Consider the following 43485-nt stretch of genomic DNA (forward strand, 5'->3'; position numbering starts at 1 on the left):
GACGACATCCGTGGCCGTCGAACACCCGCCGCACCTTTCGCTTCCACTCCTCGATCCGCGCCTTGCGCCGCACAGCCCTCAGTTCCCTGAACAGCCCCTCGTAGCGCGCCACGATCGGCTCCGCGTCGTACCGATGTGCGCTCTCCAGCGCCGCTCGCCCCATCTCCCGTCGCGCCGACTCGTCCGCGATGAGATCGAGCATCGCTTCCGAGAGGGCGCGGGCGTCGCCCACGGGGACGAGGCGGCCGTTGACGCCCGGGGTGATGATCTCGGCGGGGCCGAGGGGGCAGTCCGTGCTGATGACGGGCACGCCGCAGCGCATCGCCTCGACGAGTGTCATCCCGAACGACTCCGCGTCCGAGGCGCTGACCACGAGTGAGGACTGGGCGAACTCCGCCTCGATGGGGGTGCGCGGGCCCATGAGCTGGGCGCGGCCGGTCAGGCCGAGGCCGTCGATCAGTGACTGGAGGTTTTCCTTCTGGGCCCCGCCGCCGTAGATCCGCAGCCGCCACTCCGGTTCCTTCGGGGCGACCGCCGAGAACGCCTCGATCAGCAGGTCGAACCGCTTGCCGGGTACGAGCCGCCCCGCCGCCGCGATCACCTTCGCGTCCCCGGTGGAGGGCGCCACGCCCTTCGGCGCGGGCACGATGTTCGGCACGGCGGTGACCCGTACGCCCGGCAGCGGCATCCGCTTCCGGTACACCTTCGCGTCCGCCTTCGTCGTCGTCACGAGCGCGTCCAACCGGCCGTACTCCTCGGCGAGTACGGCCCGCAGCTTCTTGCTGTGCGCGTCGTGGCTCAGGTGCTCCTGGCCGATGCGCAGGGCGCGGGGCGGGGCGAAGCGGGAGACGTAGACGTTGACGCCGGGGCGGGTGCCGATCACCACATCCGCATCGCAGTCCGCCAGGTAGTCACGTACGCGGATGTCCGTCAGGCGGTTGTACTGCTTGGACCGCTTGTCGGCGGAAGGGAAGTCGGTCGGCGGCTCCGCGTGCAGAGGGTCCGCGAGGTCCGCGCTGCCGTCTCTTGTGTCCACGAGCGGTACGAGCGTGATGCGGGGGTCGACGTCGAAGCGCGGCACGTCCCGGTGGCGCGACATCGACACGATCGTGACCCTGTGCCGGTCGGCGAGCGCCGACGCGAGGTTGAGTGTGGTGCGGACGGTGCCCCCGATGGCGTACGCGTTGTGCAGCAGAAACACGATCCTCATGCGTTTCGCGGCCTTCCTACGCTTCATACCGTGCGTGCCTTCCCCGTCGCGGCTCTGGTCGCCCATGGTCCACGGGAGACAGTGGCCGGGCGAGGTGAGCCACCGGTCCCAGCGGGGTGAGAACCGGGTAAGAGACCCGGTCGTACCCCTGCTCATCAGGTACTACGTGTCCCAGGCCTTGGCAGACTGGTCGTGTGCCCCACAACGTGCTGCTCGCCGAGGACGACCGTGCCATCCGCCACGCCCTGGAACGTGCCCTGACCCTTGAAGGGTACGAGGTGACGGCCGTCGCCGATGGCGTGGAGGCTCTCGCGCAGGCCCATCGCAGTCCGCCGGACGTCCTCGTGCTCGACGTGATGATGCCGGGCATCGACGGCCTCCAAGTGTGTCGCGTGCTGCGTGCCGAGGGCGACCGTACGCCGATCCTGATGCTCACCGCGCGCGTGGAGACCGCCGACCGCATCGCCGGCCTGGACGCCGGAGCCGACGACTACGTCGTCAAACCCTTCGACGTGGACGAGGTGTTCGCCAGACTGCGGGCACTGCTGCGACGTACGGACCTTCCGGTCGGCGTACCCGGGGGACAGCAACGCATGCCCGGCGCCCAAGTCGCGGTGGCGTGGTTGCGCATCGCCTCGCCAGCCCGGCGCGTCTGGCGCGGAGAGCGTGAGATCGACCTCACCTGCACGGAGTTCGACCTTCTGGAACTCCTCGCACCGGTCCAGCATCGCCTCCGTGAACACTCCACGACGGTTTTTAGTCACAAACACCAAGTGGACATGGAGGTTGTAGACCACCTGACGACCGGTTCTGACCTCTGTGTTCGGCTTCCAGCGAGGTGACATAAACCGACGCTAGCGTCGACGCCCATGGGGCAACAGGACAGCCAGCAGGGGCTGGTAAAGCGGCAGTTCGGGCATCGTGCCCGGCTGGCGCTCGACCCTGCCCAGGTGGCGGTCCTGGACGCACAAGGGCATGCGGCGCGCACCAGCGTGCGGCTGGGAAGGCAACGCCGACACCAACGCCGCCCACACGGTGCTTCACCGATACCGGACGGGCCACGCGCTCGTCCCGGCTGCCGGGAGGGCAGTCGTCAGGCGCGCTTCGCACGGCGTCAAACCCGCCACCGCAAGGTAGGCAGGAATCTCCCGGATCCATCCGGGAGAGAGCTTCAAGACCGCATCTGGGGCTACGACTTCGGCCCCGGCTCCAAGAACCTCGCCGTGTACGTCGGTACCTGCGACGCAAGTTCGACGAGCCGGGTGCGCCCGGGCTGATCCACACGGTGCGGGAGGTGGCGACGGCTCACGGGGGTGAGCCGTTCGCCCGGCGAAGGGAGGGCGGAGGTTCGGCGACCGGCTTCACGGTGAGCGGTACGTGAGGGGGGTTCCCGGTGGATGAGGTGTCGCTGAGTACACCTCCCAGTACGGGTTCTGCGCCCAATGTGCCCGGCCCGCGCCCTCCGTAGCGTCATTCGCGTGGCACAGCGAGTGCCACGGAAGCCTTCACCGGAGGTCGACGACCATGCTCAGCCGAACCCAACGCCCGCCCAACACCACCCCCACCGAAGCCCTACGCCTGGTCAAGGTCACCAAGACCTACGGCACCGCCGACAGCAAAGTAACCGCCCTGGAAGACGTGACCCTCAGCCTCCCCCGAGGCACGTTCACCGCCGTCATGGGCCCCTCGGGCTCCGGCAAGTCCACGCTCCTCCAGTGCGCGGCGGGCCTGGACGCCCCGGACACCGGCATCGTCATGGTCGACGGCACGGAGATGACCGGCGGAACGGAGGCGCAACTCACCAAGTTCCGCCGCACCCGCATCGGCTTCGTCTTCCAGCAGTACAACCTCCTGGACACCCTCACCGTCGCCCAGAACACGATCCTCCCGCTCAAACTCGCCCGCCGCCGCGTCAACCGCAAGCGCGTAGAGGAGATCCTCACGGCCGTCGGCCTCGAAGGCCGCCTCGGCCACCGCCCCGACCAGCTCTCCGGCGGCCAGCGCCAACGCGTGGCCATCGCCCGAGCCCTTGTCACCGAACCCAGCGTGATCTTCGCCGACGAACCCACCGGCGCCCTGGACACCCGAAGCGCCCGCGAGGTCCTTCACCTGCTGCAGGAGGCGGTACGGATCCACGACCGCACGGTGGTCATGGTCACCCACGACCCGGTGGCGGCCTCGTACGCCGACGCGGTCCTCTTCCTGGCCGACGGCCGCCTGGTGGGCGAGATGCGCCGCCCGACGGCGGACGCGGTCGCCGAACGCCTGGCGCACCTGGGCGACGACGTACCGGCGGGGGTGTGACCCGTGTTCACCATGCTCGCTCTCGCGATGCGTTCCATCCGCCAACGCCCCGGCCGCTTCACCGCGACCCTCCTGTCCGCCTTCCTGGGCGCGACGATCATCATGACGTTCAACTCGATGCACGACACGGCCGGCGCGAACGGCGTCGACGCGACGAGCGCGGAGACCCTGTCCACCGCGGCAGGAGTGGTCGGCGGCTACGGCACCCTGCTGGTGTTCTTCGCCATCGCCTCCACCCTCACCGTGAACGTCCGCCAACGCACCGCCGAAATCGACCTGTTGCGTTCCTCGGGCGCGACCCCGACACAGATCAAACGCATGATCGTGGGGGAGTCGGTGGCCGTCGCCCTCCTTGCCGCACTGCTCGCGATCGCCCCCGCGATGCTCGGCGGCCACGCACTGCTGTCCCTCTTCCAGGACAGCGGCCAGGTTGCCGACTCCGTCGACTACTCCTTCGGCCCCGTCGCGCTGATGTCGGGCATCAGCATCACGCTCCTCGCCTCGGCGGGCGCGGCGTTCCTCGCGGTACGGCGGGCGACACGCAGGCGCCAACCCGCGGGGAAGGGACGGAAGTTCTTCACGTACGCGGCCCTGGCCCTCGGCGGCCTGGCGGCCTGCTCCACCTTCGCCTTCTCCGCGACCGACCCCGCGCTGATGGCCCCGCCCGCGTACGGCGCGATCCTCCTCGCGATCGGCTTCGCACTCCTCTCGCCGAAGCTGCTGCTGGCCGTACTCGACCGCCTCCCGTTCTCCGGCCCGAGCGGCTACCTCGCCGTACGGAACATGCGGCAGCGCGCGGCCCAACTGTCCGGTGTCCTCATGCCGTTGATCCTCTTCACCGGCATGGCGACCGCGACCCTCTACATGCAGGCCGTGGAAAACGACGCCATCGACGCGTCCGGCGTCCCGAAGTCCATCGACGCCAAGAACCTCGAGACGCTCAACCTCACGGTCGTCGGCATCATCGTGGTCTTCTCCTGCATCATGCTGATCAACTCCCTGTACGCGGCGACGACTTACCGCAGCCGCGAGTTCGGCCAGCAGCGCCTCGCGGGCGCGACACCCGGCCAGGTCCTCGGCATGGTGGGGGTCGAGTCCCTCGTCGTCACGGCGACGGGCGTGTTCTTCGGCACGGCGGCCGGCCTCGCGGGGATCATCCCCTTCACCGTGGTCCGTACGGACTCACTCCTCCCGGACCAGGGCCTCGGCACCTGGCTGGCCATCGTCGCGACCGCCACGGCGGCGACCTTCGTGACCAGCCTCGCCACGGCCCGTTGCACGCTTCGGACACCGGCGGTGGGCGCGGTGACGCTGGTCGCGTGAACGGGCGTACGAAGGAGTCGCAGAGGGGAAGAATCTTCCACATGCTGCCTAAAACCACCCCTGACGCCACTCCCGCCGCTCCCGCGCACCCGGGAGCCCACCCCAACCCGCTCGGCCGGCTCTCCCTGGACGAACTCCGCCGCCGTACGAGCATGAAATGGCGCACCTACCCGGAGGACGTACTGCCCCTGTGGGTGGCCGAGATGGACGTCCCGCTCGCCGAGCCGGTCGCGCGTGCCCTCACGGACGCGATCGCGCTCGGCGACACGGGTTACCCGGCCGGGACGGCGTACGCGGAGGCGCTGGCGGAGTTCGCCGGGAAGCGGTGGGGGTGGGACGACTTCGCCGTGGAGCGTACGGCGATCGTGCCGGACGTGATGCTGGGCATCGTCGAGATGCTGAAGCTGGTGACGGGGCCGGGAGACCCGGTGGTCGTCAACTGCCCTGTCTACCCGCCGTTCTACCAGTTCGTACGGAACATGGACCGCACCCTGGTCGAGGCCCCGCTGGGCGAGGACGGCCGCCTGGACTTCGCGGAGCTGGAGTCGGCGTTCGACCGGGTCACCGAGGGCGGGCGCCGCCGGGCCGCATACCTGCTCTGCAACCCGCACAATCCCACCGGCACGCTGCACACCACCGCCGAACTGACCACCGTGGCAAGGCTTTCCCACACGTACGGCATACGAGTCGTGGCCGACGAGATCCACGCCCCGCTCGTGTCGCCGGGCGCCCGCTTCGTCCCGTACCTGACGGTCCCCGGCGGCGAGAACGCCTTCTCCCTGATGTCCGCCTCCAAGGCCTGGAATCTGGCGGGCCTGAAAGCGGCCCTGGCCATCGCGGGCCCCGACGCGGCCGCGGAGCTGGCCGAACTCCCCGAGGAGGTGAGCCACGGCCCCAGCCACCTGGGCATCCTGGCCCACACGGCGGCCCTCCGGGACGCGGGTCCCTGGCTGGACGCCCTGCTCCTGGGCCTCGACGAAAACCGCCGGCTCCTGTCCGCCCTCCTGGCCGAACATCTGCCTTCTGTCCGCTACGAGCCCTCCGAGTCCACCTACCTCGCCTGGCTGGACTGCCGGGCCCTGCCCCTCGGCGACGATCCGGCGTCCGTCTTCCTGGAACGGGGCCGAGTCGCCCTGAACTCCGGCATCCCCTTCGGCACGGGCGGCGCAGGACACGTACGCCTGAACCTGGCGACGTCTGGGGAACTGCTCACGGAGGCGGTGCGGCGGATGGCGCGGGCGGTGGGCTGAAGCGCCGGCTTGAGCGCTGGGTCATCTCACCAGTCGTGCGAGCAGCGTGGTGAGGTCGACCAGGAACTGGAGCCAGGGGCGGGCCCGCTCGGCCCGCCGGCCCAGCCGCCGGACCCGGCCACCGGACCGCCGTTCCTCCCGCCGCTGCAGCGCCCGGTCCCGAACCCGCTGTAAGGCCTCGATCCGCCGCGTCCCGAACCGCTTACGTCGCGTACGTCGCGTCATGGCGAGACGCTAACGAGCCCCGCTTCCAGGACGCAGGAGGCGGGATCGCCAAAGAGGCCGGACGGTTATTGGCGGTAACCCGTAATTGCGGGAAGCCGGGCGCCCGCGCTCCAGCGCGCCAGCACGGGCTCCAGGAGGATGCGAGCCGTGCGGCACAGCGTCTGCCCGTGCCGCGCGAAGAGCTCGTCACGAGAGTCGAAGTACCCGAGATCGACAAGGACTTGAGCGGACAGATCGCACGCCGCGCCGCCGCCCTGCGCCCCGCAGCTCACCGACCCGGACCAGTCCACGCCGACCCGCGCCACCGCATCGAAGAGCGTCTCGCCGCCGCGGTTGCTGAAGGCCTCGCCCTCGGCCACGGGCTCGAACAGCTCCCCGATCGGCACCCACTCCCGATCGATCAGAAACTCGGGCCAGGCAAGCAGCACCCGCTCCGGAACCAAGCGCTTGAGCCGCGGAAACCGCGGATACCAGAAGGCCCCGTCAACCAGCAGCCCCCGCACCCGCGTCCGTACACCCACCGCCCGAGCAACAGCCTCCAGCACAGCCATCCGCTGACTACAGGAACCCCGCCCCAGCCGCAGCGTCCGCGAGGCCGGGTGCCGGTCCTCCACGGAGTACACCGGCCGCACCTCACGCGCGATGATCCCGTGCGCCACCCGAAGCACCGCACGAGCATCGGCACCCGGCCCCGCCTCGCGCCGTACGCGCTCCACGAGGGCCGCCACGACGGGCTGCTCCCAGTCCAGAATGGCGGTGGCCCGCGTCGAACCGCCCACGCCGGCCGCCGTTTCCGGCCGAACCTTCGCGCCCCGCCACGGCATCAACAATCGACTGGTCACGCCCCACCCCCGCCTCCGGCTCCGTTTGCCAGCAGCGTATGTGAGAGGTCGTGCCGCCGGTCAGTGGCTTGCGAGCTCCCCGCTGAGCGTGCCGTGGATCCGTGCGCTGGGTTCGTTCAGGCCGCTGATCTCGACGGTCTTGCCGCGCTGGGCGTACTTGGTCTCGATGGCGTCCAGGGCCGCGACGGAGGAGGCGTCCCAGATGTGGGCGGCGGAGAGGTCGATGACGACTTGGTCGGGGTCGGTGGCGTAGTTGAACTGGCCGACGAGGTCGTTGGAGGAGGCGAAGAACAGCTCACCGGTGACCCGGTAGACGACCGTGCTCTCGTCGGGGTCGGTGACGGCGGTGACCTCGGCGAGGTGGGCGACGCGCTTGGCGAAGATGACCATCGCGGTGATCGAACCGACGACGACGCCGATGGCGAGGTTATGGGTGGCGACCACGCACGCGACGGTGATCACCATGACGGTGATCTCTCCGGCCGGCATCCGCCGAAGTGTCTTCGGGGCGATGGAGTGCCAGTCGAAGGTGGCCGCCGACACCATGACCATCACCGCGACCAGCGCGGCCATGGGGATGTCGGAGACGACCGGCCCGAAGACGATGCACAGCACCATCAGGAAGGCCCCGGCGAGGAAGGTGGACAGGCGGGTGCGGGCGCCGGAGACCCGTACGTTGATCATCGTCTGGCCGATCATCGCGCAGCCGCCCATGCCGCCGAAGAAGCCCGTGACGATGTTGGCGACGCCCTGGCCGAGGGACTCGCGGGTCTTGGAGGAGTGGGTGTCGGTGATGTCGTCGACCAGTTTGGCCGTCATCAGCGACTCCATGAGGCCGACCAGGGCCATGGCGAGTGCGTACGGGGCGATGGTGGTGAGCGTGTCGAGGGTGAACGGCACGTCCGGCAGGCCGGGCACGGGGAGGGAGGAGGGCAGGTCGCCCTTGTCGCCGACGGTCGGTACGGCGATGCCGGCCGCGATGGTGATGACGGTGAGGATGGCGATCGACACCAGCGGAGCCGGGATCACCGTGGTGACCTTCGGGAAGAACACCATCAGCGCCAGACCGGCGGCGATAAGCGGGTACACGGGCCAGGGCACGTCCGTCATCTCCGGCACTTGCGCCATGAAGATGAGGATGGCGAGGGAGTTGACGAAGCCGACCATCACGCTGCGCGGCACGAACCGCATCAGCTTCGCCACCCCGAGCGCGCCGAGGACGATCTGGAAGACGCCGGCGAGGATCACGGCGGCGACGAGGTAGCCGAAGCCGTGCTCGCGGTTGAGCGGAGCGATGACCAGGGCGACGGCGCCGGTGGCCGCGGAGATCATGGCGGGACGGCCGCCGACGATCGCGATGGTCACGGCCATCGTGAACGAGGCGAACAGCCCGACCGCCGGATCGACCCCGGCGATGATCGAGAACGAGATCGCCTCCGGGATCAGCGCCAGGGCGACCACAAGACCGGCCAGCACCTCGGTACGCCAGACCTTCGGGTCGGACAGCCAGGACGGACGGCGGGGGCCACGCATCCAGGCGGCCGGGGACAGTGCGGAGGAAGACAAGACGAGGGGAACCTGTCGTGCTCGGGCGCCGCCCGCATCACAGCGGGCGCGCAGGGAGGTGTGGAGGGCGGGGACCGCGCTCCACGAGGCGAGGTCAGTGGGCGGCACTTCGCTGGGGGCTTCGTCGGCCCCGACACGGCTACGGTCACGGGACGACATCCCGCACCATGGCTCACCATGGGAACGGACACGGCAGGCGGCCGACCCGACACCAGGGCAACTCTACCCTAACGTTAGAGTAGAGATCGGCGCGGGCCCCCGCGGCAGCGGCGAAAGACGAGGAAGGGCACCCCGCGTGAGCAGCGAGCACATGCAGATCGGCGAGGTCGCCGCACGGACCGAGCTGTCGCTGCGCACCATCCGGCATTACGAGGACACCGGCCTCGTCATCCCCTCCGCCCGCTCACAGGGCGGCTTCCGCCTCTACACCGAGTCCGACGTGGCCCGCCTGATGGTCATCCGCCGCATGAAGCCCCTCGGCTTCACCCTCGACGAAATGCGCGCCCTCCTCGATGCCACGGACCGCCTGGACTCCGGCGAGGAACTGCCACCCGAGCAACGTACGGACCTGCTGGAACGAATCCGCGGCTTCGAACAGGCCGCACAACAACGGGTCGAGGACCTACGCACCCAGCTGGCCCGCGCGGAGGAGTTCGCAGCCACACTGTCCGCGCGCCTTGAGCGGACTCCCACTCCCTGAACCCGCATACGACGAAGGCGGGACCCGAAAACCCGCCCGAACTCTACGAACCTTTCAGTTTGGGACCCCCAAGGCGGCTCCCAAACCACCGCCCAAGCCGCCCACTCCTGTCCTGCTGACGCCCCGGCTCGTCGTCCGGGCGAGCGGCTGAGTCGCCCCGCCGCACCCGCCGCACCCACTTCACCCTGCCGAACGGCTCCGTAGTCCGTTCAGCCAACACCTGCGATCCCGCTCATAGCCCCCTAGCGCGGCGGCGGATCGCAGTGCCTTGACCCGCAGGTTTGATCTTCACCTACTGTTGGGCTAGTTTGTGAGAGTGCCCGCGAACCATGCGAAGCGGGCGTTCAAGTACCGCTTCTATCCGACCGATGCGCAGGCAGCCGAGCTGTCGCGCACGTTCGGTTGCGTGCGCAAGGTCTACAACCTGGCGCTCGCCGCCCGCACCCAGGCCTGGGCGCGGCAGGAGCGGGTCAACTACAACGCCACCTCCGCGATGCTGACGGCATGGAAGAAGACCGAGGAACTGGCGTTCCTCAACGAGGTGTCGTCGGTGCCGCTCCAGCAGGCGCTGCGGCACCTGCAGACCGCGTTCACCCACTTTTTCGCCAAGCGGGCGAACTACCCGCGTTTCAAGTCGCGGAAGAAGTCGCGAAAGAGCGCGGAGTACACCACCAGCGGATTCCGCTTCCGCGACGGGGAAGTGACCCTGGCGAAGATGACCGGACCGCTGGACATCGTGTGGTCGAGGCCGCTGCCCCTGGGAGCGAAGCCGTCGACGGTGACCGTTTCCCAGGACGCGGCCGGACGCTGGTTCGTCTCCCTGCTGTGTGAGGACCCGGCCGTGAAGCCGCTTCCCGCCACCGATGCGGCGGTCGGAATCGATGTCGGCCTGGACTACCTGCTGACCCTTTCCACCGGGGAGAAGATCGCCAACCCCAGGCACGAACGCCGCGACCGCGCCTGTCTCGCCAAGGCTCAGCGGGAGCTGTCCCGCAAGGCCAAGGGCGACGGAACCAACCGGGCCAAGGCACGGCGCAAGGTCGCCAAGGTCCACGCCCGGATCGCCGACCGGCGCCGCGACATGCTCCACAAACTCACCACTCGGCTCGTGCGTGAAAACCAAACGCTCGTGATCGAAGACCTGACCGTGCGCAACATGGTCAAAAACCACACGCTCGCCCGGGCCATCTCGGACGCGAGCTGGAGCGAGTTCCGCTCCATGCTGGAGTACAAGGCGGCCTGGTACGGGCGGGAAGTGATCGCGGTGGACCGCTTCTTCCCCTCCTCCAGGCTGTGCTCCGTCTGCGGCACCTTGCAGGACAAGATGCCGCTCAGCGTCCGCACCTGGACGTGCGACTGCGGTACGACCCACGACCGGGACGTGAACGCGGCGAACAACCTTCTGGCCGCCGGGCTGGCGGTGACAGTCTGTGGAGCCGGTGTAAGACCTCAACGGAGAACTCCGGACGGGCAGTCGGCGACGAAGCAGAAAACCCCACGGCGCGAGCCGTAGGAACCCCCTCATTTACGAGGGGGAGGAAGTCAACATGAAGCAGTTCTTCGAGTTGTCAGTCAGTCAGTCAGTCAGTCCGAGTCCCAGTCCCGATCCCCGTCACGGCCCAGCGCCAGCCGTGCCACCCGCGGCCAGTCGGCCGCCGCACCGCTCGCCCGTGGCGTGCCGGGGCGACGGCGTGGCACGCGGACCCGGAGTGCCCCGGGCGCGCTGCGGCACACGACGGGTGACGGCAGAACGACGTGCTCTCCGTCGATGCCGACCGGGAGGGTGTCCGTGTCGGCTTCGACGACGACTTCCCCGGCGCTCAGCCGGACGAGTCCCCCGGAGCGCGGACCGCGCACCATGCGCGCCGCCTGAGCGGTGTTGCCGACCCGCACGCACACCACACCGAGGAGTCCCGAGTCCAGCCGCTCCCTGCGCCCCGGACGGGCCGCGTCGACGGCACGTCCGTAGGGATTGTTGCTGACGAGCAGCGCCTGAAGTCCGTCGACGTACGTCCGGTCGGCCCGCGTCCGCAGCCTGGGCGCGTCCTCGCCGGTGAGGAGGCCGGGGAGGGTGCGCAGGGTCGTGCGGGCTTTGGCGTCCCGGTACGCGGGGTCGGTGACGACGGACGCGTACGTGCCGAACGAGGCGTTGTTGACGAAGACGCGGTCCGCTGCGTATCCGAGGTCGATGCGGAGTTCGACGCCGTGGGTCAGGGCTTCCAGGGCTGCCGCCGGATCGTCGCGGTCGAGGCCGAGGTCGAGGGCGAAGTGGTTGCGGGTACCCGCGGGAACAACCACGAAGGGCAGGTCGTGGCGTGCCGCGACCTCGGCCACCAGCGCCTGGGTGCCGTCGCCGCCTGCCACCGCCAGGAGATCGGCTCCCTCGGTGACGGCCTGCCGGGCCAGTTCGGTGACGTCCTGGTGCCGGCCCACGTCGAGCAGGACCACACGGCAGCCCGCGGCCCGGGCCTTCTCCACCAGGTCGAAACGACCCACCTTGCCGCCCCCGGAGCGCGGATTCATGAGGACCCAGGGGGCGCGGGGCGTCTCGGTGACAGCCTGTTCGGAGGCGGTGTGACCAGGTGCCAGAGCCGTACGTGCCGCTGTGAGGGCCAGTACCCACAGGGCCAGGGACACCAAGGCCGGCCCCAGCATGCCGAACGTGGCGAACAGTGCGAGGACAGCGAGCGGCGCGGTCACCGACAGGGCGGCGCCGAGCGCACGGACCACTCCGGTGTGCGCCAGCGTCCACCACACCCCGACGGCCGCGAGCGCCAGCCCGGCGATGCCGACCAGTGCCCACAGCACGCTCCGCAGACCGGCCGCCACGAGCGGCACCAGGATGCTCCCCAGCAGGGCGAGCACGGCGAGGCGAGCCCGTCCGGCACGGCCCTCGCGCACCGTTGCGGTCCCCGCCTCGCCCGGTCCTCTCGCGTTCCCGTCGCCGTGTGGTCCCACCCGTCGGCCCTTCTCCTGTGCCTCACACCTTGTGCGGCGGGCGCTCCTCGGACAGTGGGCGCTCCTCGGACAGGTCGAAGAGGTTGTCGCGCTGGACCACGCACAGGGCCCAGATGATGAAGCCCGAGAGCGCGATCATCACGATCGACCACACCGGGTAGTACGGCAGGGAGAGGAAGTTGGCGATGATGACGAGTCCGGCGATGGCCACGCCGGCGACACGCGCCCACACCGAGACCTTGAGCAGCCCGATGCTGACGATCACGGCGACCGCGCCCAGAGCGAGGTGGACCCAGCCCCAGCCGGTCAGGTCGAACTCGAACACGTACTGGCGCGTCGTGACGAAGATGTCGTCCTCGGCGATGGCCATGATGCCCCGGAAGATGTCGAGCAGGCCGACGAGAAAGAGCATCACGGCCGCGAAGACCGTCAGGCCGGTTGCCCATTCCTGCTTCGCCGTAGGTTCCGGCCGGGTGTGTGTTGCGGTCATCTTGCGCCTCGATTCGGGGTGTGCGGATGCTCAGCGACCGGGGGTGCGGACGGTGGAGCCGGCGTGCTCCGCCGGGCCGTGGCCGGTCAGGACCAGTTCCTTGGCCCTGCGGAACTCCTCGTCCGTGATGTCGCCGCGGGCGCGGATCTCGGACAGCTTGCTGAGTTCGTCGGCGCTGCTGGGTCGGCCCATGCCGCCTGCGGCCTCCCTGATGTGGGCGTCGAAGGCCTCCTGCTGGGCTCGGGCCTGCGCTATCTCCCGGTGGCCCATGTGCTTGCCGCGGGCGATCACGTAGACGAAGACGCCCAGGAAGGGCAGCAGGATGGTGAACACCAGCCAGCCGGCTTTCGCCCACCCGCTCATCGCGTCATCGCGGAAGATGTCGACGACGATGCGGAAGAGCAGGACGAACCACATGATCCACAGGAAGAACAGGAGCATGCTCCAGAAGACGCTCAGCAGGGGATAGTCGTACGCCAGGTACGTCTGCGCGCTCATGTCTCGTCTCCGTCCCGGGCGCTCGCCCGGCCGCCGTTGTGTGCTGTCTTCAGCGTGTGCACGGCCAGGGCCGGTTGGCCTCACCCGATGCGGGTGAGCGTGCGGCAACCCAGTGGCCGCGGTTGACGCGCTCCGACGGCCGGGTCAGGGGGCGATCTCTCCACGGCCGCGGGGTGCGGCGGCCGACCGGTACCAAGTGGTCGAGGCGACGTACTCGCCGAGGGCCAGGCCTGAGACGGCTACGAGGAAGACGGCGATCAGCCAGGAAAGGAAGGTGAAGACGGGGCCCAGGGGGCCGAACTCGTCCAGGCTTCGCTCCATGGCCGCGGGCACCGCCAGGCGGGCGGCCCGGCTCAGCAGGACCGTACCGGACCTGGCCAGCAGCGCTCCCGGCAGCAGGCTCCGCCAGCCGATCCGGCCGCCCAGCAGCAGATGCTGGGACCACCACCACAACAGCGTCGCCGAGAGCAGAGACAGCACCAGCGCGGTCACCGGGCCGGCGCCGAAGCCGCTGCGCAGCGGCGCCTGGAGCAGGAGGAAGCCCAGCCAGACGACCAGCCACAGCAGCCAGCGCCAGACCGCGGTCCGCACCGGGGCACGCGGCAGGCGCCAGCACCGCTCGCACACCGCCTGAAGCGCCCGGCTGAACGCCGTGGCCGACACCAGTGTCACCACGACGCCCACGGCTCCGGCGGCGTCCCGTGGTGTGCCGGTCGCGGAGAAGACCTGGCGCAGTTCGTCGAGGGTGTCGCCGCGCACCCCCAGAACCGCACGGAGGGAGTCGGCCAGCAGGTCCTTCATCCAGCCGGGGGCGAACGCCGCGACGGTCATCAGCAACGGAAGTGCGGTGAGGAACGCCTGCGCGGCGAGCCGTACGGAGCCCTCCACGACGTTGAGGGCCGACAGGCGGGACAGCAGCCGGGCTGCGGCTCCGGACCGCAGGGCCGCCGATACCCGCGCGGCCCTGTGCCTGCGGGACGCCGGGTGCCTGCGGGCCGTGCGTCCGGGGCCGGGCTTCCCGACCATGGCTCACGGGGCCGCCCGTTCCGCCGCCTCCTCTGCTGCCCGGTCGGCCGGTCCGGCGGCCGCCGCGAGGATCGCCAGGATGATCAGGACGGCCAGGGCGATGCCGAGGACGAGGGCCACGGCTCCGACCGTGGGGTGGTTCCAGAGCACCAGAGCCAGCGCTCCCGCCGCGATGACGACACCCGTGGTCCATGCCCGGTGGTCTGTCAGCCAGCGTCCGGTGGCCCCGGTGCGCAGTCCGGCGCGGCGCACCCCCCGGCCGGCGGCCGTCGTGCCCCTGTCCGCCGCCGTGCGGACGGCGCGGGCTGGACGTCCGGGACCGTACAGGTACGCCACCAGTGCCGTGACCACCGCGACGACCAGCAGCGTGCGCGTGCTGTCGCGCAGGAACCGGACGAACGTGTCGTAGATCGCTGCCGCCGCGTCGGTGGGCAGCGTCGTGGGCGGGACCGAGTCCAGATAGACCCGTCTGACCACGGCCAGCGTGACGAGCAGCACCACCATCATCACGCCGACACCCGTCGCGGTGATCATCAGCATCACCCGGTGTGCCGGAGCGGTCCACACGGCGAGCGCGGCGAGCACGACGGTCAGGACAGGCAGCCAGGTGCCGAGGATGTCCAGCAGTCGCATCATGTCCTGCGCCTTGCCCAGTTCCTCGGTGTGGAAGAGCGTGATCGTCCGGTCGGTGTCCGGGATGGCGGCGGCCTTGTCGAAGCCCGCGTCGACGAGCCGCTCCCGTACCTCGTCGACGACCGCCCCCACGTCCAGTCGGACGGTGTCGCCCTCGGCGCGGACGGCACCCTCCCTCTCACCGGTGAGCATGTTCACCACCGCGGCGTGCGACCGTCGGTTGGCGCCCTCCCACACCTGCTGGAAGGCGTCGCTGGTGATCACGCGGGTCACGGTGCGGTCCACAACGGTCCTGACCGCGTTGCGCAGCGGACCCTCGAGGGACTCGGCCCCCTCCACGACGCGGGGTGGTGCCCCGGCGTCCTGGAGGACCCGGGTGAGAGAGTCCGTCACCGCCTCGACGTCCACGTTGTCCACCACGCGGTCCGTGAGCCGGTTGATCACGACCTCCTGCACGGGCGGCTCGGACGCCAGCGGCGCGACGGTCTCCACGTACCTGTCGGTGTCGGAGACCGTGTCCTGGACCCAGGCCGCGACGACGGCCAGGGGCGCCAGCAGCAGGGCCAGCAGGAGGAGGACGGAGGAGCCGGCCCGGCGTACCCGCCGGTGGCGCACCGCCGCGTGCCGGCGCAGTCGCTCGTATTCCGCTCGCTCCTCGGCGGTCATGACGTGTTTCTGGTGCGAGGCTCCGCCGGAGTCCGGCGAATCCGGGGGCGCGGCCGGGTTCATGGGTGCTCCTTATCCCTACGCGCCGTTCCGGCCGCGACGGTCGCCGCTCGGAATGACGGTGTGGAGGGGGACCGGCCGGTTCCGGTGCATCTGACGCGCCCGCCGGAGCGGCGGGGGTGCGGTGTGCGGTGTCATGCTGTCTCGCCGGGGGCGTGCGGCCCCGTGGTGTCTGTCTTTCGGAGCGCGGCCCGCCACGCGAGGGCGACCGCCGCCTCGGCCAGGGCGAGCAGGACGAGCCACAGGCCGAGCAGTCGGGTCAGGGCGCGGGCCGACTCGGCCGGCAGGGCGAGCACCACGATCCCCGCGACGATGCCGAGCACCGCGGTGCCCAGGAGGACGCCACGGTGCGGCAGGTCCTTCGTGGCGAGGGCCGTGTAGAGGGTGAGGATGCCGGACACGAGCCAGACGAGCCCGACGATCAGCGAGAGCGCGGTGATGGTCTGCAGTGGGTTCCGCAGGCACAGCACCCCGGCCAGGACGTACAGCACGGCCAGGAGCAGCCCCGGGAGCCGTTCGTGCCCCTCCCGCGCGAAGGCGGCCACGAACCGGAACGCTCCGGTCACCAGCAGGTACAGGCCGATGAGGACCGCGAGGACGTGCAGGGTTCCCTCCGGCCAGACCAGTATCAGGACGCCCGGTACCAGCGTCGCGACGGCCGAGCCCAGGAGCCAGGTCCATGAACGGCCTAGCCGCCCAAGTGTTTGCGCGGGGTCGTCCAGCGGACCGGGAGCCGTCCCGTCGGGCTCGTGTTCCTGCCCGGTCCGCGATGCCGGACCGTGCGGCATGGTCATGGCTCCTCCTCCCGTGATGGGTGGTCGCTCCGTACCGCCGGCGGGGCGGTGTGTGATGGGGCGGTGTGCGAGGACCTGACCCGTTCCAGGCTCACGCCTGTCACCGGGTGCCGGGGTCACCCACCACGGGTGATCCGGCGACGCCGCCGTGGCGGTGAGGTGGGAATCTCCCGGTGCCCGGTGCCCGGTGCCCGGTGCCCGGTCCATCGGCCTTCCGGCCGGACGGAAGAAGAGACACGAGATGAGCGATCCGAGCACTGCCCGGACGGACCGCGCCCAGTCCAAGTCCGGGCCGGACGCGCACCGGCGGCGCCTTCCGCTCCGCCCTCGCCGGTGGGCGGCGGTCGTCGCCGTCGCCCGTGCCGTGCTCATCGCCGTCGGGCTCGTCATCGCCTACTACCTGCTGCCCCTGGACGAGCGCGGTACGGCTGGTGCGTCGGTGCTGCTCGGGTGCGGCCTGGTGGCGGTGCTGCTGGTGTTCGGGTGGGAGGTGCGGGCCATCGCGCGCTCGACCCACCCGCGCCTGAAGGCTGTCGAGGCCCTGGCCGCCACGCTGGTGCTGTTCCTGGTCCTCTTCGCCGGCGCCTACTACCTGCTGGACCGCTCCGCCCCGGGCTCCTTCAGCGAGCCGATGACCAGGACGGACGCCTTGTACTTCACTCTGACCACATTCAGCACCGTCGGCTACGGGGACATCACGGCACGTTCCCAGACCGGGCGAGTGCTGACGATGCTGCAGATGGCGGGAGGGCTGCTGCTCGTGGGCGTCGCCGCACGGGTGCTGGCGAGCGCGGTCCAGGCGGGGCTGCGCCGACAGCGCCGAGGGCCGTCGGCTCAGCCGCGATCCGGTACAGACGCCGGCAGACCGGACCGGGAGGCCGGACCGTGACCGTACCCAGCGCTTTCACCGCGTCCCTGTCACCGGCCGAGCGAGCTGCCTACGGCAGGAACGCGCGCAGACGGGCGTCGCGTTCGTGCCACGGCTGGTACGAGACGGCGCCACGGCGACCCGACCCCATCGAGGTGATAGAGCATCAGTCGGCTGACCGCGTACCGGAGTTGGTGCCGATCCGCTACGGCCGCATGCTCGAGTCGCCGTTCCGCTTCTACCGCGGCGCGGCCGCGATCATGGCAGTGGACCTGGCGCCCCTCCCCAACACCGGGCTCCAGGTGCAGCTCTGCGGGGACGCCCACCCGCTGAACTTCCGGCTGCTCGCTTCGCCGGAGCGTCGTCTGGTCTTCGACATCAACGACTTCGACGAAACGCTGCCCGGGCCGTTCGAATGGGACGTCAAGCGGCTGGCGGCCGGTTTCGCGACGGCAGCCCGCGCGAACGGCTTCTCGCTCAAGGAACAGAACAGCACCGTGCGGGCCTGCGTGCGGGCGTACCGGGTCCGGATGCGCGAGTTCGCCGGCATGCGCACCCTGGACATCTGGTACGCCCAGGACGACGCCGACCGCCTGCGGGAACTGCTGGCTTCGTCGAACGACAAGTCGCTGGACAGGGAGGCCAGACGCCGCACCGCCGAGGCCACGGCTCGGGCCCGCACGCGTACGCACCTCCGGGCCTACGAGAAGCTCACGCACGTCACGGCCGAGGGCCGGCGCATCGCACCAGACCCACCGCTGATCACTCCGCTCGGCCAACTGCTGCCCGCCGACTCGTCCGAAGCCGGGCAGGAGAAGGAACTCCAGACCCTCCTGGACGGGTACGCACGAACCCTGCCGTCCGAACGCCGGCACCTGTTGCGCCACTACCGCCTGGTGGACATGGCCCGGAAGGTGGTCGGCGTCGGCAGCGTCGGTACGCGCTGCTGGGTGCTGCTCCTGCTCGGCAGGGACGACGACGATCCCCTTCTGCTACAGGCCAAGGAGGCCCAGGAGTCGGTGCTGGCCGCACACACGGGGGGCGAACGCTATGACAACCAGGGCCGCCGGGTGGTGGCCGGACAGCGCTTGATGCAGACGGCCGGCGACATCTTCCTTGGCTGGACGCACGTCGTGGGCCTCGACGGGCAGGGCCGAGATTTCTACGTTCGCCAACTATGGGACTGGAAGGGCATCGCACGGCCGGAGACCATGGGACCGCGCCTGCTCTCCCTCTTCGGACGGCTGTGCGGGGCATCCCTGGCACGGGCCCACGCCCGCTCGGGCGATCCCGTCGCCCTCGCCGCCTACCTGGGCGGCAGCGACCGGTTCGACCGGGCGCTCACCGGGTTCGCCCAGTCCTACGCCGACCAGAACGAGCGGGACTCGGAGGCGCTGGAAGCCGCCTGCCGCTCCGGCAGGATCAGGGCTGAGCGGCTCTGAGGACCTTTGCCCGGTCACCACGCGAGGTCGCCCGGCGTCAATGAGGACGCGTCAATGAGGAGGCAAGGGCAGGGGAGCGTGTGCCCCACGGCGCCTGGGCGGGAGCATCGCAGTTCCAGGGGTATTCCGGCACGGACACCGCCATCAGGACATGTGCACAGTTTGCCGTCCAGCGGGCCGGCCGGTTGCTCGTGGCCCTAGGAGTGATGCGGTATCGCACACCGCCCGGTCCGTCACTCCGGCACCTGCCGCATCTCCATGACGCGCAGTCCCAGTGACTGGCAGCGCGCCAGCAGCCCGTACAGGTGCGCCTCGTCCATAACAGTGCCGAACAGGACGGTCTGACCGGACATCACCACGTGGCCCAGCTCCGGGAAGGCTTTGGCCAGCGTTTCCGACAGGTGACCTTCGACTCGGATCTCGTAGCGCATGAGCTGTCCTCCCCTCGGCTGCCTGGGACAGGTGGACGGGGCACTTCCTACGATCGTCCGCTTCCTCCCTCCTTCGGGCCTCACCCGGTACAGGTGACCCGTCGCCCGGCGATGGAAGCCACAGATCAATGCTTCAGAACGATCTTGAAGATGACGATCAGCAGGCCGAGCAACAGGTTGATGGATGCGGTGGCGGCCACAAGCCGCCGCGAAGCACCGGCGCGGCGTGCCGCGGCCACGGACCAGCCCACCTGGCCGGCCACGGCGACGGAGAGAGCCAGCCAGAGGGCACCTCGCACGTCCAGGCCCAGGAGCGGGCTGACGGCGACCGCGGCGGCGGGCGGGACGGCGGCCTTGACGATCGGCCACTCGTCACGGCACACGTGCAGCACGACACGGCGGTCCAGAGCCTGTTGCGACAAGCGCGCCCCGAACAACTGGGCATGCACATGCGCGATCCAGAACACCACGCCGGTGAGCAACAGCAGCAGCACCAGCTCGGTGCGCGGGAACTCGCCCAGCGTTCCGGCGCCGATCACCACGGAGGCCGCGAGCATGGATCCGTAGACGCCGCCCGTGTAGTCCGCGCGGGCCCGATGCTCGGCACGGCGCTCGGCACGGCGCTCCCCGCGGGCCGTGGTCGGGCCGGTCCCGGACTCGGTCCTGGCTCTGGTCCTGGTCCTGGTCCTGGTCCTGGACACGGTGACTCCCTCCGGACTCAGCGCGTCGATCCGGTCGCCCCCGCCGCAGCATCGGTGTCCGGCTGCCGCGGACGGCTGTCCCGGGCGGTCGGCAGGTGCGGACTGACCAGGAAGCTGGCGAGAGCGATACCGCCGGTGGCAAGGATCGCCGCTTTCAGGCCGTCCAACTGCGCGGAGGCGTAGGAGTCCGCGACGGCGTCGACCTCGGACTGCGGCAGCCCGGCACGCTCGGCCGCCGAGCGCACCTGATCGGTGGAGACGAAGGCGACCCCGGCCTGGAGAGCGATACCGACCTGCTCACGGGTCTCCTCGGACAGCTGCGGGTTGTCGTCCACCTGCGTGGTGAAGGCGTGGGCCAGCGCACCGATGAGGATCGACCCGATGAGCGCGGTGCCCAGCGCCGAGCCCAGATTCTGTGCCGTGAACTGGAGCCCTCCGGCCTCACTGCGTTCCTCGTCACCGACGCCGGACTGGACGACGTTGCCCAGTTGCGAGGCGAGCAGGCCGACGCCCACGCCCAGCAGGGCCATGGCTCCGGCGAACTGCGCGTCGTCGATCACCGGGTCGATGGTGGCCAGCAGCCACACGATGGCCGCCACCAGGGTCGCCAGGGCCAGTCGGACCACCCTGCGCGGCCCCCACACCCGTCCCAGCGAGGACGCGGAAAGAGAGGTCACCAGCATGGTGGCGGACACGGGGAGCAGGCGCAGCCCCGTCTCGAAGGCGTCGAATCCCTGAACCACCTGCAGGTACAGCGGGATGGTGAAGAAGAGCCCCAGCAGGATGATGTTCTGGCTCAGCAGTGTCATCAGGCCGGACCGAAGTACGGGTCTGCCCAGCAGGGACAGGTGCACAAGGGGGTCGGCGCCCTGGTGCTCCCGCCGTCGCTCCCAGTGCCGGAAGAGGGCCAGGACGGCCGCCCCGGCGCCGACGACGAACAGCGTCGGGGCGAAGCCGAAGACGGTGAAGGGAGGGTTGCGGGGCTGCACCCATCCCCAGGTGCTGCTCTGCAGCACCCCGAGCACGCCCAGCCCCAGTCCGGCCGCGGAGAGCACCGCACCGACGCCGTCCAGCCGGGGACGCGGGCCGGTCGGGGCGGGCGTCGCGATCACCCGGCGGCACAACAGGACGGCCACGACGACCACGACCTCGCCGGCGAAGACCAGCCGCCAGGTCAGGTACGTCGTCACCCAGCCGCCCAGCAGCGGTCCGACCGCGATCCCGGCGCCGGCGAGCCCGCCGATGACCGCGTAGGCGACGGCCCGGTCCTTCCCGCGGTACGACTCCGCGACGAGGGCGGCCATGGCCGGCAGCACCATGGCGGCTCCCAGGCCCTCGATGACGGACCAGCCCAGCGTGAGGACCCACAGAGTGGGTGCCACGGCGGTCAGGACCGACCCCACGCCGTAGACGACCAGCCCCAGGAGGAACATGCGACGACGCCCCAGGATGTCCCCGAACCTGCCGCCGATGATCATGAACGCCGCCATGACCAGCGCGTACAGAGTGATGACGGCCTGGATGGCGGTGACCTCCGTGTCGAAGTCCTCGACCAGCTGACTGATGGACACGTTCATGACGGAGGTGTCCAGGACCATCAGGAACTGAGCCGTACCGAGGACGATCAGAGCCCGCCAGTGCTTCACGCTGTCCACCTCGCCGAGTCGGCCGGTACGCCGGCGGAGTCGGCCGGGCAGTGGCCGGCACACGCCCCGCCGCTCCTGCCCATCGCATCCGAAGTACGCGCCTCGCGCCTCACCCGCCACGGGGGAAGGGCAGCACTCTTGTGATGCCCGGCCGGTGGGGAGCGTGGGCGCCGAACCCTCTCACCGACGCGCGTTCACAGCAGCCGGAGGTCGCGCGCGGCGCACCGCGTCGCCTGACGGCCCCGCTCCGGCACTGAAAAGGGCGAGGCCCGAAGACCTCGCCCGCTACCAGCGAAACCCCAGATCAGGGCCACACAAGGCAGTACGGCTGATGCCCCGCCTCATGCAGCCGATGGCTGAAGTCCTGCCACTCGTGCAGCAGTTGGTACACATTGAACGCGTCCCGCGGTCCGCCCCGGTCCGGGACCGTCGACCAGATGAAGGCCGCCGCGCCGACCGCTTCCTCGCCTATTCCGCGTAGGGGATCTACGACCGTCATGGGGAGCTTGACTACGGCGTAGTCCGGGTGAAGGACTACGAGTTCGAGCGGAGGGACCTTGTTCAGCGGTACACCCTCTATGCCCGTGAGGACCATCGCGGCCATCGTCTCCGGCTTGATCTTCGTGAACATGCCGTTCATGCCGAGCTCGTCGCCGCCGAGTTCCTCTGGGCGCATGGAGATGGGGACGCGAGCGGCTGTCGCGCCGTCCGGGGCCCCGAAGTATTTGTACGTCACCCCCACCCGGCCACCATTCCTGCTCCCTGCCCGTGAGGCGTCGATCCGACGGATCCCGTTGAGGCCGTCGATCCGCTCGCCCGGCTCGGGCTCACTCTCCGTCTGCCGTACCTCGCGGGTTTCGCGTGTCTCGGCCGCCGCTTCCGCCTCGCGCCGGTGCCTTCCCCGTTGGGCACGCCGAGGACCGAGGTCGTCGGTCCCCTCGCCCAGTCCGCCACCGCGATGCATATCTCCACCCGACTGCTTATCTAAGGTGCGCCATCTCCGCCACGCAACCCGATCATCATGTCAGTGACCTCCCCCGCGACCGCGCGCCGAAACGTGCGTTGAAACACCTGTCCGCAGGATCTTCGAGGCCTCTGACACCATGGCTGTGTGAACTATCCGTACGAATACGACGCCCCAGTTTCTCATGCTCTTTTCGACCGTGCGGCGGCCGTCACACCCGGCGGCGTGAACTCTCCCGTGCGAGCGTTCAGCGCCGTGGGTGGTACGCCCCGGTTCATGGTGTCCGGCACCGGTCCGTACCTGACCGACGCCGACGGAAGGGAGTACGTGGACCTCGTCTGCTCCTGGGGGCCGATGATCCTCGGCCACTCCCACCCGGAAGTGATCGCGGCGGTCCAGGCCGCCGTGGCTCGCGGTACGTCCTTCGGTACGCCCGGTGAGGGCGAGGTCGCGCTCGCCGAGGAGATCGTCGCCCGGGTCGAGCCCGTCGCCCAGGTCCGGCTCGTCTCCAGCGGCACCGAGGCGACCATGTCCGCCATCCGTCTCGCCCGCGGCTACACGGGACGGGCCAAGGTGATCAAGTTCGCCGGCTGCTATCACGGGCATGTGGACGCCCTGCTCGCCGCCGCGGGCAGCGGACTCGCCACGTTCGCGCTGCCCGACACCCCCGGCGTCACGGGCGCCCAGGCCGGGGACACCATCGTCCTCCCGTACAACGATCTCGACGCCGTGCGCGAGGCCTTCCGCGCCCACCCCGGCCAGATCGCCTGCGTGATCACCGAGGCCTCGCCCGGGAACATGGGCGTCGTGCCGCCGGAGCCCGGCTTCAACCAGGGGCTGAAGGACGCCTGTGCGGACAACGGCGCGCTGTACATCTCCGACGAGGTCATGACCGGGTTCCGGACCAGTAAGTCCGGATGGTTCGGAATCGATGGCGTACGTCCCGATCTCATGACCTTCGGCAAGGTCATGGGCGGCGGCTTCCCGGCCGCGGCCTTCGGCGGCCGCGCCGACGTCATGGCGCACCTCGCGCCTGCCGGGCCCGTCTACCAGGCCGGCACCCTCTCCGGGAACCCGGTCGCCACCGCCGCCGGCCTCGCCCAACTGCGGCTCCTCGACGACGCGGCGTACGAGAAGGTCGGCGCGGTGTCCGAGCAGCTCCGTACGCTGGTGTCGGACGCGCTCACCAAGGAAGGTGTGGCGCACCGGGTGCAGAACGCCTCGAGTATGTTCTCCGTGTTCTTCACCGACCGCCCCGTCAGGAACTACGAGGACGCGAAGGCGCAGGAGTCGTACCGCTTCACCGCCTTCTTCCACTCGATGCTGGCGCAGGGCGTCTATCTGCCCCCGTCGTCCTTCGAGTCCTGGTTCGTCTCGACGGCGCACGACGAGCGGGCGGTCCAGCGGATCGCCGACGCCCTTCCGGCGGCGGCACGGGCAGCAGCGGAGGCCACGGCAGCATGAGTGACATCACCGTCGTACACGTGGTGCGGCACGGCGAGGTCGCCAACCCGGACGGGATCCTGTACGGGCGCCTGCCCGGCTACCACCTGTCCGAGCTCGGGCTGCGGATGGCCGAACGGGTCGCCGAGCACCTCGCCCCCCGGGACATCACGCACGTCGTCGCCTCCCCGCTGGAGCGGGCGCGGGAGACAGCCACCCCGATCGCCGAGAGCCACGGCCTCGACCTCGCGACCGACCGCCGGCTGATCGAGGCGGGCAACGTCTTCCAGGGCAAGACCTTCGGCGTCGGCGACGGCGCGCTGCGACGGCCCGAGAACTGGAAGCATCTCTTCAACCCCTTCAAGCCGTCCTGGGGTGAGCCGTATCTGGAGCAGGTCGTACGGATGATGGGGGCGCTGGACGCCGCCAAGGACGCGGCGCGCGGGCATGAAGCGGTGTGCGTCTCGCACCAGTTGCCGATCTGGATCGTGCGCAGCTACGTGGAGCGGCGGCGGCTGTGGCACGACCCGCGCAAGCGCCAGTGCACCCTCGCCTCGCTGACGACCTTCACCTACCAGGACGACAAGATCGTCTCCGTCGGCTACAGCGAGCCCGCCCGGGATCTCGTACCCGCGCATCTGCTGGCGGGGGCGAAGCCGGTCAAGGGCAAAGACAAAGCCTTCGGCGCGTAGGCGACGGATCATCACGCCCTCTCGTTCCATTTCCTCTGTAACAAGTTCATCCCCGTCCCGCACGGGAATTGTGACGCGCTTTCCAGCAACCCCCATGTTCGTCGCGCCCTCTAATCCGGTGTCATCCGGCATGGAACAGCGCGACGAACGGGGCGGAAATGCGCCACATCACACGACGGGGAATGCTGGGACTCGGAGCCGGTGCTGCGGCGGCTGTGGGACTTGCGGGCTGCGGTACCGAATTGGAAAACGGTTTCGGCAGTGACAAGGGTTCCGAAAAAGACTCCGGCAAGGACAAGGGCAAAGGGAGCACCGACCGTCCCATAGGCGACGGCTCCACTGCCTACACCGGCAAGCAGCCCCGCCAGCCCGCCAAGCCCGAACCCCTCGAACCCGGCCAGACCCCGCCGCAGTTCGTGGTGTTCTCCTGGGACGGTGCCGGAGACGTCGGCAACGGACTCTTCGAGCGGTTCCTGAACCTCTCCAAAGAGCACGACGCACACATGACGTTCTTTCTCACCGGGCTGTATCTCCTGCCCGAGTCGAAAAAGCGCAAGTACCTTCCGCCGAACAATGCGCCGGGCGCCTCCGACATCGGTTATCTGACCGACGACCACGTCAAGTCGACGCTGAAGTACATACGGCAGGCCTGGCTAGACGGCCATGAGATCGGCACGCACTTCAACGGCCACTTCTGCGGCGGCACCGGCACCGTCGCCAACTGGACGCCCAAGCAGTGGCGCAGCGAGATCGACCAGGCGAAGTCCTTCGTCAAGGAATGGCGTACGAACACGGGCTGGACCGATCTGCCCGCGCTGCCCTTCGACTACGAGAAGGAACTCATCGGCGGCCGTACGCCCTGTCTGCTCGGCCAGGAGAACCTGCTGCCCACCGCCCGCGAACTCGGCTGGCGCTACGACGCCTCCTCGCCCGGCGGCCGCCAGCAATGGCCCGGGAAGAACCAGGGCCTGTGGGATCTGCCGCTCCAGTCGATCCCGTTCCCCGGCCACACCTTCGAGGTCCTCTCGATGGACTACAACATCCTCGCCAACCAGTCCCTCAACTCCACCAAGGCCCCGCCCGCCAACTACCCGGGCTGGCGCAAGCAGGCCACCGAGGCGTACATCGCCGGATTCAAGCGGGCATACGAGACGAATCGCGCGCCCCTCTTCATCGGCAACCACTTCGAGGACTGGAACGGCGGCATCTACATGGACGCCGTCGAGGGAGCCCTGAAGCACATGGCCGGCAAGAAGGACGTACGCCTCGTGTCGTTCCGGCAGTTCGTGGACTGGTTGGACGTACAGAAGCCGGAAGTGCTCGAGAAGCTTCGGGCGCTGGATGTCGGGCAGGAGCCGGTGGGCGGCTGGAACGCATACCTCGGGGATGTCGCCGCGAGCCCCTCGAAGGGAGCCGAGCAGGGAGCCGAGGGAGGGTCCGAAAACGCGGCCTGAAATGCGGGTTTCCACCCGTGAGGGGGGTGCGCAAGATCCCCGGAACGGACATGCGAAACTTTTCACATGAGTGCCGCAAGCCACGACCCCCAGCGCTCGAACCGCACCCGCCCGTCCAGTCGTACGCGTAGTCGCGCCGCCCTGTTCACCAGCGGGGCCGCCGTCGCGGCACTGGTGCTGACCGCATGCGGGTCGGGCGGAACGTCCGGAGGGTCGGGCAACACCGGCTTCGTCACCGGCACCGACGGCATCGCCTCCGTCGAGAAGGCTGAGCGGGCAGCAGCCCCCGAGCTGTCCGGCAAGACCATCGACGGCGAGCAGCTCGATGTCGCCGACTACAAGGGCGACATCGTCGTCCTCAACGTCTGGGGCTCCTGGTGCGGGCCCTGCCGCCTGGAGGCCAAGAACTTCGTCAAGGTCTCCGAAGACCTCAAGGACCAGGGCGTACAGTTCGTCGGCATCAACACCCGCGACACCAGCACCAAACCAGCGGTGGCCTTCGAGAAGGAGTACGGGGTCACCTATCCCAGCCTGTACGACCCGACGGGCAAGCTCATGCTCCGCTTCGAAAAGGGCACGCTCAACCCGCAGGCGATCCCCTCCACGATCGTCATCGACCGGGAGGGCAACATCGCCTCGCGCTCGCTGCAGCCGCTCAGCGAGGAGACGCTCCGCAAGATGATCAAGCCGATCCTCGCGGAGAAGTGACCGCTCGTGTCCCTCCTCGCCGCAGCCACAGACAACAACGCCACCATCGTCAGCGGGGCCCTGCTGCTCGCCCTGCCGGTCGCCATGTTCGGCGGCCTCGTGTCCTTCTTCTCGCCGTGCGTCCTGCCGCTCGTACCCGGCTACCTCTCGTACGTCACCGGAGTCACCGGCACCGACCTGGCCGAGGCCCGGCGTGGGCGCATGGTCGTGGGCGCCTCCCTCTTCGTGCTCGGCTTCACCGCCGTGTTCGTCTCCGGCGGAGCGCTCTTCGGCTACTTCGGCTCGACCCTGCTGGAGCACCAGAGCACCCTCTCCAAGATGCTCGGCGGGCTCATGATCCTCATGGGCATCTTCTTCATGGGCCTGATGCCCTGGCTCACCCAGCGTGAATTCCGGTTCCACAAGCGGCCGGTGACGGGACTGGTGGGTGCCCCCGTCCTCGGCGCGCTGTTCGGGATCGGCTGGACGCCCTGCATCGGCCCGACCCTCGCTTCCGTGCTGGCCCTCTCTTCCAGCCAGGCGAGCGCGGGCCGCGGGGCCATACTGACCGTCGCGTACTGCCTCGGCCTCGGCGTGCCCTTCGTGCTCGCCGCTGTCGCCTTCCGCAAGGCGCTCGGTGCCTTCGGCTGGGTCAAGCGCCACTATGTCTGGGTGATGCGCATCGGCGGCACCATGATGATCCTGACCGGAGTGCTCCTGCTGACGGGCGCGTGGGACCGCCTCGTGCAGGAGATGCAGGTCTGGTCCAACGGCTTCGTCGTAGGGGTCTGATCCATGAGCACCACTGACACCGGCAAGGGCGCCGCCGCGCAGGACGACAGCACCGCCGTACGGGACGACAACACGGCCGTACGCGACGACAACGACCTCGGCGCCGCCGGCTCCCAGCTCTCCACCGCCCCCCGCGAGGACGCACCCAACCTGCCCTCGCTGGGCGTCATCGGCTGGGCCCGCTGGTTCTGGCGGCAGCTCACCTCCATGCGGGTCGCGCTGCTCCTGCTCTTCCTGTTGTCGCTCGGCGCGATTCCCGGCTCGCTGATCCCGCAGAGCGGGACCGACGCGATGAAGGTGGAGCAGTTCGCCAAGGATCACCCGACGCTGACGCCGATCTACGAGAATCTCGGGCTGTTCCACGTCTACAGCTCCGTGTGGTTCTCGGCGATCTACATCCTGCTGTTCATCTCGCTCATCGGCTGCATCGTGCCCCGCACCTGGCAGTTCGTCGGCCAGCTGCGCGGTCGGCCGCCCGGCGCGCCCCGCCGACTGACCCGGCTGCCCGCGTACACGACATGGCGGACCGAGGCCGAACCCGAGCAGGTCCGCGAGGCCGCGCTCACGCTGCTGAAGAAGCGGCGCTTCCGCGCGCACACCGCCGGCGACGCCGTCGCCGCCGAGAAGGGCTACCTCCGTGAGGTCGGCAACCTCGCCTTCCACATCGCGCTGATCGTGATGCTGATCGCCTTCGCCTGGGGCCAGCTCTTCAGGTCCGAGGGCAACAAACTGATCGTCGAGGGCGACGGATTCGCCAACACCCTCACGCAGTACGACGACTTCAAGTCCGGGAATCTCTTCAGCACCGACGACCTGCCGCCGTTCAGCTTCACCCTGAAGGACTTCAAGGGCACGTACGCAAGGACGGGGCCCAACAGGGGCACGCCACGCGTCTACGAGGCGTCCGTCACTTACAGCGAGGGTGCCGACGGCAAGGAGGAGAAGGCCAAGATCGGGCCGACCGATCCGCTGAGGCTTGACGGCTCGAACCTCTACCTCGTCAGTCATGGTTACGCTCCTGTCGTCACCGTCCGGGACGCCAAGGGCGACGTTGTCTACAGCCAGGCCGTGCCGCTGTTGCCGCTCGACTCGAACGTCACCTCCTCCGGAGCGATCAAGGTCCTCGACGGCTACACGAACGCCAAGGGCAGGAAGGAACAGCTCGGCTTCAACGCCTTCTTCGTGCCGACCTTCGCCGGTGCGGGCCAGGGCCAGATGCTGTCCCAGTTCCCGGCATTGGACTTCCCGGTACTGGCGCTCTCCGCCTACCACGGCGACCTGGGCGTCAATTCGGGCCTCCCGCAGAGCGTGTACCAGCTCGACAGGACCAACATGAAGGAGTTCAAGGACTCCAAGGGCAACCTGCTCAAGCAGCGGCTCCTGCCCGGCGAGACCATGAAACTCCCCGGCGGCAACGGCTCGATCACCTTCGAGAAGGACGTCAAGGAGTGGGCCGGCTTCCAGGTCACCCACGAGCCCGGCAGCGGCTGGGCCCTGACCGGATCCGTGGCCGCTATCTTCGGCCTCGCCGCGTCCCTCTTCATCCAGCGCCGCCGCGTCTGGGTGCGCGCGACCAAGGGTGCGGACGGAGTCACGGTCGTCGAGATGGCCGGCCTCGGCCGCAGCGAGTCCGCGAAGGTCCCCCAGGAACTGGGCGACTTGGCAGCTGTCCTGTATGACACGGCTCCTGGCGCACCGGATCCAGACGCCGAGCCCGAGCCGGACGCCAAGGATCCGGACGCCAAGCCCACGGCCGGCGCCAAGACTTCCGAAGCTGACCCCACCCCCGACCCCCAAGCCGTACCTGCCGAAGGGGCTGACAAGTGACTCTCGCCGCCGCGACAAACGAAAACCTCGCGAACCTCAGCAACACGCTGATCTACTCCGCGATGGCCGTCTACACGCTGGCCTTCTTCGCCTACATCGCCGAGTGGACCTTCGGCAGCCGCAGCAAGGTCAGCCGCACGGCAGCCGCGCTCACCCCTGACGCGAAGGGTGCGAAGAAGGACGCCAAGAAGGCCGGCGCGCCCGAGGTCACCGTGAAGAAAGCCGGTGGCACGGCCGTACTGGAGCGGCCCAAGGTCGTCACACGGGCCGCCGCCGGTGCGCGGGACGTGCCGGACGGCCCCGGCGCGCACGGCGGGGACGAACAGGGCGACCTCTACGGACGTATCGCCGTATCGCTCACCGTGCTCGCCTTCCTCATCGAGTTCGGCGGAGTGCTCACAAGGGCCCTCTCGGTGCAGCGGGCGCCGTGGGGCAACATGTACGAGTTCAACATCACCTTCTCCACCGTTGCCGTAGGCGTGTACCTCTCCCTCCTCGCGTTGAAGAAGAACGTCCGCTGGCTCGGCCTCCCTCTGGTCACCTCGGTCCTCCTCGACCTCGGTCTCGCCGTCACCGTCTTGTACACCGCCAGCGACCAGTTGGTTCCCGCCCTCGACTCGTACTGGCTCTACATCCACGTCTCCACCGCGATCTTCTGCGGCGCCGTCTTCTACGTGGGTGCGGTCGGCACGATCCTGTACCTCTTCAAGGACTCGTACGAGAACAAGCTGGCGAGCGGCGGAACGCCCGGCCGTTTCGCGACCTCCGTCATGGAGCGGCTGCCCGCCTCGGCCTCCCTCGACAAGTTCGCGTACCGCGTGAACGCCGCCGTCTTCCCGCTGTGGACCTTCACGATCATCGCCGGCGCGATCTGGGCGGGCGACGCGTGGGGCCGCTACTGGGGCTGGGACCCCAAGGAGACCTGGGCGTTCATCACCTGGGTCGCGTACGCCTGCTATCTGCACGCCAGGGCCACGGCCGGCTGGAAGGGCCGCAAGGCCGCGTACATCGCCCTCGCCGCCTTCGCCTGCTGGCTGTTCAACTACTACGGCGTGAACATCTTCGTGAGCGGCAAGCACTCGTACGCCGACGTCGGCTGAGCGCAGCGCTCCACCCACGAGGCCGGTTCCGTGTGACATACGTCACGGGAACCGGCCTTCGTCGTACGGACAGGTGGGATACGTGGAGACAAACAGGGGGGACCGCCCGGAACGGCGTGAACTGCGCGCGCGTATCCGGGCCGGAGACGCGGAGGCGTTCGGCGAGCTCTTCGACGCCTACGCACGCTCCGTCTACAACCATGCGTTCCGGCTGACCGCCGACTGGTCGACGGCCGAGGACATCGTGTCGCTGACGTTCCTGGAGGCCTGGCGGCTGCGGGAACGCCTGGACGAGGAGGGCGGTTCGCCGCGCCCGTGGTTGCTCGGCATCGCCACGAACGTGGCCCGCAACACCCGCCGGGCCACCCGCAGACACGCGGCCGCCGTGTCCCGGCTGCCACCCGCCGAGGACGAGCGCGACTTCGCCGACGAAGTAGCCGGACGCATCGACGACTTGGCGTACCTCAGGGCCGTACGCGTCGCCGTCGATCGCATGCGCCGCCCCGAGCGCGAGGTGCTCGCCCTGTGCGCCTGGGGCGGCCTCGACTACGCGGCTGCCGCCGAGGCGCTGGGCGTCCCGGTCGGCACCGTACGCTCCCGGCTCTCCCGGGCCCGTACGAAGCTCGCCGCGGAACTCGCCGCCGGGCGCGGACAGATGAAAGGCGGCCACACACCCATGGCCGGGCCCATCCAGGAGGGGAACAACCAGTGAGCGAGATTCCCGAGAAGGACCTCCCGCCGGGCCGTCACCGCGTCCTGAGGGAGCATCTGATGCGCGAGATCGGCACAGCACAAGAGCGCGGGAGTGGTTCGGAAGAGGACCGGGATCAGCCGGTACGGACCTTCTGGCGCCGCCCCGCCTTCGTGGCCCCCTTGGCGGCCGCGACCCTCACCATCGCCATCGCGGTGGGAGTAGGCGTCACCCGCGACGCCCGGCCGGGAGGCACCAGCAGCCCCATGTCACAGCCGACGATCACAGTGGACCCCGACCCGCTGCTGGAACGGCTTGCTGCGGCGGCCGGGGAGGAAGCGCCAGGCGAGATCAAGAACGACCAGTTCATCTACACGAAGCGCGAGACCTACCACTGGAAGCCCGAAAAGGGCGTGCCCGACGGCTGTTCCATGACCCTCGAGGGTTACGAGACCGGCGTACGCGAACTCTGGGAGTCCGTCGACGGCCGGCGTGAGGGGCTGTCCCGGAAGCCCAAGAGCAACGGCGAGGAGCCCGAGCAGTCTCTTGCCCCCCAACTGCCCGGCAAGAACACGGTCAACTTCTACCGGCAGGCCGAAGAACTCCCCACCGACCCCGAGGCCATGCGCCGCTGGCTCTACGGCCTCGACCCCGGCGAGAAGCCGTCCGGCGCCAAGTCCGCGGACGTGAACGCCTTCGCGAAGGCCGGCAACCTGCTCACCACCAGCCTCCTCCCACCGAAGGTTGCCGCCGCGCTGTACCGGGCGATCGCCGAGATTCCCGGCGTGATGGCCGTAGACGACGCGAAGGACGCTGCGGGTCGCACCGGTGTCGCCGTCGTGATGGACACGTCCGGTGCCATCGGCACTGCGATCCGCGGGTCGCAGGGTCCGGCGCGTGCCGAGCTGATCTTCGACGAGAGGTCGCTGGCGTACCTGGGAGAGAGCGTGGTCAACCTCGCGGCACCGAAGCGGAAGTGTGACCCGCTGGAGGCGGGCGAACTCGTCAGCTCGACCGCTGTGCTCGCGCGGGGAGTTGTGGATACGACCAGTCAGAGGCCGTAGTCAGTTCCGTACGGCGGAGATGAAGGACGACCAGGCGGACCGGTTGATCAACAGCACCGGTCCGTCAGGGGTTTTGCTGTCGCGGACGGGGACGACGGTGGGGAAATCGGGGGCTACTTCGATGCAGTTGCCGCCGTTGGAGTCGCTGTGACTGCTCTTGACCCAGGTCGCCATTTCGACGCAGTTGCCGCCGTCGTTGCCGCTGTAGCTGCTCCTGATCCAGGTCGCCGTGCTGAGGTCGATCCTGTCCATCGCGCCCGTACCTTTCCATCGTCTCGCCGATCCAAGCGGCAGACTTCGGGGCAGACAGAGCGTCGGCCCTCAAGACATCATAGGTTCGGTTATGGAGCGCGTAGATGTCCGGATCATTGTTGAAATGACCACGGCTCAGCGATTCCGAGTAGACCCAACGCTCTCCGCCGGGCAGCGTGATCAGCGACATGGATGTCGTGGGGCGGACGACGCCGATGCAGTTGGCCGGGACGACCTGAACGCGGATGTTGGGGCGCTGGCCGACCTTCAGCAAGTGGGCGCACTGGTCGCGCATCACGGCCGGGCTCCCGATCACCTGACGTAGACAGCTCTCGTCCAGTACAGCGACGTACAGCGGCCCGTCGTCGGCGAGGAAGCGCTGCTGTCGGCTCAGTCGCGCCCGGACCCGCTCTTCCACCTCGTCGCCATTCGCGGTCTGGGAGAGCAGTGCTCGCGCGTAGTCCTCTGTCTGCAACAGCCCTGGGATGACTTGCTCCTGATACTCGTGCAGCTCTGCTGCCACCGCATCCATCTCGGCCCGCCGCCGAAACCAATCCGGATGCTCCACCTGCGGATACCAATCAATCCGCCCCCACAACCGCAGCAACACCCCACCCGTATCCAGCACTTCATCGCACTTCTTGGCGAACGTGTCCTGCGGGACCCGCGTACCCGCCTCCACCCGCGCCACATGCGAGCGATCGCAAGGGATCTCCTTCGCCAGCCCCTCCTGCGTCAGCCCCGCCGCCTCACGGAAGTGCTTGAGCAGCTCCCCGAAAACGGCCCCGGTGGTGGCGGCCGATCCCCCCTCGGCATTACGTCGGCTCACAACTTCCCTCCGTGACAGTGGGCCAGTGGCACGCGTCCGGCGTTGAAACGCCACGCTCCGCTACGCAACGCTTGATTCACCCAGAGTAACGAGTCATGCGCCCCTGGCAGGTGCGAATGGCAAAGAACGTACGGAGTGGAAATGGCGGACGAAGCAGGGCAGTTGAGGCCGGGGGCGCTCGTCTACGACCCGGGTACGCGCAAGGTGGGGGAGTACCGCGACAAGGCGGGCCCGTACGCGATGCTGCGCCCGGTGGGCGGCGGCCGCGAGTGGGAGGCCGACCCGGCACTGCTCCGCCCGGCGACACAGGAGGAACGCATCGACGCAACGCTGAGGGCGGCGAACCACCGTACGAAGCGGCGGGTGTGACGTTGTTGCACCAGCCAGTCCCGTCGGACGACGCCCTCAGCCGCCCACCCGTCCCCACCCCCGGCTGCGAAACGTGCACGGAGCTCGCCATCACCCGAGACGACGCCCGAGCCCAGGGCAACCGCAGCGCAGAAACAGACGCCGACGTCCTCCTACGCCGCCACCAACACCGCGACCACGCCTCCCGCCCTCCGCAGTAATTCTCTACCGTCGCGGCCGGAAAGGGCGGACACTCGTCCCATGGCTGACATGGGGGCGTTCCGGGATGCGGTCACCGCGTGGGCGGCCGGTGGCCCCGGTGACCCCGCACGCGAGCTGGCCGAGCGCCTGCCGGTCCGGGCGGCCGTCCTGCTCGAAGGCCCGAGCGACGTCGCAGCGATCGACGCGCTGGCCGCGAGCCGCGGCCGCGACCTGGCAGCCGAAGGAATCTGCGTCCTGCCGATGGGCGGCGCGATGAGCGTCGGCCGCTTCGCCGGCCTCCTCGGCCCACCCGGCCTGGGCCTGAACCTCACAGGCCTGTGCGACGAACGGGAGCGCAGCTACTACGAGCGCGGCTTGGAGCGGGCCGGTGCGGCACACCAAGAGTTCTACGTCTGCACGGCGGACCTGGAAGACGAACTCATCCGCGCACTGGGCGTAACCCGAGTAGAGGAACTCATCCAGGCAGAAGGCGACTGGCGCCCCCTGCAAACCCTCCGCCAGCAGCCCGCCCAACAGGGCCGCACCCCACACCAACAGCTACGCCGCTTCCTCGGCACCAAGAAAGGCCGCAAGATCCACTACGGGCGCGTCCTCGTAGAGGCACTAGCCCCCGACCACGTACCCGCCCCACTCGAGGCCCTGCTCACCAGCGTCTGACCAACCGCCTCAGCCAACCGTGATCGAGTCCAGCTTCTCCCGCAGGTACACGTGCGAGTCCACCGGCCCGTACGCCACCCGCCCCACCGGTGCCGGTACCGACTCCACGAGCGTCCCCGGCGTGCACTCGCCGAAGTAGACGAGGGACATCAGCTCCTCGGCGGGTGCGTCCGCGGGCGGGGGCAGGACGCGGTGGCGGCCCGAGCGCCAGCGGTCGCCGGTCCAACGGGCCATCAGGTCGCCGATGTTGATGGTGAACGCCTCGGGGTCGTACGGGGCGTCCTCCCAGCCGCCGTCATCCGTGAAGACCTGCAAGCCGCCCTTGCCCGCCTGCCGGTCGAGGATCGTGACCGTGCCGAAGTCGGTGTGCGGGCCGATGCGGAACTGGTCCGGCTCGGGGTCGCCCAGCACATCCCGGCCCGGGTACCAGTTGATGTTGAAGCCGTAGGTGGGGTGGCTCATGTGCCGGGTGAAGAAGTCCGGCTCGAGACCGAGGGCTTCGCCGAGGAGGCTCAGGAGGTGGTTCTCCAGGGCCGCCATCCGGGCCAGGTACTCCTCGCAGAGCGGCCTCAACTCGGGGGCCTCCGCGGGCCAGACGTTCGGCGCGTACCACTCCGCGTTCACGGCCGGGTCCTCGAAGGGCTCGTGTGTCGCGAACGTCAGCGACTCCTTCAGGTCCGGCGGAGTCTCGGTTCCCTCCGCGTAACCGTTGGCCTCCGCGCCCGGGCCGAGCCAGCCGCGGCCGCCGACCTGGGCGGCGTACGGCTGCTTGGCCTCGGTCGGCAGCCGGAAGAAGGTGCGGGCGGAGTCCCGGATGGCCGTCCGCAGCTCCGGGTCCACGCCGTGCCCCGTCACGAGCAGAAACCCGGCCGTCTGCAGGGCCGCGTCGACCGTGCGCGCGATCTCCTTACGGGCCGCGGGGTCGCCCGAGAGCCAGGGGCCCAGGTCGATGGTCGGGATGCGGGGTTCAGTCACCGATGTCCTCGTTCCACAGGGCCGGGTTGGTCTTGATGAAGTCGCGCATCAGGTCGGTGCACTCAGGATCGTCCAACAGGACGATCTCCACGCCGTGTTCGGCCAGCCAGTCGTGGCCGCCGTGGAACGTCGTCGCCTCGCCGATCACCACCCGCGAGATGCCGAACTGCCGCACCAGGCCGGAGCAGTACCAGCACGGCGAGAGGGTGGTCACCATCGTCGTACCGCGGTACGTCCGCTGCCGGCCGGCAGCGCGGAAGGCGGACGTCTCCGCGTGCATGGACGGGTCGTCGTCCTGGACGCGACGGTTGTGGCCGCGGCCCAGGACGGTCCCGTCGGCGCCGTACAGCGCGGCACCGATCGGGATGCCGCCCTCGGCGAGTCCCGCCCGCGCCTCCTCGACGGCGGTGGCGAGCCATACGCGTGCCTGTGCCTGGTCCATGGGCTCCATGCTCCCCAGTGTCGTACCGGAAAATCGGTTGCCGAGGGGTACTTGGCCTGACGTAACTTGATCGGCATGTGCGCAGCCGCAGCAATCACCAGGACCCGTCGCTTCTAGCGGCGGGCACTCTCACGACGTAACGCCTCACGCGTAACGATCTCGCGTAACGAGAGCAGCCGCCGCTCCGGAGACTTCCCGCCGGGCGGCCCCTGCCGTGCTGCCCGGCTTCCCTTCGAAGCCGCGGAGATCCTGTGCGCACCCAGCGTCATCAGCAAAACTCGCACCAGCGTCCTGGCCGTTCTAGCCATCCTGGCCGTCCTGGCCGTCCTGGCCGTCACGAGCTCGGTCAGAACTTCCTCGTCGATCAGAGCGTCGTCGACGCCATCGTCGGTCTCGTGACCCGTACCGACGGGCCGATCATCGAGATCGGCGCCGGAGACGGCGCGCTCACCCTCCCCCTGCAAGGCCTCGCCAGGCCCCTGACCGGCATCGAGATCGACGACCGGCGCGCGGCCCGCCTTGATCGCCGTACGCGCCCGTCGACCACGATCGTCCAGGCGGACTTCCTCCGCTATACGGTTCCCAGCGCCCCCCATGTCCTGGTGGGCAACCTGCCCTTCCACCAGACGACCGCCATGCTCCGGCGCATCCTCAACGCCCCCGGCTGGACCGACGCCGTCCTGCTCGTGCAGTGGGAGGTCGCGCGCCGCCGGGCCGGTGTGGGCGGGGCGACGATGATGACGGCGCAGTGGTGGCCGTGGTTCGAGTTCCGGCTCGTACGACGCGTACCGGCGGCGGCGTTCCGGCCGCGACCCGGTGTCGACGGCGGGCTGATGACGGTGTCCCGCCGGGAGCGTTCCCTCGTCGACCGTCGCGAGCAGCGGCGCTACCAGGACTTCGTCCAGCGGGTGTTCACCGCCAGGGGCCGCGGTTTGCCGGAGATGCTCGCCGCCGCCGCGCCCGAGCTGCCGCGGCAACGGATCCGCCGCTGGACGCGCCACCACCGGATCGCTCCACATGCCCTGCCGAAGAGCCTTACCGCGGAGCAGTGGGCGGAGCTGTACCGGCTCCGGCAGGAGCGTTAGTGCCCGCCGTCAGCTCGCCGTCAGTTCTCGCCAGCTCCCGGCGTCATTTCTCGCCGTCCTCGTCTCGCTTTTCGTCCAGCTTTTCGTCGTGCTTTTCGTCGCGCTTCTCGTCCCGCTTCTCGTCCTTCGGTTCCTCGTCCTTCAGGGACTTCAGGAACTCGGGGTTGTCGTCCGGTGCCACCCAGCCGTCGCGGCGGCGTCCGCCCGCTGGGCGCGGCGCCGTGCGCTCCTTGCCCACGAGAAGCCAGGAGATGGAGCCCACGAGGGGGAAGAGCAGGACGAGCATGGCCCAGAGAGGCTTCGGGATGTACCGGATCTGCTTCTCATCGGTGCTGATGCAGTCGATGAACGCGTAGATGCTGAGCCCCAGCGGCACCAGCACCATCAGCACCCTGAGCATGAGCACTCCCTTGCGTTGCGATCGGAGCCGCTGGACCAGGCCCCGTTACCGGGCCAGGGTAGCCCGTAGCCGATACTGGGACGCATGGCTTACGACGATCTTCGCTCCCTGCTCAGGGCACTGGAACGCGAGGGTGACCTCAAGCGCGTCAAGGCCGAGGTCGACCCGTATCTGGAAGTGGGGGAGATCGTCGACCGCGTACAGAAGTCGGGCGGCCCGGCGCTGCTCTTCGAGAACGTACGCGGGTCGGCCATGCCGCTCGCGATGAATGTCTTCGGGACGGACCGCCGCCTGCTCAAGGCGCTCGGCCTGAAGTCGTACGGCGAGATCAGCGAGAAGATCGGCGGGCTGCTCAAGCCCGAGCTGCCGCACGGGTTCGTCGGCGTGCGCGAGGCCTTCGGGAAGCTCGGCGCCATGACGCACGTACCGCCGAAGAAGGTGAAGTCCGACAACGCGCCCGTGCAGGAGGTCGTGGTCAAGGGCGACGACGTCGACCTCGACCAGCTCCCGGCCCTCTTCACCTGGCCGAAGGACGGCGGGTCCTTCTTCAACCTCGGGCTCACCCACACCAAGGACCCGGAGAGCGGCATCCGCAACCTCGGGCTGTACCGCCTCCAGCGCCACGACAAGCGCACCATCGGCATGCACTGGCAGATCCACAAGGACAGCCGGAACCACTATCAAGTGGCCGCGCGGCGTGGGGAGAAGCTCCCGATCGCGATCGCTTTCGGGTGTCCGCCCGCCGTCACCTACGCCTCCACCGCCCCGCTCCCCGGGGACATCGACGAGTACCTCTTCGCCGGGTTCCTCCAGGGCAAGCGGATCGAGATGGTCGACTGCAAGACGGTGCCGCTCCAGGTGCCGGCGCAGGCGGAGGTCGTACTGGAGGGCTGGCTGGAGCCGGGCGAGATGCTCCCGGAGGGGCCCTTCGGCGACCACACCGGCTTCTACACGCCGCAGGAACCCTTCCCCGCCCTGACCATCGACTGCGTCACGATGCGCAAGCGGCCACTGCTCCAGTCGATCGTGGTCGGTCGGCCCCCGACCGAGGACGGACCCCTCGGCCGGGCGACGGAGCGTTTCTTCCTGCCGCTGCTCAAGATCATCGTTCCTGACATCGTGGACTACCACCTCCCCGAGGCGGGCGGTTTCCACAACTGCGCGATCGTCGCGATCGACAAGAAGTACCCGAAGCATGCCCAGAAGGTGATGCACGCGATCTGGGGCGCGCACATGATGTCCCTGTCCAAGCTGATCGTGATCGTCGACTCGGACTGCGACGTCCACGATCTGCACGAGGTCGCCTGGCGCGCCCTCGGCAACACGGACTACGCCCGCGATCTCTCGGTCGTCGAAGGCCCGGTCGACCACCTCGACCACGCCTCCTATCAGCAGTTCTGGGGCGGCAAGGCGGGCATCGACGCGACGAAGAAGTGGCCCGAGGAGGGCTATACGCGCGACGGCGGCTGGCCGGACATGGTGCTGTCCGACCCGGAGACGGCGGCGCTCGTCGACCGCCGCTGGAAGGAGTACGGACTCAAGTGAGCAGCAACGTGATCAGCAACGTGATCAGCGCGTACCGCTCGTGCGGCAGAAGGGAGTTCAGACTCTCGTGAGCAGCGCATCCGCAGCGATCCCTCAGCCCGGCCGTACGAAGGCGTTCCTGCGCCTTGTCATGATCGAGCACTCCGTCTTCGCGCTGCCCTTCGCCTACATCGCCGCGCTGACGGCGATGTTCCAGCTCGACCGGAACATCCACTGGGGCCGGCTGCTCCTCGTCACCATCGCGATGGTCGGGCTGCGTACGTTCGCCATGGCCGCGAACCGGATCATCGACCGCGAGATCGACGCCCGCAACCCCCGTACGGCGCAACGGGAGTTGGTCACCGGCGCGATGACGGTGCGGCACGCGTGGACGGGCGCGCTGGTCGCCCTGGTCTTCTTCCTCGGCGCCGCGGCCCTGCTCAACCCCCTCTGTCTCGCCCTCGCCCCCATCGCCGTGATCCCGATGGTGGTCTACCCCTACGGCAAGCGGTTCACGAACTTCCCCCAGGCCATCCTCGGTCTCGCCCAGGCAATGGGCCCGGTCGGCGGCTGGCTGGCGATCACCGGTGAATGGTCCTGGGACGCGGTGATCCTCGGCCTCGCGGTCGGCATCTGGATCGGCGGCTTCGACCTGATCTACGCCTGCCAGGACATCGAGACGGACCGCGAGATCGGCGTCATGTCGGTCCCGGCCCGCTTCGGTATCCCGGCCGCCATCTGGGGCGCCCGCGGCTGCCACACGGTCACCACGGCACTGTTCGTCTGGTACGCCCTGGCCACCGACGCGGGCGCCTTCTTCTGGCTGGGCCTGCTGATCGTCGCCGCCGCGTTCCTCTACGAGCACTCCATCGTGAAGCCGCACGACCTGTCCCGGGTGAACAGGGCGTTCTTCTCGACGAACGGCTTCATCGGAATCAGCCTCTTCATCTGCGCCCTGATCGACCTGCTGGTGCGCGGACTCACGGTCTGACCGGCTCGTACGGTTCTACCCGTACGCGGCTTACCGGCTCGTACCGTTCCGCCCGTACGCGCCGTACGCGGCTTACCGGATGGCCCTTTCGGGTGAGCCGGAGGCCGAGCGGCGGCGGAACAGGAACGCCGCCGCCACGCCGGACACCAGGCCGACGAGATGCCCCTGCCAGCTCACCGTGGTGTTGGTGGGGGCTATGCCCACGAGGACCGAGCTGCCCCAGACCGCAGCGATCAGTATCCCGGCCATGATGCCGAGCGGCCGTCGCTCCACGAAGCCGCTGATCACCAGGAAGCCGAAGAGCCCGAAGATCAGGCCGGAGGCCCCGGCGGTGTTGGTGTGCGCCGGAGATATCAGCCAGACGCCGAGCCCGTCGGCCACGATGATCAGCGCGGCCACGGCGGCGAAACGGCGCAGCCCGCCGAGGGCCGCGACAAAACCGAGGACCAGCAGCGGAACCGTGTTCGCTGCCAGGTGGGCGAAGCCGAAATGGATGAACGAGGCCGGCACGATGTCGACCAGCTCCGACGGCGTACGCGGAGTGATCCCGAGGCCGTCCAGCGAGTGACCCGTGATCACGTCCACCACTTCGAGCAGCCACAGCAGAGCCACCCAGCCCACCATCAACTTGGCGGCCGTCTTCGCCCGCTCGCCCTGCGACCAGCCCCGGTCACTCCGGGTCCAACTGACGTCCCTACCAGCCATCGCCGTCCCCCATGTCCACCCGTAGCGCCGCACGCACCAGTCGCCCGGCTCTGTCAGATTAACGGGCGGGCCCCTCGCGCCGTTCCCGTTCCGGGTCGCCGGATAGGCTCGACACCATGAAGCCAGGACAGACGCAGCGCACGCCTTGGATCGTGGGGGTCTCGGGTGCGTCCGGTACGCCGTATGCCGCTGCTGTGCTGCGTGCGCTTCTGGATGCGGGGGAGAGCGTCGACCTGATCGTCAGCAGGGCTTCGCGGCTGACGTTGCTGGACGAGACGGGGATCAGCTTCCGGGACGCCTACTCGGACGAGGACCTGCGCGAATGGCTGGCCCGCGGCGCGGACGGCAAGCCCGGCACCTTCGACATCCAGGCCCAGGACGTACGTCACTGGAGTCCCGGTGACCTGGCGGCGGGGCCGTCCTCAGGCTCGTACCCCTCGAAAGGCATGCTCATCGTGCCCGCGTCCACAGCTTGTGTCGCCGGCGTCGCGCTCGGCCTCTCCAAGGACCTGCTGCAACGCGCCGCGAGCGTCACGCTCAAGGAGCGCCGCAAGCTGGTCGTCGCCGTCCGCGAGACGCCGCTGAACGGGCAGACCCTGCGGCACCTGGTGACCCTGGACGACGCGGGAGCGACCGTACTGCCGGCGTCCCCGGCGTTCTACGCGGGCGCCACCCACATTCAGGACCTCGTCGACTTCGTCGCCGGGCGGGTGCTGGACGCGGCGGGCGTCGAGCACACGCTGTATCGCCGCTGGGAGGGCGAACTGGGCGGCGGCTCACGTCCCACCTGAGCAACTCGCAGTACCCGCACATCACTTCAGTACTTCGCACTACGTACCTGGTACTTCAAGAACTCTTCAGCGGAAGGCTATCGATCGCATGGACGCGGTGGACAGGCAGCTCATCCAGGCCCTCAGGGAGAACGGCCGGGCCTCCTACGCGGAGCTGGGACGCCTCGTCGGACTGTCGGGACCCAGCGTCACCGACCGCATCAACCGCCTGGAGGCCGCCGGTGTCATCACCGGCTACCGCGCGACGGTCGACGCCGCCTCGCTCGGCCTCGGCGTCACCGCCCTGATCGGCATCTCGCTCTCCGACGCCGCCGACCACGAGGACGTCGCGCAGCGGCTGCGGGACCTGAACGAGATCGAGGACTGCTGGTTCATCGCGGGCGACGACTCGTTCATGCTCAAGGTCCGGGCGCCGGACGTGGACGGCCTGGAGAAGACGATCCGGCGGCTGTCGGGGACGAAGGGCGTGTCCCGCACGCGTACGACGATCGTGCTCTCCACGAAGTGGGAGAACCGGGTGGGTGAGCTGCCCGAGGAGGCGTGAGCACGTACGCGTACGGTTGGCAGGATTCGTCACGAGGAGAGGCAGAAGCAGCATGGACGTCGGGCTCAAGCGCGAGCTGGAGGAGAAAGTCCGGGCCGGTGAACGGCTCACCCGTGAGGACGGCATCGCGCTGTACGAGTCGGACGACCTGGCCTGGCTGGGCGGGCTGGCGCACGAGGTGCGGACCCGTAAGAACGGTGACGTCGTCCACTTCAACGTCAACCGGCACCTCAACATGACCAATGTGTGTACGGCCTCCTGCGCGTACTGCTCCTTCCAGCGCAAGCCGGGCGAGAAGGACGCGTACACGATGCGCATCGAGGAGGCGGTCAAGCTCGCCAAGGCGATGGAGGGCGAGAACCTCACCGAGCTGCACATCGTCAACGGCCTGCACCCGAATCTGCCGTGGCGTTACTACCCGCGGTCGCTGTCGGAGCTGAAGAAGGCGCTCCCGAACGTCTCTCTGAAGGCCTTCACGGCGACCGAGATCCACCACTTCGAGACGATCTCGGGTCTGTCGGCGTCGGAGATCCTGGACGAGCTGATCGAGGCGGGCCTGGAGTCCCTCACCGGCGGTGGCGCGGAGATCTTCGACTGGGAGGTACGCCAGCACATCGTCGACCACCGCACGCACTGGGAGGACTGGTCGCGCATCCACCGCCTGGCGCACTCCAAGGGCCTCAAGACCCCCTGCACGATGCTGTACGGCCACATCGAGGAGCCGAGGCACCGGGTCGATCACGTGCTCAGGCTGCGTGAACTGCAGGACGAGACGGGCGGCTTCCAGGTCTTCATCCCGCTGCGCTACCAGCACGACTTCGTCGACATGAAGGACGGCAAGGTACGCAACCGGCTGCAGGCCCGCACCCAGATGGCGACGGGTGCGGAAGCTCTGAAGACCTTCGCGGTCTCCCGGCTGCTCTTCGACAACGTTCCGCACGTCAAGGTCTTCTGGGTCATGCATGGCGTCCAGACCGCGCAGCTGGCGTTGCAGCACGGTGCCGATGACATGGACGGTTCGGTGGTGGAGTACAAGATCACCCACGACGCGGACAACTACGGCACGCCGAACAAGCTGACCCGCGAGGACTTGCTGGACCTGATCCGGGACGCCGGGTTCCGTCCGATGGAGCGGAACACGCGGTACGAGATCATCCGCGAGTACGAGGGCCCGGACGCGTCGCGTCGCGAGTCGCCTCAGCCCATGCGGGTGTGATCAAAGAGGGCTCCGCCCTCAGCACTCTTCAGCCGTGCCCTGGCACCCCCAGCCCGTCCGGCGTTTGAGGACGAGGCCGTTCAGGCCGATCGGGGTCTGGGGCGGAGCCCCAGCGGGGTCCAGTGGCAGCGCCCCTTGTTACGGGAAGGGGCGGGGT

The 43485-nt window shown here is 69.2% G+C and carries 45 protein-coding genes and 1 pseudogene; 26 read left to right on the forward strand and 20 right to left on the reverse strand.

What is annotated here, in order from left to right; all coding sequences use genetic code 11:
- Positions 1 to 1210 (reverse strand): glycosyltransferase family 4 protein (locus G6048_RS21935; protein ID WP_165341289.1); only part of this gene is annotated, 1210 nt, incomplete at its 3' end.
- Between the two features lie 194 nt (positions 1211 to 1404).
- Between G6048_RS21935 and G6048_RS21940 the strand changes: the two genes are divergently transcribed.
- From G6048_RS21940 to G6048_RS21960, 5 genes and pseudogenes are all read left to right on the forward strand, one after another.
- Complete coding sequence (locus G6048_RS21940; protein WP_165341290.1) at positions 1405 to 2052, forward strand: response regulator transcription factor; 648 nt, start codon at positions 1405 to 1407, stop codon at positions 2050 to 2052.
- 327 nt (positions 2053 to 2379) lie between these two features.
- Positions 2380 to 2507: pseudogene (locus tag G6048_RS21945) on the forward strand (winged helix-turn-helix domain-containing protein); the annotation flags it as partial.
- 227 nt (positions 2508 to 2734) lie between these two features.
- Entirely contained in the window at positions 2735 to 3514 is a 780-nt protein-coding gene (locus tag G6048_RS21950; protein ID WP_165341291.1) for an ABC transporter ATP-binding protein, read from the forward strand.
- Positions 3515 to 3526: 12 nt separating this feature from the next.
- Positions 3527 to 4837, forward strand: a complete 1311-nt coding sequence (locus tag G6048_RS21955) for an ABC transporter permease (protein ID WP_165341327.1) — start codon at positions 3527 to 3529, stop codon at positions 4835 to 4837.
- Between the two features lie 41 nt (positions 4838 to 4878).
- Positions 4879 to 6087 carry a MalY/PatB family protein gene (locus tag G6048_RS21960; RefSeq protein WP_165341292.1) on the forward strand — a complete coding sequence of 403 codons (1209 nt, stop codon included), beginning with the start codon at positions 4879 to 4881 and terminating at the stop codon, positions 6085 to 6087.
- 21 nt (positions 6088 to 6108) lie between these two features.
- Here G6048_RS21960 and G6048_RS21965 read toward each other — a convergent pair whose 3' ends face one another.
- The 3 genes from G6048_RS21965 to G6048_RS21975 all read right to left on the reverse strand — a co-directional run bounded on the left by G6048_RS21965 (position 6109) and on the right by G6048_RS21975 (position 8687).
- A complete protein-coding gene (locus G6048_RS21965) occupies positions 6109 to 6312 on the reverse strand; it encodes a hypothetical protein (protein ID WP_165341293.1) in 204 nt (67 codons plus the stop codon).
- A gap of 65 nt (positions 6313 to 6377) precedes the next feature.
- On the reverse strand, positions 6378 to 7154 hold the full coding sequence (locus G6048_RS21970; protein ID WP_408056152.1) for a transglutaminase domain-containing protein: 777 nt from the start codon (positions 7152 to 7154) through the stop codon (positions 6378 to 6380).
- 60 nt (positions 7155 to 7214) lie between these two features.
- Positions 7215 to 8687, reverse strand: coding sequence for a SulP family inorganic anion transporter (locus G6048_RS21975; protein WP_206341937.1), 1473 nt, complete (start codon positions 8685 to 8687; stop codon positions 7215 to 7217).
- 328 nt (positions 8688 to 9015) lie between these two features.
- Here G6048_RS21975 and G6048_RS21980 point away from each other — a divergent pair, with 328 nt between their 5' ends.
- Positions 9016 to 9420, forward strand: a complete 405-nt coding sequence (locus G6048_RS21980) for a MerR family transcriptional regulator (protein WP_165341295.1) — start codon at positions 9016 to 9018, stop codon at positions 9418 to 9420.
- 316 nt (positions 9421 to 9736) lie between these two features.
- The gene (locus G6048_RS21985; RefSeq protein ID WP_165341296.1) at positions 9737 to 10933 is read left to right on the forward strand and encodes an RNA-guided endonuclease InsQ/TnpB family protein; all 1197 of its coding nucleotides are present in this window, start codon (positions 9737 to 9739) and stop codon (positions 10931 to 10933) included.
- Between the two features lie 71 nt (positions 10934 to 11004).
- On the opposite strand, the gene G6048_RS21990 is transcribed toward G6048_RS21985, so the two are convergent.
- From G6048_RS21990 to G6048_RS22015, 6 genes are all read right to left on the reverse strand, one after another.
- Positions 11005 to 12321, reverse strand: coding sequence for a diacylglycerol/lipid kinase family protein (locus G6048_RS21990; RefSeq protein ID WP_165341297.1), 1317 nt, complete (start codon positions 12319 to 12321; stop codon positions 11005 to 11007).
- A 79-nt stretch (positions 12322 to 12400) separates the two neighbouring features.
- The gene (locus G6048_RS21995; RefSeq protein WP_165341298.1) at positions 12401 to 12868 is read right to left on the reverse strand and encodes a DUF7144 family membrane protein; all 468 of its coding nucleotides are present in this window, start codon (positions 12866 to 12868) and stop codon (positions 12401 to 12403) included.
- Positions 12869 to 12898: 30 nt separating this feature from the next.
- Positions 12899 to 13366 carry an SHOCT domain-containing protein gene (locus tag G6048_RS22000; RefSeq protein WP_165341299.1) on the reverse strand — a complete coding sequence of 156 codons (468 nt, stop codon included), beginning with the start codon at positions 13364 to 13366 and terminating at the stop codon, positions 12899 to 12901.
- Between the two features lie 144 nt (positions 13367 to 13510).
- Positions 13511 to 14392, reverse strand: coding sequence for a ribonuclease BN (locus G6048_RS22005; RefSeq protein ID WP_165341300.1), 882 nt, complete (start codon positions 14390 to 14392; stop codon positions 13511 to 13513).
- Between the two features lie 3 nt (positions 14393 to 14395).
- Positions 14396 to 15754 carry a hypothetical protein gene (locus G6048_RS22010; RefSeq protein WP_165341301.1) on the reverse strand — a complete coding sequence of 453 codons (1359 nt, stop codon included), beginning with the start codon at positions 15752 to 15754 and terminating at the stop codon, positions 14396 to 14398.
- A 131-nt stretch (positions 15755 to 15885) separates the two neighbouring features.
- Positions 15886 to 16545 (reverse strand): HdeD family acid-resistance protein, encoded by a 660-nt coding sequence (locus G6048_RS22015; RefSeq protein ID WP_165341302.1) that lies wholly within the window; start codon positions 16543 to 16545, stop codon positions 15886 to 15888.
- 241 nt (positions 16546 to 16786) lie between these two features.
- Here G6048_RS22015 and G6048_RS22020 point away from each other — a divergent pair, with 241 nt between their 5' ends.
- The gene (locus G6048_RS22020; protein ID WP_165341303.1) at positions 16787 to 17434 is read left to right on the forward strand and encodes a potassium channel family protein; all 648 of its coding nucleotides are present in this window, start codon (positions 16787 to 16789) and stop codon (positions 17432 to 17434) included.
- Positions 17431 to 18855: a DUF2252 domain-containing protein gene (locus G6048_RS22025; protein ID WP_165341304.1), complete on the forward strand. Its 1425-nt coding sequence runs from the start codon at positions 17431 to 17433 to the stop codon at positions 18853 to 18855. Before G6048_RS22020 ends, G6048_RS22025 begins: the two co-directional genes overlap by 4 nt.
- A 233-nt stretch (positions 18856 to 19088) precedes the next feature.
- Here the strand turns inward: G6048_RS22025 and G6048_RS22030 are convergent, their stop codons facing one another.
- The 4 genes from G6048_RS22030 to G6048_RS22045 all read right to left on the reverse strand — a co-directional run bounded on the left by G6048_RS22030 (position 19089) and on the right by G6048_RS22045 (position 22597).
- Positions 19089 to 19286 carry a hypothetical protein gene (locus G6048_RS22030; RefSeq protein WP_165341305.1) on the reverse strand — a complete coding sequence of 66 codons (198 nt, stop codon included), beginning with the start codon at positions 19284 to 19286 and terminating at the stop codon, positions 19089 to 19091.
- Positions 19287 to 19411: 125 nt separating this feature from the next.
- The gene (locus G6048_RS22035) at positions 19412 to 19987 is read right to left on the reverse strand and encodes a hypothetical protein (protein WP_165341306.1); all 576 of its coding nucleotides are present in this window, start codon (positions 19985 to 19987) and stop codon (positions 19412 to 19414) included.
- Between the two features lie 17 nt (positions 19988 to 20004).
- A complete protein-coding gene (locus tag G6048_RS22040; RefSeq protein ID WP_165341329.1) occupies positions 20005 to 21633 on the reverse strand; it encodes an MFS transporter in 1629 nt (542 codons plus the stop codon).
- A gap of 304 nt (positions 21634 to 21937) precedes the next feature.
- Positions 21938 to 22597: a hypothetical protein gene (locus G6048_RS22045; protein ID WP_206341934.1), complete on the reverse strand. Its 660-nt coding sequence runs from the start codon at positions 22595 to 22597 to the stop codon at positions 21938 to 21940.
- 147 nt (positions 22598 to 22744) lie between these two features.
- Here G6048_RS22045 and hemL point away from each other — a divergent pair, with 147 nt between their 5' ends.
- From hemL to G6048_RS22090, 9 genes are all read left to right on the forward strand, one after another.
- Positions 22745 to 24061 carry a glutamate-1-semialdehyde 2,1-aminomutase gene (hemL, locus tag G6048_RS22050; protein WP_165341307.1) on the forward strand — a complete coding sequence of 439 codons (1317 nt, stop codon included), beginning with the start codon at positions 22745 to 22747 and terminating at the stop codon, positions 24059 to 24061.
- Positions 24058 to 24732, forward strand: coding sequence for a histidine phosphatase family protein (locus tag G6048_RS22055; RefSeq protein ID WP_165341308.1), 675 nt, complete (start codon positions 24058 to 24060; stop codon positions 24730 to 24732). Before hemL ends, G6048_RS22055 begins: the two co-directional genes overlap by 4 nt.
- A 158-nt stretch (positions 24733 to 24890) precedes the next feature.
- A complete protein-coding gene (locus G6048_RS22060; RefSeq protein WP_165341309.1) occupies positions 24891 to 26186 on the forward strand; it encodes a polysaccharide deacetylase family protein in 1296 nt (431 codons plus the stop codon).
- 66 nt (positions 26187 to 26252) lie between these two features.
- Positions 26253 to 26894, forward strand: a complete 642-nt coding sequence (locus G6048_RS22065) for a TlpA family protein disulfide reductase (protein WP_165341310.1) — start codon at positions 26253 to 26255, stop codon at positions 26892 to 26894.
- 6 nt (positions 26895 to 26900) lie between these two features.
- Complete coding sequence (locus G6048_RS22070; protein ID WP_165341311.1) at positions 26901 to 27665, forward strand: cytochrome c biogenesis CcdA family protein; 765 nt, start codon at positions 26901 to 26903, stop codon at positions 27663 to 27665.
- 3 nt (positions 27666 to 27668) lie between these two features.
- A complete protein-coding gene (locus G6048_RS22075; RefSeq protein WP_165341312.1) occupies positions 27669 to 29492 on the forward strand; it encodes a cytochrome c biogenesis protein ResB in 1824 nt (607 codons plus the stop codon).
- On the forward strand, positions 29489 to 30592 hold the full coding sequence (gene ccsB, locus G6048_RS22080; protein WP_165341313.1) for a c-type cytochrome biogenesis protein CcsB: 1104 nt from the start codon (positions 29489 to 29491) through the stop codon (positions 30590 to 30592). Before G6048_RS22075 ends, ccsB begins: the two co-directional genes overlap by 4 nt.
- A gap of 121 nt (positions 30593 to 30713) precedes the next feature.
- Positions 30714 to 31304 carry an RNA polymerase sigma factor gene (locus tag G6048_RS22085; protein ID WP_165341331.1) on the forward strand — a complete coding sequence of 197 codons (591 nt, stop codon included), beginning with the start codon at positions 30714 to 30716 and terminating at the stop codon, positions 31302 to 31304.
- Positions 31301 to 32347: a CU044_5270 family protein gene (locus tag G6048_RS22090; protein ID WP_165341314.1), complete on the forward strand. Its 1047-nt coding sequence runs from the start codon at positions 31301 to 31303 to the stop codon at positions 32345 to 32347. The genes G6048_RS22085 and G6048_RS22090 overlap by 4 nt, the downstream gene beginning before the upstream one ends.
- Here the strand turns inward: G6048_RS22090 and G6048_RS51885 are convergent, their stop codons facing one another.
- Both G6048_RS51885 and G6048_RS49720 read right to left on the reverse strand, forming a co-directional pair.
- Positions 32348 to 32470: a DUF397 domain-containing protein gene (locus tag G6048_RS51885; RefSeq protein ID WP_408056153.1), complete on the reverse strand. Its 123-nt coding sequence runs from the start codon at positions 32468 to 32470 to the stop codon at positions 32348 to 32350. It abuts the gene before it with no gap.
- Positions 32412 to 33428: a helix-turn-helix domain-containing protein gene (locus tag G6048_RS49720; protein ID WP_165341315.1), complete on the reverse strand. Its 1017-nt coding sequence runs from the start codon at positions 33426 to 33428 to the stop codon at positions 32412 to 32414. The genes G6048_RS51885 and G6048_RS49720 overlap by 59 nt, the downstream gene beginning before the upstream one ends.
- A gap of 141 nt (positions 33429 to 33569) precedes the next feature.
- Here G6048_RS49720 and G6048_RS51455 point away from each other — a divergent pair, with 141 nt between their 5' ends.
- Both G6048_RS51455 and G6048_RS22105 read left to right on the forward strand, forming a co-directional pair.
- Positions 33570 to 33797, forward strand: a complete 228-nt coding sequence (locus G6048_RS51455) for an SRPBCC family protein (RefSeq protein ID WP_235990170.1) — start codon at positions 33570 to 33572, stop codon at positions 33795 to 33797.
- 240 nt (positions 33798 to 34037) lie between these two features.
- A complete protein-coding gene (locus G6048_RS22105; protein WP_165341316.1) occupies positions 34038 to 34655 on the forward strand; it encodes a TOPRIM nucleotidyl transferase/hydrolase domain-containing protein in 618 nt (205 codons plus the stop codon).
- Between the two features lie 9 nt (positions 34656 to 34664).
- Here G6048_RS22105 and G6048_RS22110 read toward each other — a convergent pair whose 3' ends face one another.
- Positions 34665 to 35630, reverse strand: coding sequence for an isopenicillin N synthase family dioxygenase (locus tag G6048_RS22110; protein ID WP_165341317.1), 966 nt, complete (start codon positions 35628 to 35630; stop codon positions 34665 to 34667).
- Positions 35623 to 36081 (reverse strand): nucleoside deaminase, encoded by a 459-nt coding sequence (locus G6048_RS22115; RefSeq protein WP_165341318.1) that lies wholly within the window; start codon positions 36079 to 36081, stop codon positions 35623 to 35625. Before G6048_RS22115 ends, G6048_RS22110 begins: the two co-directional genes overlap by 8 nt.
- 242 nt (positions 36082 to 36323) lie before the next feature.
- Between G6048_RS22115 and erm the strand changes: the two genes are divergently transcribed.
- A complete protein-coding gene (gene erm, locus G6048_RS22120) occupies positions 36324 to 37157 on the forward strand; it encodes a 23S ribosomal RNA methyltransferase Erm (RefSeq protein WP_165341319.1) in 834 nt (277 codons plus the stop codon).
- Between the two features lie 43 nt (positions 37158 to 37200).
- On the opposite strand, the gene G6048_RS22125 is transcribed toward erm, so the two are convergent.
- The gene (locus tag G6048_RS22125; protein ID WP_165341320.1) at positions 37201 to 37557 is read right to left on the reverse strand and encodes a PLD nuclease N-terminal domain-containing protein; all 357 of its coding nucleotides are present in this window, start codon (positions 37555 to 37557) and stop codon (positions 37201 to 37203) included.
- A gap of 84 nt (positions 37558 to 37641) precedes the next feature.
- Here G6048_RS22125 and G6048_RS22130 point away from each other — a divergent pair, with 84 nt between their 5' ends.
- Together G6048_RS22130 and mqnP are read left to right on the forward strand one after the other, a co-directional pair.
- Positions 37642 to 39102 (forward strand): menaquinone biosynthesis decarboxylase, encoded by a 1461-nt coding sequence (locus tag G6048_RS22130; protein WP_165341321.1) that lies wholly within the window; start codon positions 37642 to 37644, stop codon positions 39100 to 39102.
- Between the two features lie 67 nt (positions 39103 to 39169).
- Entirely contained in the window at positions 39170 to 40072 is a 903-nt protein-coding gene (gene mqnP / locus G6048_RS22135) for a menaquinone biosynthesis prenyltransferase MqnP (protein WP_165341322.1), read from the forward strand.
- A gap of 72 nt (positions 40073 to 40144) precedes the next feature.
- Here the strand turns inward: mqnP and G6048_RS22140 are convergent, their stop codons facing one another.
- On the reverse strand, positions 40145 to 40777 hold the full coding sequence (locus G6048_RS22140; RefSeq protein WP_165341323.1) for a rhomboid family intramembrane serine protease: 633 nt from the start codon (positions 40775 to 40777) through the stop codon (positions 40145 to 40147).
- Positions 40778 to 40893: 116 nt separating this feature from the next.
- On the opposite strand from G6048_RS22140, the gene G6048_RS22145 reads away from it, so the two are divergent.
- The 3 genes from G6048_RS22145 (at position 40894) to mqnE (ending at position 43328) form a co-directional block, all read left to right on the forward strand.
- A complete protein-coding gene (locus tag G6048_RS22145; RefSeq protein WP_165341324.1) occupies positions 40894 to 41568 on the forward strand; it encodes a UbiX family flavin prenyltransferase in 675 nt (224 codons plus the stop codon).
- An 88-nt stretch (positions 41569 to 41656) separates the two neighbouring features.
- Complete coding sequence (locus tag G6048_RS22150; RefSeq protein WP_165341325.1) at positions 41657 to 42112, forward strand: Lrp/AsnC family transcriptional regulator; 456 nt, start codon at positions 41657 to 41659, stop codon at positions 42110 to 42112.
- A 52-nt stretch (positions 42113 to 42164) separates the two neighbouring features.
- Positions 42165 to 43328, forward strand: a complete 1164-nt coding sequence (gene mqnE / locus G6048_RS22155) for an aminofutalosine synthase MqnE (protein WP_165341326.1) — start codon at positions 42165 to 42167, stop codon at positions 43326 to 43328.
- The last annotated feature ends 157 nt before the right edge of the window (positions 43329 to 43485 follow it).

Origin of the sequence: Streptomyces ureilyticus, from assembly GCF_011045025.1 — a bacterium.
Taxonomy (GTDB): domain Bacteria; phylum Actinomycetota; class Actinomycetes; order Streptomycetales; family Streptomycetaceae; genus Streptomyces; species Streptomyces ureilyticus.

Bases quoted from the DNA above. Each gene is read 5' to 3' on its own strand.
- G6048_RS22125 (WP_165341320.1), bottom strand. From the start codon at position 37,557: ATGCTCAGGGTGCTGATGGTGCTGGTGCCGCTGGGGCTCAGCATCTAC.
- G6048_RS22020 (WP_165341303.1), top strand. From the start codon at position 16,787: ATGAGCGATCCGAGCACTGCCCGGACGGACCGCGCCCAGTCCAAGTCC.
- G6048_RS22075 (WP_165341312.1), top strand. From the start codon at position 27,669: ATGAGCACCACTGACACCGGCAAGGGCGCCGCCGCGCAGGACGACAGC.
- G6048_RS22115 (WP_165341318.1), bottom strand. From the start codon at position 36,081: ATGGAGCCCATGGACCAGGCACAGGCACGCGTATGGCTCGCCACCGCC.
- G6048_RS22055 (WP_165341308.1), top strand. From the start codon at position 24,058: ATGAGTGACATCACCGTCGTACACGTGGTGCGGCACGGCGAGGTCGCC.
- G6048_RS22130 (WP_165341321.1), top strand. From the start codon at position 37,642: ATGGCTTACGACGATCTTCGCTCCCTGCTCAGGGCACTGGAACGCGAG.
- G6048_RS51455 (WP_235990170.1), top strand. From the start codon at position 33,570: ATGGCGGACGAAGCAGGGCAGTTGAGGCCGGGGGCGCTCGTCTACGAC.
- G6048_RS22030 (WP_165341305.1), bottom strand. From the start codon at position 19,286: ATGCGCTACGAGATCCGAGTCGAAGGTCACCTGTCGGAAACGCTGGCC.
- G6048_RS21965 (WP_165341293.1), bottom strand. From the start codon at position 6,312: ATGACGCGACGTACGCGACGTAAGCGGTTCGGGACGCGGCGGATCGAG.
- G6048_RS22015 (WP_165341302.1), bottom strand. From the start codon at position 16,545: ATGACCATGCCGCACGGTCCGGCATCGCGGACCGGGCAGGAACACGAG.
- mqnE (WP_165341326.1), top strand. From the start codon at position 42,165: ATGGACGTCGGGCTCAAGCGCGAGCTGGAGGAGAAAGTCCGGGCCGGT.
- G6048_RS21955 (WP_165341327.1), top strand. From the start codon at position 3,527: ATGCTCGCTCTCGCGATGCGTTCCATCCGCCAACGCCCCGGCCGCTTC.
- G6048_RS22000 (WP_165341299.1), bottom strand. From the start codon at position 13,366: ATGAGCGCGCAGACGTACCTGGCGTACGACTATCCCCTGCTGAGCGTC.
- G6048_RS22005 (WP_165341300.1), bottom strand. From the start codon at position 14,392: ATGGTCGGGAAGCCCGGCCCCGGACGCACGGCCCGCAGGCACCCGGCG.
- G6048_RS22150 (WP_165341325.1), top strand. From the start codon at position 41,657: ATGGACGCGGTGGACAGGCAGCTCATCCAGGCCCTCAGGGAGAACGGC.
- G6048_RS21960 (WP_165341292.1), top strand. From the start codon at position 4,879: ATGCTGCCTAAAACCACCCCTGACGCCACTCCCGCCGCTCCCGCGCAC.
- G6048_RS22065 (WP_165341310.1), top strand. From the start codon at position 26,253: ATGAGTGCCGCAAGCCACGACCCCCAGCGCTCGAACCGCACCCGCCCG.
- G6048_RS21995 (WP_165341298.1), bottom strand. From the start codon at position 12,868: ATGACCGCAACACACACCCGGCCGGAACCTACGGCGAAGCAGGAATGG.
- G6048_RS22105 (WP_165341316.1), top strand. From the start codon at position 34,038: ATGGCTGACATGGGGGCGTTCCGGGATGCGGTCACCGCGTGGGCGGCC.
- G6048_RS22010 (WP_165341301.1), bottom strand. From the start codon at position 15,754: ATGAACCCGGCCGCGCCCCCGGATTCGCCGGACTCCGGCGGAGCCTCG.
- G6048_RS22145 (WP_165341324.1), top strand. From the start codon at position 40,894: ATGAAGCCAGGACAGACGCAGCGCACGCCTTGGATCGTGGGGGTCTCG.
- G6048_RS21950 (WP_165341291.1), top strand. From the start codon at position 2,735: ATGCTCAGCCGAACCCAACGCCCGCCCAACACCACCCCCACCGAAGCC.
- G6048_RS22140 (WP_165341323.1), bottom strand. From the start codon at position 40,777: ATGGCTGGTAGGGACGTCAGTTGGACCCGGAGTGACCGGGGCTGGTCG.
- G6048_RS21975 (WP_206341937.1), bottom strand. From the start codon at position 8,687: ATGCGTGGCCCCCGCCGTCCGTCCTGGCTGTCCGACCCGAAGGTCTGG.
- G6048_RS22060 (WP_165341309.1), top strand. From the start codon at position 24,891: ATGCGCCACATCACACGACGGGGAATGCTGGGACTCGGAGCCGGTGCT.
- G6048_RS22045 (WP_206341934.1), bottom strand. From the start codon at position 22,597: ATGCATCGCGGTGGCGGACTGGGCGAGGGGACCGACGACCTCGGTCCT.